The following is a 56,235-nucleotide window of genomic DNA, read 5'->3' as shown; positions in this document are numbered from 1 at the left end:
TGAGCGGATAGACCAGCATGTCTATCTTGCGCGGTTCGCCCCGGAACACGAAGTTCTGCTTTCCCCTGAGCACGGGCACGCCTTTCTCCAGGGACTCCCTGACCGCGTCCATCCGCTCCTCCATGCCGGGGAGGACTTTCCCCACGGGCCTTCCCGCCACGTCCGGGCCTTCGAGCCCGGTGGCCTGCGCCGCCGTCCGGTTCCAGTGGGTGACGTCGGCCCGGTCGTCCACGGCGACGACCACCGAGGGCATGGAGTCCAGGATGGCCTGGAAGGCGTTGCGCGCCTTGAGAAGTTCCGCTTCCGCCCCGGCGCGCACGGCCACTTCCTCTTCCAGCAGGCGCGTCTTGCGCAGGATTTCGAATCGCGAGGCGTGGAGCTCCCGGTTCATATCGTTGGCCGATCCGGCCAGGGAGCGCAGTTCGGAGATGGTCAGCCCGCCCGCGTCAATGGGTGATCCGCGCTGGGAGACGTTGCGGAAAAAGGAGCTGAACACGGTGAATTCATTCCTGACCCGGCGCGAAAGCAGGGTGGACAGAACGAACACCACGGCCGTCACGGCCGCGAGAGCCCCCAGGATCATGAGGATCTGCTTGAGCATGGAGGACCTGAGCGAATCGCGGTGCTGGAAGACCACCTCGTCCATGTGCTCCAGGGGCACCGAGGCCACCAGGATCCAGCCCCATCCGGGCACGGGCTTGGCGTAGAACAGGTTGTTGCCGTACGGGCCGTTCCTCTCGCGGGGAAGGCCGACAGAACCGAACCCTCCCTGGGGCGTGAGGCCCTGGGAGAGGAAGTCCAGGACGATGTACCGGCCCGTGGGGTCCTTTTCGTTCACGATGTTCTCGCCCACGGCGTAAACGCCGCTGGGATCGAAGAGCACCGTGCCGCCGAAGTCGATGATACGAAGCGAGCTCATGGACGACGTGAACAGCTCCAGGCGTTTCTTGATGCCTGCCTGCACGCTGGTTTCGATGTCCTCCAGGTATTCGCCGGTGCCGATGATCCAATGGTACGGCGCGAACAGTTTCAGGTAGGAAATCTTGGTCAACGGGATCGGTTGGCCGGGCTTGTTCCAGTAGTAGGAGTCGTATCCTTCGCCGTTTGACCCGGCGATCCTGACGAAGCTCCGGATGATTTTCTTTCCCGAGAGATCGGTCAGATCGTAATCGCTCTTGCCGATCATATCGGGCCTGAACCTGTTCATGACCAGGTTGTGGTCCGTGTCGTGTATCCAGTAGTAGCCCCGGCCATCGTAGAACGACAGGGGACCGAGCGCCTGGAGGATGATTTTTTTTATCTGCTCGTCCCCGAGCGTGTTCTTGTTGTTTTCGTATATGCTCGTGGCTATGGAGCTTGCTTCGTCGATCCTTTCCTTCAGATCGCTTTTCAAGGTGCTCATGATCGTCGAGCGTTCGAATTGTATGATGTCTGAGACTTGGTCCAGCTCGCTTTTGAGCATGTCTTGTTGCCGCTGGACGTATTCCTGCTCGTACAGCTCCGTATTGTGCCTGAATTCGATGTATTGGGTGACGATGACTATGGAAGCGGTGATGAGGCTGGAACAAGCCGTGAAGACCAGCGCGCTCGCACTGAAAAGTTTCGATATGCTGTGTGCCCTGGCCATGGGTGTCCCCCGAACGAGGCCAATCTCCGGTCATGCGGCTTTCGAGACAGGATTGAGTATCATTTGTCCCGAGCCGCAAAAGAGGTCAACAGAAATCACCCGGACCGGGGAGCCGGGCCGTGAGCGGACCGCTCCGGGCGCTCGTGGAGCGCTCGTGCGGGTGGCGCGCCGGGGGCTCTCCCGCAAACGGCGCGCTCCTCCCGGGAAGCCGCGCCAGTTCTTGCTTAGAGCGCACTTGCCAAGGGCGTTTTTTTCCGTATATTCCGCAGGCCACGCTGGCTCATCAGAGAATCCCCGACCATCGACGCCATACCTGCCAAGGAGACGACCCCCATGTTCGTGAAGGTCACTCGAAACGATATTATCGAAGGGCTCCAGAAATCGGCCAACATCATTCCGGCCAAGACCGGAGCGGCCTTCCTGCGCACCATCTGGCTCTCGGCCGAGAACGGAACCCTCCGCATCATGTCCACGGATTCCTCCCTGGAGTTCGTCGGCAAATACCGCGCCGAAGTGGTGGAGCAGGGCCTGTGCGGCGTCCAGGGCCGCTCCTTCTTCGACCTGGTGCGCAAGCTCCCCCCGGGCGAGATCCAGCTCAAGCTCGACGCCGAGAACCAGACCCTCAAGGTCTCCCAGGCCGGACGCCACTACAAGCTGCCCACCAGCGAGAAGAGCTGGTTCCAGGCATTCTCCGAGTTTCCCCAGGGCGAGCACGTCATGTGGAGCGGCGACTTTCTGCAGGAACTCATCGACCGGGTGTTCTTTTGCGTCTCTGACGAGGACACCATGGAGGCCATGGCCTGCATGTACTTCCGTCCCCTGGAGGACAAGATCGAGGTCTGCGGCCTGAACGGCCATCAGTTCTCCATGTGCGGGTTCTTGAACGACGACATCAAGGGCATGCTCCCGGACGAGGGCATCCTCATCCAGAAGAAGTACGTGCTGGAACTCAAGAAGTGGCTGACCACCGACGAGATCGAGCTGGCCATCAGCCAGAAGCGGCTGTTCTTCCGCACCCAGGACCAGCGCGAGAGCTTCAGCCTGCCGCTGTCCTACTACCAGTACCCCGACTACAAGAATTTCGTGGGCAAGCTCTCGGCCCCCGACGCCTCGGACCTGACCGCCGAAAAGATGGCCCTTTCCGAGGCTCTGGACCGCATTTCCATCTTCAACACCGACAACAACCGCTGCACCTACTTCCAGCTCGACACCCCCGGCCAGCTCACCCTGCAGTCCCAGGGCAACGACACCGGCGCGGCCACCGAGTCCATGGAGGCGCAGTTCACCGGCGATCTCAAGAAGATCGCCTTTCCGACCCGCGATCTGCTGGAAATCCTCGGGCACTTCCATTCCAGCAAGGTCCGCTTCACCCTCACCGGCACCGAAGGCCCCTGCGGCATCACCGGCGAGGACGATTCGGACTATCTGGTCATCATCATGCCCATGAAGATCGTGGAGGAGACGTACTATAGCGAGGAAGCCTCCGCATGACCCAGTCTTCGACTCCCCAGTCCTATACCGCCGATTCCATCACCGTCCTCGAGGGCCTGGCCGCAGTCCGCAAGCGCCCGGCCATGTACATCGGGTCCACGGACATCCGCGGCCTGCACCACCTGGTCTACGAAGTGGTGGACAACTCCATCGACGAGGCCATGGCCGGCTATTGCGACCGCATCCGGGTGATCATCCACCTGGACAACTCGGTGACCATCTCCGACAACGGACGCGGCATCCCCGTGGACATGCACCCCAAGGAGAACCGTCCGGCCGTCGAAGTGGTCATGACCGTGCTCCACGCGGGCGGCAAGTTCGACAACGACGCCTACAAGGTGTCCGGCGGCCTGCACGGCGTGGGCGTCTCCTGCGTGAACGCCTTGTCCGAATACCTGGAAGTGACCATCAAGCGCGACGGCAACCGCTACCGCCAGCGCTACGAGCGCGGCGCGCCCGTCACCCCCGTGGACAAGATCGGCGAGGCCGAGGGCACGGGCACCACGGTGCGCTTCCTTCCCGACGAGGAGATTTTCGAGACCGCCGACTTCGTGCACGCCACCCTGGCCAAGCGCTTCGAGGAACTGGCGTATCTCAACTCCGGCCTGACCATCGAGTTCAAGGACGAGCGCAACCAGGAAGAGCAGGTCTTCCGTTTCGAGGGAGGCATCCGGCGCTTCGTGCAGGACCTGAACGCCGGCGAGATGGGCATCCACGAGATCGTCTTCGCCTCCGGCCAGGTGGACGCCACCATGGTGGACTTCGCCCTGCAGTACAACGCCGGCTACAAGGAGCAGATGCTCACCTTCGTCAACAACATCCGCACCCAGGAAGGCGGCACGCACCTGGCCGGGTTCAAGACCGCCCTGACGAGGGCCATCAACACCTACATCGAGAAATCCGGGCTCATCAAGAAGCTCAAGCAGAAGCTCACCGGCGACGACGTGCGCGAAGGGCTCACGGCCGTCTTGTCGGTGAAGATTCCCCAGCCCCAGTTCGAAGGCCAGACCAAGACCAAGCTCGGCAACTCCGAGGTGGCCGGTCAGGTGGCCAAGATCTGCGGCGACGCCCTGAACACCTTCTTCGAAGAGAACCCCAAGGACGCCAAGCTCATCGTGGACAAGTCCGTGGACGCCGCCCGCGCCCGCGAGGCCGCCCGCAAGGCCAAGGACTTGGTCCGGCGCAAGGGCGCGCTGTCAGACAACGCCCTGCCAGGCAAGCTGGCCGACTGCCAGTCCAAGAGCCCCGAGGAGTCCGAGCTGTTCATCGTCGAGGGCGACTCGGCGGGCGGCTCCGCCAAGCAGGGGCGCGACCCCAAATTCCAGGCTATCCTGCCCCTTCGCGGCAAGATCCTGAACGTGGAGAAGACGCGCTTCGACAAGATGCTCGGCAACAAGGAAATCAGGGCGCTCATCACCGCCATGGGCCCGGGAATCGGTAAGGACGAGGTGGACCTGGAGAAACTCCGCTACCACAAGATCGTCATCATGACCGACGCCGACGTAGACGGCGCGCACATCCGCACGCTTCTGCTCACGTTCTTCTACCGCCAGTATCAGGAACTTATCGATAAGGGGTATCTCTACATCGCCCAGCCGCCGCTTTTCCGGGTGCACAAGGGCGACTGGGAGCGGTTCATCAAGGACGAAAAGGAACTCTCCGAGTTCCTGCTGTCGCGCGTTACCGAGGACCTGAGCGTCACCGGGGCCAACGGGAACACCTTCGACAACGGCCCCCTGCGCGAGATGCTCTCCAAGATCCAGCTGCTCAAGTCCCGCTTCGACGAGGCCCTGGGATACGGCATCACCGATCCGTTGCTGTGGTGCTTCCTCAACGCCTCGGAGCGCATCAAGCCCACCGACTTCGAAGGCGAAGGCTTCGCCGCCCTGGCTGAACTCCTCAGGGGCAGCGAATACTCCCTCACCCTGGATGTCGAGGAGGACGAAGTGGAACGGCGCGCCTACGCGGTGTTCGTCAGCCGTAATGGCGTGAAGACCCGCCTGGGCCTGGAATTCTTCGCTTCGCGCGTCTACCGCCACTGCTGGACCCTGCTCGACGAGCTGCGCCAGTCGTTCGGCGTGGGCCAGGCCCTGCAGACGCAGCTGAGCGCCACCCCCACCGGCAGCTCGGACCGCTTCGTCATGTCCCGCAAGGACACGAGCACCGACATCACCGGCATTTTCGAGCTTTTGCAAACCGTCCTGGACGAGGCCCACAAGGGCATCAACATCCAGCGCTACAAGGGCCTTGGCGAAATGAACCCGGTGCAGCTGTGGGAAACCACCATGAATCCGGACAAGCGCACCTTCCTGAAGGTGTCCATCGACGACGTCACGGACGCGGACGGGATCTTCTCCGACCTCATGGGCGACAAGGTGGAGCCGCGCAAGCTGTTCATCGAAAGAAACGCGCTGAGCGTGCGCGAACTTGATATCTAGCAACGAGGCATCACGTGCTCGAACAGAACTCAGAAGATAACAAAAAGATATCCATCGAGGACGAACTCAAGAAGTCCTACCTCGAATATTCGCTTTCCGTCATCGTGGGCCGGGCCATTCCCGACGTACGCGACGGCCTCAAGCCCGTGCACCGGCGCATCCTTTTCGCCATGCACGAGCTCTCCAACACGTACAACCGCCCGTACAAGAAGTCCGCCCGCGTCGTCGGCGACGTCATCGGCAAATACCACCCGCACGGCGACTCGGCCGTGTACGACGCCTTGGTGCGCCTCGCGCAGGATTTCTCCATGCGCGATCCCCTGGTGGACGGCCAGGGCAACTTCGGCTCCATCGACGGCGACGCCGCGGCGGCCATGCGTTACACCGAAGTGCGCATGTCCCGCCTCACCAGCGAGTTCCTGACCGACATCGAAAAGGAGACCGTCGATTTCAGGCCCAACTACGACAACTCCCTGGAAGAGCCTTCGGTGCTTCCCACCAAGGTGCCCAACCTGCTCGTCAACGGCAGCTCCGGCATCGCGGTGGGCATGGCCACCAACATTCCGCCGCACAACCTGGGCGAACTGTGCGACGCCCTGCTGACCCTGCTCGACGACCCCAACTGCTCGGTGGACGAGGTCATCGCCTGCGTGCCCGGCCCGGACTTCCCCACGGCCGGGGCCATCTTCGGCGGACAGGGGCTCATCGACGCCTACCGGACCGGCCGCGGCTCCATCAAGATGCGCGGCAAAGTGGAGATCGAGCAGTTCAAGAAGGACAAGGAACTCGTGGTCATCCGCGAAATTCCCTACGCCCTGAACAAGTCGAGCCTGGTGGAGAAGATCGCCCAGCTCATCAACGAGAAGAAGATCGACGGCGTCTCGGACCTGCGCGACGAATCCGACCGCAAGGGCATCCGCGTGGTGCTCGAACTCAAGCGCGGCACCATCCCGGACATCGTCATCAACAGCCTCTACAAGTTCACGCCTCTCGAAACCTCCTTCGGTTTCAACATGCTTGTTGTAGCGGGCAACCGCCCGGCGCTTCTGAACCTCAAGCAGATGCTTGAATACTTCCTGGATCACCGCAAGGAGATCATCATCCGGCGCTCGCGCTACGACCTGCGCAAGAGCGAGGAGCGGGCGCACATCCTGGAAGGCCTGCGCATCGCCCTAGACAACATCGACGAGGTGGTGAGCCTTATCCGGTCCTCCAAAACGCCCCTGGAGGCCAAGGAGCGCCTCATGGAGCGCTTCAGCCTCTCGGAGCGGCAAAGCCAGGCCATCCTGGACATGCGCCTGCAGCGCCTGACCAACCTGGAGCGCGAGAAGCTGCTGGACGAGTACGCCGAGCTTCTGAAGTTCATCGAGTACCTGCGTTCCATCCTGGAGAACGACGAAGTGCTGCGCGGGGTCATCCGCGACGAGATCATCGAGCTCAAGGACAAGTACGCCACCCCCCGCCGCACCGAGATCCTCGACAGCCTGGAAGGCATCGACATCGAGGACCTCATCCCCGACGAGAACGTGGTCATCACCCTGTCGCGCCGGGGTTACATCAAGCGCACGCCGCTGGACACCTACCAGCAGCAGAGAAGGGGAGGCAAAGGCATCGCCGGGGTGCACACCTCGGCCGAGGACTTCATCCAGAGCTTCTGCACCACCACCAACCACCAGTACCTGCTGCTCTTCACCAACCTGGGCAAGATGCACCAGCTCAAGGTGCACCAGATTCCCGAAGGTTCGCGCACGGCCAAGGGGCTGCACATCGCCAACCTGCTGCCCATGGAAAAGGAAGAGTTCATCGCCACGGCGCTCACCATCCGGGAGTTCACCCCGGACCGCTACTTCCTTTTCGTGACCCGCAAGGGCATGGTCAAGCGCACGGCCATCGACCTGTACAAGAACGTCCGCGTGGGCGGCATCCGCGCCGTGAACCTGAACGAGGAAGACGAACTGTTGGACGTCAAGGAAGTCCCGGCCCAGGCCGAGATTCTCCTGGCCACGGAATACGGCCAGGGCATCCGCTTCAGCGTCGCCGACGTGCGCCCCATGGGCCGGAGCGCCGCGGGCGTGAAGGGCATCGCCCTCGCCGGCAAGGACCGCGTGGCCTCGGGCGTCGTCTTCGGCGACCCCGAGCGCAACCAGGTGCTCACCGTTTCCGCCAACGGCTTCGGCAAGCGCTCGGACGTCGACCTCTACCGCCTGCAGAGCCGCAGCGGAAAAGGCGTCATCAACATGAAGGTCACGGCCAAGACCGGCCACGTCATCGGCGCCACCTCCGTGTGCGAGTCCGACGACATTCTGCTGCTCACTTCGGCCAACAAGATCATCCGCACGCCGGTGGCCTCGGTGCGCAACGTGGGCCGCGCCGCCCAGGGCGTCACCCTGGTGGACATGGAGCAGGGCGTCACCGTCATGGGCTTCGACATCGTGGACGGAGTGAGTGGCGATGTCGTTTCCGACAAGGAGGAAACGGCCTCCTGAGGAGTGCCGGAATGAGCGCTTTCGGGCGTTTTCCCCTTGCACCCCCGCATTTGCCCGTATTCGCTTCCCAATGCGTTTTGAGGCAAAAGATGGCCCATGGTTCGGAAAAATCTTTTTCTGACCGCTGCGGGCGAGCGTGGAACCCTCTCAAGATGCTGGCCGGCGGGCTTCGTCCTGAAGCTCGCCAGCCTTTGCTTCCCGGGAAGATTGACGTTTTCAGCACGGCCGTCGCGGATCTGGCTGGGCAGGCGAGTACGGCCCTCAAGGCCACCCAGGTCCGCGTTCTCCAGAACGGCGGCGAAACGCCTTTGACAGCAGCCAGCGCCTCGCGCATGATCACACAATGTTGCCGCCACACCTGAAATTCCCCATCCACCACGGCACCCGCATCCAGCTGGGCGTTACGGGCAGCATCGCCGCCTACAAGGCCCTTGAGCTCCTGCGGACCTTCCACGAACTGGAACTCATCGTCGGCGTCACCCTGACCCGCGCGGCCACCCAGTTCGTCACCCCCTTGTCCTTCGAGGCCCTGGGGGCCGACCACGTGTACACGGCCATGTGGGAGGGGGCGGACAGCGCCTTCGGCCACCTGGAGCCCGCCCAGGAGGCCCGCTGCATGGTGATCGCCCCGGCCACGGCCAACATCATGGCCAAACTGGCCCACGGCATCGCCGATGAAATACTCTCTACCCAGTCCCTGGCCTTCGCCGGGCCCCTGCTGGTGGCCCCGGCCATGAATCCCAGGCTCTGGGACGCCAAGGCCACCCAGGAGAACCTTGCGATCCTTCGGGGCAGGGGAGTGGGGGTGCTCGAACCGGGCAGCGGCATGATGGCCTGCGGCGAGAAGGGCAAGGGCAGGCTAACCTGCCTGCCGGATATCGTGGCCCACGTGCTGCGGGCGCTCACCCCCCAGGACATGTCCGGAATCAAGGTGATGCTGAGCCTCGGGCCCACGCGCGAATACTTCGATCCGGCCCGCTTCTGGTCCAACCCCTCCACCGGGCTCATGGGCGGGGCCTTGGCCATGTCCGCCTGGCTGCGCGGGGCCGAGGTCAGCGTGGTGCACGGCCCCGTGGACCTGTGGTTCCCCGACAGCATCTCCCGCCATCCCGTGCAGACGGCCCGGCAGATGTTCGACGCCTGCCTGGACCTCTGGCCCTCGCAGGATTACGGCCTCATGACCGCCGCCGTGTCCGACTTCTCGCCCGTCCCGTACGGGCAGGACAAGTTCAAGAAGACCAGCCTGGACAAGGACGTTTTCAGCCTGGAGTTCGCCACCAACCCGGACATCCTGCGCACCTTGGGCCAGAACAAGGCCCCTCGCCAGAAGCTCCTGGGCTTCTGCGCCGAGACCACCGACCTGGCTGGATACGCCGCCAAGAAGCTCAAGGACAAGAACTGCGACGTCATGGTGGCCAACTCCATAGCCGCGCCTGGCAGCGGTTTCGCGTCCTCCACCAACAAGGTTCACGTGGTGGACGCGGCCGGGCGCTCCGAAGAGTGGCCCATGCTTTCCAAATGCGAGGTGGCCTGGAGGCTCATGGAATGGATGACGCATCTTTTACCCTGAGCGAACGCTATCGCGTCTTCCATCTTGCCGGCATCAGGCATGTGTTACCGTCCGATTCCGTCCCCGCCGGACCCGACCTGCTCGCCCAGGACCCCTGGCCCGCTTTGCTGGCCAAGCTACCTCCATCGCCGCGAGCCATCTGGACCTACTCGGCCCTGGGCCTCGACCTCACCGGCCAGTCCAGCAAGGCCCGGGGCGACCTGTGGCGCAGGCTGATCCCTTCCGTGCAGCTTCCCAAGGGATTCGTGGGTTTTTTACCCTACTGCCTGCCCAAGGACGGCGTCCTCCATGATTGCACGGATCATTTCCTGGCGGCCGTGGCCACGCTTTCCCCCGCTGCCGTCGTTGTTTTCGATGACGATCCTGCCAACGCGCTTCTCATGGCCATACGGAAGCAGTCCGGGGACGCGCGGTCGCAGATTGTATTCCACGCTGCTTCGTCACCCGAAACGTTGCTCGGCCTCTCGGACGAGGCTTTTCGCGTCGCAGCGCAACGTTTGAAGGATGTTCTTTTACCCGATTCCGGCCCCGTGTCTTGACAAAACTCGAATGGGATCAGTACCTCGTTTGCCACAAATTTCTTGATAGTAGCCACGACACCCGTTTTGGACCATCCAGAGGACTTTGCATGAAATTTCTCGTTACCGGCGCGGCCGGTTTCATCGGCTTTCACCTTGCGAACAGGCTTCTGGAAATGGGCTTCACCGTGGTTGGGATCGACAATCTCAACGATTACTATTCCGTCGCCCTGAAAAAAGATCGTCTGAAGATTCTGCAGCGCAACGAGCATTTCACGTTCATGAAGCTCGATCTCTCCGCCCGCGAGGATCTCGACTCCCTGTTCGCCAACAACCAGTTCACCCACGTGATCAACATGGCCGCCCAGGCCGGGGTACGCTACAGCCTGGATAATCCCATGGCCTACGTGCAGTCCAACATCGTGGGCTTCGCCAATCTTCTGGAAGGGTGCAGGCACAACAAGGTTCAGCATCTGGTGTACGCGTCCTCCAGTTCGGTGTACGGCCTGAACACCAACATGCCGTTCTCGGTCCATTCCAACGTCGACCACCCCATCAGCCTGTACGCCGCATCAAAGAAATCCAACGAGCTCATGGCCCACGCCTACAGCCATCTGTACGGGCTTCCCTGCACGGGCCTACGCTTTTTCACCGTCTACGGCCCATGGGGCCGCCCGGACATGGCCCTGTTCCTCTTCACCAAGGCCATCATGGAGGACCGGCCCATCCAGGTGTTCAACAATGGAAAGATGAAGCGCGACTTCACCTACATTGACGACATCGTGGAGGGAGTGGTCCTGGCGTCGCTCAAGGACCCCAAGCCCAATCCCGACTGGAGCGGCGACGCTCCCGATCCGGGCAGCAGCCCGGCCCCGTACCGGCTGTACAACATCGGCAACAACAACAGCATCGAGCTGACCCGTTACATCGAAGCGCTGGAGTTGGCTCTGGGCAGGCAGGCGCGCAAGGTCATGCTGCCCATGCAGCCTGGGGACGTTCCCGAAACGTACGCCGACGTTGATGACCTTATCCGGGACGTTGGTTTCAAGCCCAGCACCCCAATCGAGGAAGGCATCGAGCGTTTTGTTTCTTGGTATAAAGGCTATTACAACGTCTGACGCACTTGACAGTGCAGCCCGCCTTCCTTACACCCCTATAAACTCAATCACTTTAACAGCCCCCGCAGGTACACGGAGATGGATTTTCGCGCCTTAAAAACCGCTCTTGACGACGCCTTCCAGGGTATTCTTGAAGTCACCCAGGACGGGCAGATTCCCGAGGAAAAGATCGTCAACCAATTTGCTCGCCTTTCTACCCAACTTCATGCCCAAGCGGATGAGGTCTGGGTCGGCGAAGCTGAAGATTTCGCCCACTTGGCAAACCAGCTTCTCCAGGCCGTCAAGAAAGGGAAACGTGAAGATGCCATTCGTCTTGTGGACTCCTTGCAGGATGCCCAGGATTACTGCCATCGGACTTACAAATCCTAGATTGTTTCACGTGAAACAATCCGGATGAACCGGAGGTTCGGTGCCTATGGCCCGATGTATTGTAGTCGCCAACCAGAAGGGCGGGGTGGGCAAGACCACCACGGCTGTCAACTTGGCGGCCGCTCTGGCGGTGATGGAAAAAAAAACTCTCCTGATCGACTGTGACCCCCAGGCCAACGCTTCCAGCGGCCTGGGCATCTACCCTGAAAGCGTCGCGGAGAATCTTTACTCCATCCTTTACGAGCCCGAAAAGGTTTGGGACGCCGTCTACGACACGTCGCTGCCCTATCTGAACGTGCTCCCCTCCACCTCGGACCTGGTGGCCGCCGACATCGAATTGGTGGACAAGCAGGGCAGGGAGAACTTCCTGCGCAAAGTGGTGGCCGAGTTGGGCGAGAAATACGATTTCATCCTGCTGGACTGCCCCCCCTCGTTGGGGCTGGTCACGCTGAACGCCCTGTGCGCGGCCACGGAACTCCTGGTGCCGCTGCAGTGCGAATACTACGCCCTGGAGGGAGTGGCCCAGCTGCTCAAAACCTTCGAGCTGGTGCGCAAGCGTTTCAACACAGGCCTGCACCTCTTGGGCGTGGTCATGACCATGTACGACGGGCGCAATAAGCTGAACCGGCATGTGAAGCGCGAGATCCGCAAGTGCTTTCCCAAGCACCATTTCGAGACGCTCATCCCCCGCAACGTCCGGGTGTCCGAAGCGCCCAGCCACGGACAGTCGGTCATCGACTACGACGTCAAGTCCAAGGGGGCGGAGGCGTATCTGGGGCTGGCCAAGGAAGTTCTCTGCCGCGTCCCGGTGTGACGCGGCCTACAGGCGGGAAGAGGGGCAGGAGCCGCGAGGCTCCTGCCCTTTATTTTTCGACGTAGGGGCGGCACTCCACGTCGACTTTGTTCTTGAAGTGCTTCTTGATGATGCGTGAGCGGCATTTCTGGCACTCGAAATTGGCCAGTCCGCCCAGTGTGGCGGTGCGCAGGCGGAATTTTCGGGGCTCGTCCTTCTGCCAGTCCTGGGTGGAGCTGCCGCAATGTTCGCAGGACACGTCCACGGGAAGTTCGTACTGGAAGTCCCAGTATTGGGCCAGAAGCTCCCAGTCCTTCATGGGCTCGGGCGGAATCTTCACCGTGGAAGGGTCCAGTTCCTCCAGGGCTTTGTCGATGGCCGGGGAAATCTCGGCCTGAGCCTTGGCCCACAACTCGGGGCTCAAGAACACGCCGAGCAGGTTTTTGCCTTGATCGTAGACGGGTTGAAAGTGAACTTTGGTGACAGGCACGTTCATCCTCCGGTAACTAGGGATTCCTCCGTGCGGAGGTAGCGGTTGCGTGAGCCGCGCAGTTCAAGGTAAGGAGTTCGCAAGTGAAGTCAAGCCGTGCGCCGAGTACGGAGAAGGGGGTCGTAATGGCGGGAGCGAAAGGATTGGGCCGCGGGCTGGATGTGCTGCTCAAGGGAATGTCCGTGGGGAGCGAGCACCCGGAAGTGGTTCTGGTGCAACTCGACGAGGTCAGGCCGAACCCCAGGCAGCCCAGGCTCGAGTTCGACCCCCAGGCCCTTGAGGATCTGGCCAGCTCCATCAAGGAGCAAGGCGTGCTGCAGCCCATTCTGGTGCGCCCGGATTCCTCGGGCAAGCGCGGCTACGAGCTGGTGGCCGGTGAACGCCGCCTGCGGGCCAGCAAGCTCGCCGGAAAGGACACCATCCCGGCCATCGTCAGGGAAGTCACGGACGAGCAGAGCCTGGCCCTGGCCCTGATCGAGAACCTGCAGCGCGAGAACCTGAACGCCCTGGAAGAGGCCAAGGGCCTGGACCAGCTTCAGGGCGCCTTCGGCATGAGCCAGGAAGCTCTGGCCCAGAAGGTGGGCAAGAGCCGCTCCTCCGTGGCCAACAGCCTGCGCCTGCTCCAGCTTCCGCAAGACATCCAGGAAAGCCTTTTCAAGGACGACATCACCGCCGGGCACGCCCGGGCCCTTCTGTCCGTCACAGATCCCGGGGTGCAGGCCGAGCTGTGGAAGCGCGTCACCGCAGGAGGGCTGTCGGTTCGCGAAGCCGAAGACCTGGCCGCTCACTGGAAGGAGCACGGGGAACTGCCTCCGCAAGGGGCGCTGCCGGCCCCCAGGCCGGCCGAGGGCAAGCGCAAGCGCCCCCAGCCGTCCCAGGAACTCGTCGATCTGGCCTCCAGGTTGCGGGATCGTTTCAGGGCCAACGTGAAGATCGGCGGCGACGGCGGCCGGGGCAAGATCACCTTCTCCTACGGCTCCCAGGAGGAGCTTCGGGCGCTGCTGGCGGAGTGGGGCGTAGGCGATGCCTAGCGATCCCCCGGGCCGGAATTTCGCCGACGCCGTGGAGCGCCTGGCCGGGGTGCCGGTGCTGGTGGTGGGCGACGTCATGCTCGACCACTACCTGGCGGGCGACGCCGAGCGCATCTCGCCGGAAGCCCCCATTCCGGTGGTGCGCGTGGCCAGTGAAAAGCACCTTCTGGGCGGGGCGGGCAACGTGGCCCGGAACATCGCCGCGCTTGGCGGCAAGCCTGAGCTGGTGAGCGTGATCGGCGCGGACGATCCGGGGTCGGTCCTGCAGGAGCTCCTGTCCAAGGAGGGCCTGCCGGGACACCTGGTGGTGGAAAAGCGCCGCATGACCACCATCAAGACCCGCATCATCGCCCGAAACCAGCAAATGCTCAGGGTGGACCGCGAGGAGTCGCGCGAGCTGGAAGGAGGGAGCCTGGACGCCCTTGACGGGCTGCTCAGGTCCGTGGCCCGGCGTCACGGCGTGGTGGTGGTGTCCGATTACGGCAAGGGCGTGGTGTGCGCCAAACTCATGGACACCCTGCGCGGTCTGGAGGCCGAGGGCGGCAAGGCCCCGCTGATCCTGGTGGACCCCAAGACGGTCAACGCCTCCCTCTACGCCCATGCCGACCTGCTCACACCCAATGCCAAGGAGGCCGGGGAACTGGCTGGGGTCAAGGCGTCCGGGCGCGACGGGGTCATCAAGGCCGGTCTCGCGATCTTCAAGCGGTTGCGCTGCCGCCAGCTGTGCATCACCCTGGGAGCCGAGGGCATGGCCGTCTTCGAGCGTCCGGGCAGGGTGCTGCACGTGCCCACCGTGGCACGCAACGTCTACGACGTCACCGGCGCCGGGGATACGGTCATGGCCGTGCTGGCCATGGCGTTGGGGGCAGGGTACGATCTGCCCCGGGCCAGCGTGCTGGCCAACTACGCGGCAGGAATCGTGGTCGGGCAGGTTGGGGCCGCAGTGGCCTCGCCGGAGGCGTTGCGCGAGGCCATCCGCAGCGTGGAGCCGCCCAGGGTGGAAACGTGGCTGGACATCGAATGAGGAGCGCCCATGTCGTCGGATGAGCGGACCACGGTCTGGAAAGCCACTGGGAACCAGGCCAGCGGGACAGCCACCATCGAGGGAGAGGTTGATTTCTCGAACTCTCTGGATGTGCGCACCTGGATCAAGGATTTCGCCCAGACGTTCCAGGGGGACCTCCTGTTGGATCTTTCCTCGCTGAATTACATCGACAGCTCCGGGCTGGCGGTGCTCATTGAGATCCGGAAACACCTCAAGTCCCAGAATCGGGGTATCCGGGTGGTCGGGGTGTCCAGCCAAGTGAACAAGCTCTTCACACTCACGCAGATCGGGGAACTTTTCGGGCTCTAGGGGTGGACGATGGCCAGCGAATCCCAACAATTCATCTGGCTCGTCAACCGGCTCCTGGGCTGCCTGCGCCGGCCATTCACCGGAAAACCCTACATGAGCTGGCAGACCTGGCGGCATTTCGCCTGGGTCGGCGCCGATTCTCTGCCCATCGTCAGCACCATCGCCGCCTGCACCGGCATCATCCTGGCCTTGCAGGCGGCCCAGCAGCTGGAAAAGGTCGGGGCGCTCTCCTACGTGGCCAATCTTGTGGGCATCAGCATCGTGGCGGAACTCGGGCCGCTGCTCACGGCGCTCATTCTGTCCGGACGGGCGGGCGCGGCATTCACGGCAGAGATCGCCACCATGAAGATTTCGGAGGAGATCGACGCCCTAGAGGTCATGGGGCTCGATTCGGTGCGCTACCTCGTCTGGCCCAAATGCGTGGCCATGGCGGTCATGTCGCCGCTTTTGGCCCTGTGGGCCGACTTCACGGGCGTGCTTGCCGGGGGAATCTTTTCGGTCACGGTGCTCGGCCTGTCGGCCAAGGGCTACTACGAGCAGACCGCCAACTTCATCACCCTGCGCATCATGACCTCCGGGCTGGTGAAAAGCCTGGCCTTCGGGCTGGCCATCACCCTGATCGGCTGCTGGCAAGGATACCTGGCGCGCGAGGGAGCCCTGGACGTGGGGCGGCGCACCACCCGGTCGGTGGTGCAGTCCATCTTCCTCATCGTGCTGCTGGACCTCTTCTTCACCGCACTGAGCTTCATCTCCCGCTGACATGAGCCTCGACTGGACACATACCCACGCCGCCCCGGACATCCGGCTGGAGGACATCCAGGTGGGATACGGCGACCTGACCGTGCTCCAGGACGTAACCGCCGTCTTGCCAGGCGGTAAAATATCAGTAATTCTGGGTGGTTCCGGAGGGGGGAAGTCCACCCTGCTCAAGACCATCCTGGGCCTGCTCCAGCCGACGGCGGGCCATGTCTGGCTGGAGGATTCCGACCTTTACGGCCTTTCGGAACCGGAAATGCGCGAGATACGAAAGCGCATGGGTGTGCTCTTCCAGGACGGGGCGCTGCTCGGTTCCTTACCCCTGGCCGAGAACATCGCCCTGCCCATCCGGGAACACACCTCCCTGGACGAGGAGACCATAGAGACCATGGTGGGCATCAAGCTCTCCCTGGTGGGCCTGGGCGATTTTGCAGATTTCTTCCCGAGCCAGCTCTCAGGCGGCATGCGCAAGCGGGCCGGCCTGGCCCGGGCGCTGGCCCTGGACCCGCGCATCCTGCTGTGTGACGAGCCCACTTCCGGGCTCGACCCCATCACCGCGGCGGACCTGGACCAGATGATCCTGGACCTCAAGGATGCCTTCGGCATGACCATCGTGGTGGTTTCCCACGACCTGCAAAGCGTTTTCACAATCGCCGATCATGTGGTAGTGCTCAATAAGGGGATTCCGGTTTTCCAGGGTGTTCCGGATGCGCTGCGAAACAACGAAGACCCCTTTCTGCGGCAGTTCCTGGACCGGCGGCCCACGCGCGGCAACGGGCAGGGCGGCGGCGAGCGCAGTACATAACGCAAACGGCAAGGCGGACGCAGTGTATTCTCAAAAAGAGCACGTCAAGGAGACCATCAAGGCCAGCCTGGCCATCGCCCTGTGCCTGGCCATCCTGGGCACGTTCGTGGTGGTGCTGGGGGGGTACCGGTTCTGGGAGGAGCTCTCCGTCTATTACATCCGCTTCAAGAACGTGAAGGACTTGTCCGCCGGGCGGCCCGTCAAGTACGGCGGCCTGGACGTCGGGCGCATCCTGGCCATCGGCGTGGACGCGGAAGACCCACGCATGATCCGGGTGATCATCGGGCTCACCGAGCATATCGAAATGCGCCAGGGCGTGGTGGCCCGCATCGCCCAGAAGGGGCTGGTCGGCGACTACTACGTCTTCCTGGAGCCGCAAGGAGCCCTGGGCGAGCCCATGAACCCCGGCAGCTTCATACCGGCCGTGGAGACCGTGGACATGTCCCAACTGGCGGGCATGGCCGGGGAGATACTTTCCGAGCTGCGCCCCCACCTGGAGCGCGTGGCCGAGCACCTGGAGCAAATCCTCTCCAGCGAGAATTCCGAGCGCATAGCCGAGCTGCTGGCCAAGGCCCCGGGCATGGTCGACGAGCTGCGCGCCACGGCGGCCCGGTTCAGGCAGGATTTCGGACAGCTGGCCGCAAGCGGCAAGGACGTGGCGGCAAGCGCCTCCAAGTCACTGGCGGCCGTGGACAAGGCCGTGGACGGCGTCAAGCGCGAGCTGGAGAAAACCCTCGCGGACATCCGGGGCGAGGTGAAGCAGGTGGGCGGGCTCACGGACACGGTGCACAAAGCCGTGCGCCAAGACCAGGCCCGGCTGGAGGACATCCTGGACAACGTGGAGCGGGTCAGCGCGGACGTGAAGGCGTTGTCGGCCAAGCTGCGCGAGCGGCCGTGGGAAATCATAAGCCAGCCCAAGGAGCGCAAGCCGTGAGGAAATCCGTTACCGTCGTTTTGGGTTTGGCCCTGCTCGGCGGGTGCATCGGCAAGGGCGGCCCCGTGGAGCAGTACCTGCGCGTGAGCGGGGCGGAGCCCTGCGCGCAGCAGTCCGGCCCGTCCCAGGGGCGGCTCGTGGTGGCGGTGCGCACGTTCAAGGCCGCGGAATCAATCGACAGGCAGGCGGTCATGGTGGCCCGGGGGAGGGTGTCCTCGCCCAGCCTGCGCTGGTACTGGGAAGCCTCCCCTGCGAAACTCTTCGAGCAGGCCGTGGTGCGCGGCGTGGACTGCGCTCCGGGCCTGGCCGCGGCCTGGCCGGTGCGTTCCACCACCGAGGGCGGCGCGACCCTCACGGGCACCATGACGGTGTTCGAGCTCCAGGAGAACCCCCTGGTGCTGAACGCTGCCGGGAGCTGCCAGCTCTGGGACGGGGAGGGGGCCAAGCTGCTCGCTTCGAGCCAGTTCACGGCCAGTGTCCCGGTGAGGGCCTTCGAGGCCCAGGCCATCGCGGACGCGGCGGCCCAGGCGCTTTCGTCCATGGGAACCCAGGCCGGGGCGTGGCTGTCGGAGGTCCGGTCCGGGGCTTTAGCCGGGGGGGCGGCGAAATGATCGCCGCCATCCAGATCGTGGCCGAGCAACGCATCCGGGAAGCCATGGAGCGCGGCGATTTCGACGACCTGCCCGGCAAGGGACGCCCCCTGAACCTGGACGAGGACGCCAATGTGCCGGACGAGCTCAAGATGGCCTACAAGCTTCTGAAGAACGGCGGCTACCTGGACGAAGGGACGAAGGCCCGGGATGTCTGTTCACTGGACGCCATGCTGCGCTCGAGCCCGGAAGAACGCGGCACGCACCGCAGGATGCTCAAGCTGCAGGTCATGGAGGCCCGGGCGCGCGGCCTGGCAATCGACACGGGCAGCGAGTATTACGGCAAGGTCGTGGAGCGCGTGAGCGTAAGAACCAAGGAGGGCACATGACCGGTTGCAGATTGCTCGGGGACGCCATCACCGATGCGGCCCTGCTCAAGGAACATTTTCCCTACGTCCGCAGGGGAACCGAGGGGGAGTTCGTCATTCCGGCCGCCAACCTCGACCAGTTCGTGCGCAAGTACATGGAGCTGGCCGACAACAAGGACCACCTGGACCATCTGAAGATGTACCGCGATTCGGGCGCGCGCCCGGTGGTTGACGACATCGGCGACTGACGCACGCGGTTTTGAAGAGGGAGGTCGTCACAGTTCATGGACGTATTTCGTGAAGGCACGGCGAGAAGCATCGCCTGCGCCGTGGCCACGGCCCTGTGGCTGGCATGCGCAGCCGCCCCTGGCGCGGCCCAGAACTGCGAGCGGCCCAAGGACGTCCAGGAAATGACCGAGTGCGCCACCCTGCGCCTGCGCGCCGCGGAGCGGGAGATGGCCACGCTCTACGGAGAGTTGCTCGATTCCGAGGACAAGGATTTCGCTGATGCGGCCAGGAAAGCCCAGGAAGCCTGGATGCGCTGGCGCGAGGCGGAAGGGCGCCTGGCCGCCAAGACCGTGGGCGACCAGGGCCTGGCCCAGTACACCCGCATCAATCAGGAAGCGTTGATGACCGAGGACCGCGTCAAGGACTTGCGTGGTTACGCCGGAAACTGAATACGGTTCGTCATCGAATCGTATTACGAATTATTTCTTCCACACCCCGCCCCAGAAGAATTCCCGCAGTGCCGGGCCGTTCACCGGCTCGGCCAGCGCCACGCAGGAAAGCCCCAGGGAATCGATCAACTCGGCTTGGCGGTCGTTTTCCTGCCTGGTCATTGTGCAGGTCATGTACACGAGGCGGCCGCCGGGCTTGAGCGCCCGGGCGCAGGCGGTGAGAATCCCAGCCTGGATGCGGGCCAGGTTGTCCACGTCTGCGCGGGTGCGCTTCCACTTGGCGTCGGGTCTGCGCGAGAGCACGCCAAGGCCGGAGCAGGGGGCGTCCACCAGGATGGTCCCCTCGGTCGCGCGAAGCGGCGGGTTGGCGGCGTCCGCCAGGAAGGTCAGGGGCGTTTCGAGGCCCAGGCGCAGGGCTTCAGGGCCCAGGCCGCGCAGGCGCTTTCTGTTGGGGTCTGAGGAAAAGACGTGCGTGCGCCCCTGCTCCAGCAGGGCCAGGGTCTTGCCGCCCCGGCCGCAGCAGGCGTCCCAGACCGGGTCCGGCCAGCTCGGGCTGCTCAGGCGGTGCAGGATGTCGCCCACGGCAGGGGACTGGCGGCTGACGAGTCCCTCCTGCTCCAGGCGTCTTACCTCGGGCAGGGCAGGGCCAGCGGCGGCGGTGTCGAAGCCCACCCAGGGGGAAGCGCTCCAGAGGCGACCTGGGCGCGCGGAAAGCTCCTCGAACAACTCGGCCGCGCCCACCTTCGTGAAATTGATCCTGAGCCCTGTCAGGGGCGCAAAAAGCTGGGCCTGCATGAGCCCGACAGCCTCTTCCACGCCGTAGTCGCGCCGCCAGAGGTCGGCAAGCCAGCCGGGACAGGAATACCACGCGGCGGCTTCTCCCAGATGGGAGCGGCTGTGGGCGGAGTAAAACGGGCGATCGGCCGCGTCCGCCCCCAGATCCTGGATGCGCCGGAGCACGGCGTTGGCCAGGTTGCCCTGGGATTGGCCGAAGCGGGCCTTCACGGCGTCCACGGCCCAGGAAAGGGTGGCGTGGGGAGGAATGGAGCCCAGGTGCACCAGCTCGTAGGCGGCGATGCCCAGGATGCGCACGATGAGCGGCTGCGTGCCTTCCGGGCGCGACAGTTGCGTGCGCACCAGGAAGTCCATGCGGCCCTTGAGGCGCAAGTAGCCGTAGGCCAGCTCGGTGGCCAGCCCCCGGTCGCGCGGGTCCTCGACCTGGCGCAGGGTGTTGTCCAGGGCGGCCTGGAGGTCCTGGCCTGGCTTGCCGCTCGAGGGAAGCGCCTGCTCGATGGCCGTGAGCGCTGCGGCGCGCGACGGCGGAATGGGGAACTGCGTTTTGGTCATTTGGTGGCCGAAGCCGGGGCGTTCAACCTGGGCAGAAAGAGGACGGGCTTGGCCTGGGTCTGCAGGAAATGGCGCAAGGCGTGCTCAAGCTGGTCCAGGGGCACCAGGGTATCCAGGCAGGGGCCCTTGGGGCGGTCGTTCAGGATGCCGAACACCGGCAGGGGGTAGGTGTCCTGGATGCCGCTGGACAGGTCGCGCTCGCAGGCCACGGCCAGGATGAGCTTGGGCCGCTTCTGCACGACGATGCGCCGGGCGATGGTGCCGCCGGTGGCGATGGCCATGTGCACGCCGTAGGCTTCGGACAGGGCCAGCAGTCCGGCCACGGGGCACAGGCCGCAGCGCTTGCAGTTGTTGATGTCGTATGTGAGGCGCACGGCGCAGGTGCTCGACTGCAGGCAGTGGGGCAGAAGCAGCAGTATCTCGTGGGGACGGTAGTTTTTGCCCTGGCCCAGCACCAGCTCGTTGTTGACCTTGATGAAGGAGTTGCGCACCCGCTCCTTGGAGATGCCGAACAGCCTGGCGAAGATGATCATGAGCGGCAGGAACAGCTTGATGGTCAGCCCGCGCGAGCGCCTGGAGAGCGGGAGGGTCCGCCCGGCGGCTACGGAGAGGATGAGCCCCAGGCTGGCCCAGGCCACCAGGAGGATGATTGCGGCAACCACGCCTCCCCAGATGGCCGGGGCCCAGGGGTGGATGTGGTCGAGCCCGATGGTGGGCACGATCCAGAGAAGGGCCAAGACGGCGCAGACCACCAGCGACGTGGCGGTGATGAGCCCGATGAACAACCGCTTGCGGGAGGATTCGACAATTTCCATACGTTGGTGACTAGGTAATCTGTTTGGAGGCAATTGCAACCAGGAAGGTGGGGCGGCGCCCCACAGCCCAGCAGGGATCCGCCCTGTATCCGCCTTACAGCAGATCGGCGGGAGGCGGGCAGACCAGGGGCAAGCCCGGGTCGACCTTGCTCAGATAGCCGCATGAAAATGCGGTGGCGTCCATGAACTGCTTGCCCGAGGGCTTTATAGATGGAAGCATGTAGACTCCATCGGCACAGCTGATACGAAGCATGCCCTCAGAAAGCCCCAGGACGCATCCTGGAGGGGCATCGGCTGCCACGCCCTGGGAATAGCGTCCGGGAAGCGCCTGGAGGCGAATCTGGCGATTTTCGCCCGGGATGGCCAGGGTGAAGAACGCGCCGGGCCGGGGGGACATGGCGCGGATGCGGTTGTGCACTTCCTGCACGGGCCGGTCCCAGAAAATGTGGGTGTCGTCCTTGGTGAGCTTGGCCGCGTAGGTGGCCTTGGCGCCGTCCTGGGGAACGGGGGCGACTGGTCCGGTCGCGAGCATGCCGAGGGCCTCCACGGCCATCTCGCCGCCAAGCGCGGCTAGGCGGTCGTGAAGCGACCCGGCGTCCTCGTCGGGCCCAATGGATACTTCCCGGCGGATGAGCATGGGGCCGGTGTCCAGCCCCGCCTCCATGCGCATGATGGTGATCCCGGTTTCGGTCTCGCCCGCCAGGATGGCCCGCTGTATGGGGGCTGCGCCCCGGTACTTGGGCAGAAGCGAAGCGTGCACGTTCCAGGGGCCGAGTTTGGGGATGTCCAGCACCGACTGGGGCAGGATCAACCCGTAGGCGGCCACAAGCAGCACGTCGGGCGTAAGCGAGGCAAGCTCGGCCACGGCCTCGGGCGTCTTGAAATTAAGCGGCTGAAAGACCGGGACGCCATGCTCCAGGGCCAGGCGCTTGACCGGCGAGGGCACGCACTTGTGGCCGCGTCCGCACGGGCGGTCGGGCTGGGAGTAGACCCCCACGACCTCGCCCGCCCCGGACTGAATGACTTTCTTAAGCGTCGCCGCGGCGAAGTCGGGCGTTCCCATGAAGACGATTCTCAACCGCCCGCCTGCCTGGCCTTGAGCCATTTCTTGATCTTGTTGTCGTAGAGCGTGCGCTTGAGCCGGCTCACCTTGTCGATGAAGAGGATGCCGTCCAGGTGGTCGATCTCGTGCTGCAGGCAGATGGCCAGGATGCCGTCGGCCGGCACCTCCACCTCGTTGCCGTCAAGGTCCTTGGCGCGGACCACGACCTTTTCCGCGCGCTTCACCTTGGAGCGGAACTGGGCCACGGACAGGCAGCCTTCCTCTTCGAAGACCTCGCCTTCCTTGTGCACCACGACGGGGTTCACCAGAAAGCGCAAGTCGTTGCGATCGTCGGGGCCGGAGACGTCCACGGCGATCAGGCGGCAGCATTCGCCCACCTGGGGCGCGGCCAGGCCGATGCCGCGCTTCTCGTACATGGTTTCGGCCATGTCCTTGGCCAGCTCTCTGACCTCGGGGGTTATCTCCGTGATCTCCTGGGCCTTCTGGGACAGGATAGGATCAGGGTATTTGAGTATCTTGCGGACCATGGGTCTATTCGCCGTCCTTGGCCACGTTCTCCCGAAGCTTTATCCCGAGCTCGCGCAGCTGCTTGGCCGCGACCACGCCCGGAGCCTCGGTCATGAGGCAGGTGGCCTTCTGGGTCTTGGGGAAGGCGATCACGTCCCGGATGGACTTGGCTCCGGCCATGAGCATGGTCAGCCGGTCCAGACCGAAGGCGATGCCGCCGTGGGGGGGCGCGCCGAACTGCAGCGCGTTCAAGAGGAAGCCGAACTTCTCCTCGGCTTCGGCCGCGTCGATGCCCAGGGCCTCGAACATGGCGGACTGCTTCTCAAGCGTGTGGCTGCGGATGGAGCCGCCACCGATTTCGCTGCCGTTGAGCACCATGTCGTAGGCCCTTGCAAGAGCCTTGCCGGGGTCGGTGCCGAGAATCTCCAGGTGTCCGTCCTTGGGCGAGGTGAAGGGATGGTGCTTGGCCACCCAGCGCTTGTCCTCGGGGGAGTATTCCAGCAGGGGGAAATCGGTGACCCACAGGGGCTTGAACGCGCTCTCGTCGATGAGGCCCAGGCGCTCGCCCAGCTGCACGCGAAGGTATCCCAGGGCGGTGTTGACCATGTCGGACGCGCCGGCCTGGAAGAACACGATGTCGCCCACCTTGAGGCCCAGGCGGGAGGCCAGCTCGGCGCGCTCGGCGTCGGAGAAGAACTTGGCGATGGGCGACTGCCACTCGTTCTCGCGGATCTTGATCCAGGCCAGTCCCTGCGCCCCGTAGATCTTCACGAACTCGGTGAGCTCGTCGATCTCCTTGCGGGTCATGTTTTCGCCGCCCTCGACGCGCAGGCCCTTGACCAGCTCGGCCTTGGCGAACACGCGCAGCTCACAGCCGCGCACGATGTCGGTGACGTCGCACAGCTTCAGGTCGAAGCGCACGTCGGGCTTGTCCAGGCCGTAGTCGCGCATGGCGTCGTCGTAGGTCATGCGCGGGAACGGGTTGGGCAGCTCAACGTCCAGGCACTCCTTGAACAGGGTGCGGACCATGCCCTCGGCCATGTCCATGACCTGTTCCTCGTCCACGAAGCTCATCTCGATATCGATCTGGGTGAACTCGGGCTGGCGGTCGGCGCGCAGGTCCTCGTCGCGGAAGCATTTGACGATCTGGTAGTAGCGCTCGAGCCCGGCCACCATGAGCAGCTGCTTAAAGAGCTGCGGCGACTGGGGCAGGGCGAAGAACTGTCCCAGGTTCACCCGGCTGGGCACCAGGAAGTCGCGCGCGCCCTCGGGCGTGGACTTGGTGAGCATGGGGGTTTCGACTTCCAGGAAGTCGAGTCCGTCAAGATACCGGCGCACGCTCTGGGCGGCCTTGGAGCGCAGGACGAAGTTCTGGGCCAGCTTGGGGCGCCTGAGGTCCAGGTAGCGGTACTTGAGGCGCAGGGCCTCGCCCACGTCCACGCGGTCCTCGATGGCGAAGGGGGGAGTCTTGGAGGTGTTCAGGAGCTTCCAGTCGTTGACCACCACTTCGATCTCGCCCGTGACCATGTTGGGGTTGGCCATGCCCTCGGGGCGGGGGCGCACGGTGCCTTTGATGGCCAGCACGTACTCGGAGCGCACCACGTGGGCGCGCCCGTGGGCCTCGGGGGCGTGGTCGGGGCTGAAGACCACCTGGGTGAGCCCCACGCGGTCGCGCAGGTCCACGAAGATGAGCCCGCCGTGGTCGCGGCGGAACTGCACCCAGCCCATGAGGCATACATCGGAGCCGACGTCCTTGGCGGTCAACTGGCAGCAGGAATGGGAACGCCGCCAGTCTCCGAGGGGATCGGTGGCGCGGGGGGTCTCGTCGGCGGTCAGAATCTGGTCCATGAGGCGTGTGCTCCAAAAATTATGTGCGAAGATGTTCCAAAAGGGCGTCCTGAGGGACGGTGTCCTGGGTGCCGGCGGCCATGTCCTTGACCTGCACGGTCCCGCCCTCGATCTCGGCGTCGCCCAGGATCAGGCAGAAGCGTGCTCCGGACTTGCCGGCGGCGCGCATCTGGCTCTTGGCGGATTTGGCCGACAGGGCGCATTCGCCGCAGAGACCGGCGTCGCGCAGCTTCTGCGCGAGAAGAAGCCCCGCGCCAAGGCCGGCCTCGCCGAGCACCGCCAGGTGAAAATCCGGCGCGGGCGGCTGGGGATCGCCCATGAGCATGGCCAGGCGCTCCATGCCGCAGGCGAAACCGACGCCCGGCAGGTCGGGCCCGCCCAGCGTCTTCACCAGGCCGTCGTAGCGCCCGCCCCCGGCAACGGCGGACTGCGCGCCGATCTTGCCGGAAGTCACCTCGAAGGTGGTGCGCACGTAGTAGTCCAGGCCGCGCACCAGCCTCGGGTTCAGGGTGTAGGCCAGGCCGCCCTTGTCCAGAAGGCCGGTGACGGTCTCGAAGTGCTCCTTGCAGGAGGGGCACTGGTAATCGGAAATCTGCGGGGCCGAACGGGTCAGCTCCTTGCACGCGGGCACCTTGCAGTCCAGCACGCGAAGCGGATTGGTCAGCTTGCGGCGCATGCAGTCTTCGCAGAGCTGCCCGGCGTCGAAGCCCCGGAAGTACTCGTTCAGGGCGTCGTGGTAGGCCGGGCGGCACTCGGGGCACCCCAGTGAATTAAGCTCGATGTTCAGATCGGCAATGCCCAGCTCCGTGAGGAAGTGCGAGAGCATGAAGATGATCTCGGCGTCCAGGTAGGGCGAGGCGGACCCGAAGGCCTCCACGTCGATCTGGTGGAACTGGCGCATGCGGCCCTTCTGCGGGCGCTCGTAGCGGAACATGGGGCCTGCGCAGTAGAGCTTGGTCAGCTCCTCCTGGGCGTGCAGGCCGTTTTCCACATAGGCGCGCACCACGCCCGCCGTGGCCTCGGGGCGCATGGTCAGGGAGCGGTTCTTGCGGTCCGGGAAGGTGTACATCTCCTTCTGAACCACGTCCGTCTCCTCGCCGATGGAGCGCGAGAACAGTTCGGTGCGCTCCAGGATGGGCAGGCGCGCCTCCTTGTAGCCGTAGCGAGCGAAAACCGCCTTGGCGGTCTGCTCCAGGAGGTCGTACACGTGGGATTGCGGAGGCAGTATGTCCGCGAAACCTTTGATTTTTTGGATTTTTTCCATAAATGTCCCTCGGACGGCATGCGTCCGGCAAAAGAGGGCTGTTAGCCCCAACACCTTGACTTGTCAAAAGCTCTTTGTGGGCTGGGCAAAGGCCCGGGCGGCCAGGGGCGTCAGCGGAGGCTCCGTGGTCAGGTCCACGGCGAAGGCGCAATAGGCGCCGACAGGCACAGGCAGCACCAGCGACCCGAGCCCCCAGAACGGGAAACCCTCGTTCCAGGTCCAGGGCGGCCCGGGCAGCACGCTGCCCTCGTGCACGGGCGCGAGCCCCACGGACGAACGGGTGAGCGAGCGCATGGACCAGGGCGTGAACCACTTGGCCTGACCGAGGAGCGCGTGATTCTTGCTCGCCAGCCGGTACAGCGAGAAACGGTTCAAATAGCCCACCAGCACAGCGCGCCGGGCCACCCGCGCCGCCTCCATGAGCACCCTGCGCGGGTCCTCCACGAACTCCAAGAGGGTCAGCAGGGCCACATAGTCGAACTGGTCCGTCTCGTAGGGCAGGTGGTGGGCGTCGCCCAGGTTGCACTCGGCCCGCTCGCCCAGGCGTTGCCGCGCGGCCTCGATCATCACCGGGGACTTGTCCAGGCCCGTGACGTCGAATCCCGCCCGGTGGAAGAAATCCAGGAAGAATCCGGGGCCGCAGCCCACTTCCAGAAGCGATCGCCCGCGCCTGGGCCACGCGGCCGTGAGCCATTCGAGCAGGCGGCACTCGCGCGCCAGGGCATACGCGCCCTGCGACGAGGCCAGCCAGCGCTCGTAGCGCTCGAGGTCGTGGCGGTCCCAAAGCATGAAGAGCCTCCAAGGGAGAGTAGACGCCTCCGGCGGGCAGAGAGGGCGGCGCCCTCTCTGCACTCTCCCGCTAAAGGAACGAAGTTCCTTTGGAATCCTGCACGGCTACGCGTCGATCGATGTAAGGCTTGCCGGGTCCAGGGCAGAGCCCTTGCGGGGTCCGGGGCGGAGCCCCGTCTTACGCGCCCTTCTTCTCCTGCTTGGCCCAGGAGTCGCGCAGGCCGACCGAGCGGTTGAACACCAGCCGGTCCGGCCCGTGTTCGCGCCTGTCGGCCACGAAGTAGCCCAGGCGTTCGAACTGGAAGAACTGCTCGGGGTGCATCTGGGCGAGGCTCGGCTCAACCGGGCAGTTGTGCACGGTCTCGAGCGCGTTCGGGTTGATGTAGTCCTTGAAGTCCTTGCCTTCCTCCACGTCCATGGGGTCGGGCTTGGTGAAGAGCCGATCGTAGAGGCGCACTTCGGCCCAGGCGGCGTGCCTGGCGCTCACCCAGTGGATGGTGCCCTTGACCTTGCGGCCGTCGTCGGACCAGCCGCCCTTGGTGGCCGGGTCGTAGGTGCAATGGATCTCGGTCACCTCGCCGGTGGCCTCGTCCTTCACCACGCCGGTGCAGGTGACGTAGTAGGCGTGGCGCAGGCGCACCTCCTTGCCGGGGGAGAGCCTGTGGTAGCCCTTGGGCGGCACCTCGCGGAAGTCGTCGCGCTCGATGTACAGCTCGCGGCTGAAGGGGATCTTGCGCGTGCCCATCTCCGGCTTCTCGGGATGGTTGGCGCATTCGAAGGCCTCTTCCTGCTCCTCGGGATAGTTGGTGATGACCACCTTCACCGGGCGCAGCACGCCCATGGCACGCGGGGCGCGGTCGTTCAGGTCCTCGCGCAGGCAGGCCTCGAGCATCTCGATCTCGACGGTGTTGGCGGCGCGTGCCACGCCGATGCGCTCGGCGAACAGGCGGATGGCCTCGGGGGTGTAGCCGCGTCGGCGAAGCCCCTGGATGGTGGGCATGCGCGGGTCGTCCCAGCCGGTGACGTGGCCTTCGGTGACCAGCTGGATCAGGCGGCGCTTGCTGACCACCACGTAGGTCAGGTTCAGGCGCGCGAACTCGTACTGGCGCGGGCGCGCGGGCACGGGGAGGTTGTCCAGCACCCAGTCGTAGAGCTCGCGGTTGTTCTCGAACTCCAGGGTGCAGATGGAGTGGGTGATGTGCTCCAGCGCGTCCGAGATGCAGTGGGTGAAATCGTACATGGGGTAGATGCACCAGGCGTCGCCGGTGCGGTGGTGGCTGGCGTGCCGGATGCGGTAGAGCGTGGGGTCGCGCATGACGATGTTGGGCGAGGTCATGTCGATCTTGGCCCGAAGCACCCGCGCCCCGTCGGGGAAGTCGCCCGCGCGCATGCGGCGGAACAGCTGCAGGTTCTCGTCCACGGAGCGGTCGCGGTAGGGGCTGTCGATGCCGGGTTCGGTCAGGGTGCCGCGCGCCTCGCGGATCTCTTCGGCGGTCTGGTCGTCGACGTAGGCCAGGCCTTTCTGGATGAGGATTTCCGCGAACTCGTAGAGCTTCTCGAAGTAGTCGGAAGCGAAGTACATGCGGTCGTCCCAGGAAAAGCCCAGCCAGCGCACGTCGGCCTGGATGGAGTCGACGTACTCCTGCTCTTCCTTGGTGGGGTTGGTGTCGTCGAAGCGCAGGTTGCAGGTGCCGCCGAACTGCTTGGCGATGCCGAAGTTGAGGCAGATGGACTTGGCGTGCCCGACGTGCAGGTAGCCGTTGGGCTCGGGGGGGAAACGGGTGGCCACGCTTGCGTGCTTGCCGCTTTCCAGGTCCTCGGCCACGATGGTGCGTAAAAAGTCCAGATGCTCTTTTCCGGTCTCGCTCATGGGTGCGTCCTTTTTCCCGTATTGGTCAAGAGACGAGAAATAGGGAAAAAGGCGCTGGCGGTCAAACGGGCAGGCCGTATCGGGGGGAACTCGCCGTGTACGGCGGGGCAGGGAGCCGCAGGGGAGCGGCCGCCATGACGTTACTCGGCGTAGGGCAGCTGGTCCGTGCCGTGGACCTCGTAGACCTGCTTCTGGGCCAGCTTGAACTCGTCCACGCTGAAGTCGAAGCCGTTTTCCCGCAGGTAGGCCCAGTTGGCGGCCGGATCGTCGCACTCGTTGACCTTGCGTCGGAACTCGGCGTCGTCTCGCATGCGCGTCATGTAGGCAATGGCCGAATCGATGCTCATTGGCGTTCCTCCTCGCGTGCGTCTTGGGGTGATGGTAATTTGTTTGGCAAAAATGGCAAGTGCGAGCCAAGGATGACAATCGATCGAGATACTTGATTTGATCAGTCTTTAAGAATAGGAATTCTCTATGGAAATCACCAACGAGCAACGCGTGCAGATCGAGGCCAGCCTGCGTGACAAATACGAGAAGGTCGCGGCCGGAGCGCCCGGACAGTTCAAGTATCCCACCGGAGAGTCGGGGCTTTCCGGGCTGGGCTACCGCCGCGAGTGGTACGAACATCTCCCCAAGCCCGTACGGGAGTGCTTCTGCGGCGTGGGCAACCCCTTCGCCATGGGGTTGCCGGGCAAGGGCGCCCACGTGCTGGACGTGGGCTGCGGCTGCGGCGTGGATACGCTCATCGCGGCCGGGGCAGCCGGGCCGGGCGGACGGGCCGTGGGCCTGGAAAGCTCCCAGGCCATGCTCGCCAAGGCCCGTGAGAACGCCCAGGCGTCAGGCGCGTCAAACGCCGAGTTCGTGGAAGGCAACGCCGAGACGCTGCCCTTCGAGGACGCCACGTTCGACCTGGTGACGTCCAGCGGCGTCTACAACCTTGTGATCGACAAGAAGAAGGCTCTGGCAGAGGCTTTCCGGGTTCTCAAGCCCGGCGGGCGGCTCCAGATAGCGGACCAGATCCTCACCGGCCCGCCGCCCTTGTCCAGGGAGGACATGGTGGCCTCCTGGTTCACCTGAAAGGGGGGAGCCATACCGGGAACGGTGTTCCTGGACATGATCGCCAAGGCCGGGTTCACGCAGGTGGAGTGCCACGGCGAGACGGGGTTCAAGAGCTCTCCGGTGACGGTGGGAATGCTTTTTTCCGCGGTGAAGCCGGGATAGCGGCGGGCCGGGTCTCCCGCGCGGCCGAGCCCCCTGCCGGATTGGGCGGCGAATCGCGAAAGAACTTTACATTCAAGCCGCGAAAGTATTTCTTATTAATTGAAATCGACAGGTGTCCGTCATGGTTACGGAGCGCGCGTGGCGGCGTGAGCTTTGCTGAATCAATCATTTGGTCTCATGATGGACGAAATCAATATGGCAACGCAGACCAATGACGTTCCCGGTCAGCTCATCGAAGTGCAGCAGACCGGGGAGGATGCCGAATGGCGGGCCAGGGAGCTGGAATCCGCTCTCTCCGCAGTGGCCGAAGGGCTGATCGTCCTGGACTTCCAGGGCAGGATCGTCCGCATGAACCAGGCCGGCCAGGCCGTCTACGGCTACACCCAGGCGGAGATGTCCCTGCCCCTTGAGGAGCGGGTGAAGGCCGTGCGCTTCGAGAGCCCGGAAGGCGAGGCCGTGCCCGCGCAAGACCTGCCCGGCTCACGGGCCTTGAAGGGCGAGACGGTGATCAACGCGGTCTACAGGTTCAGTCGCGGCGAGGCGGCGGCGGTCCGCTGGCTGTCAATGAACGCCGCTCCGATCCGGCGCGCGGATGGTTCGAGCATGGGCGCGGTGGTCACGTTCCAGGACATCACCGAGCGGGTGGAAACCGATACGGCCCTGCGCCAGACAAAGGAATTCCTGGAACTGCTCATCAACACCAGCCACTGCGCCGTGTTCGTGCTGGGCAAGGACGGTCGGTTTCTGACCGAGAACAAGGCCTGCGAGCGGATAACCGGATACCCCGCCGAGGAAGTTCTCGGACGTTACTTTACGGATTTCCTGCCCAAGGACTTTGCCGCCGATGCGGACGAGATTTTCAGCCAGGTCGTGTCGGGAGGCTTTTCGATCATCGATCGGGAGGTCCCCTTCGTGCACAAGGACGGCTCCATCAAGACATTTCTCCTGAGCGCCGCCCCGCTGCGCGAGGCCGGGAGAATCACGTCCGTGATCGGTTCCGGAGTGGACATCTCCGAGCGCAAGGTCCTGGAGACCAATCTGGTGAAGGCCGTGGAGCAGGCCGAGGCGGCCACCCGGGCCAAAAGCGAGTTCCTGGCCAACATGAGCCACGAGATCAGGACCCCCATGACGGGCATCCTGGGCATGACCGGCCTGGCGCTCAAGACCTGCACCGAGCCGAAGGCGCGCGAGTTTCTCCTCTTGGCCAAGCAGTCCGGGGAAGCCCTGCTGGCCATCATCAACGACATCCTGGACCTGTCAAAGATCGAGGCCGGCAAGATCGAACTGGAGAAGAAAGAGTTTCATCTCCGGGAGCTTCTGGAACTCGTGCTGGAGTCGTTCGAGCTGACGGCTCAGGAGAAGAAGCTCAGGCTCACCCACTCGGTTGACCAGGACGTGCCGAACAGTCTGATCGGGGACGCCATGCGCCTGCGGCAGATACTCATCAATCTTCTGGGAAACGCCATCAAGTTCACCAAGCAGGGCCGGGTTGCGGTCGCCGTGAAGCGGGGGGCCGGGCATCCTCCCGGCCAGGAGGGCGTTACGCTCGTGTTTGCGGTCCAGGACACGGGGGTCGGCATTTCTCCCGACAAGCTGGGGAAAATATTCGAGAGCTTCTCCCAGGCCCACATCCCCGACCCCAAGTACGGCGGGACCGGGCTCGGTCTCACCATTTCCAGGGAGCTCGCGGGCATGATGGGCGGCCGCATCTGGGTGGAGAGCGAGATGGACAGGGGGAGCACCTTCTTTTTCACCGCCCGGTTCGGGCTGGGCGCGGAGGAACAGGAGCAGGACCACGTTGTCGACCATCTGGCCCCGGCCGCGCCGTTGCCCGCGCTCAAAATCCTTCTGTCCGAGGACAACCCGGTCAACCAGATACTGGCCGTGTCGCTCTTGCAACGAGCCGGCCACACAGTGACCTTGGCCAACAACGGTCTGGAAGCCCTCGACGCCTTGCGGCGGGAGCCGTTCGACGTGGTGCTCATGGATGTGCGGATGCCGATGATGGACGGCGAGGAGGCCACCCAGCGGATCAGGACCGGGGAGGCCGGGGAGGACCGCAGGGACATCCCCATCGTGGCCCTGACCGCCCACGCCTTGGTCGGCGACCGGGAACGGTTTCTTGCCGCGGGCATGGATGACTACATCTCCAAGCCGATCAATGCCGAGGATCTGACGGCGGCGCTTGCGAGATGCCTGGCGAAGCGCAGGAACGGGGAGCCCCGCGCAGCTTCACCGGAATCACCCGCTCAAGACTGATCCGGTTTCACATCTCCGGTTTCACATCGATCGGCGCGAAGCCAAAGGGGATTCCAAAGGGACTGGTCCCTTTGGCCGCCGGAGGCGTCTTCCCTCTTCGTCTCCTACTCTTTCTCCTCTCCCATCTCGTGCGCGGCCAGGAGCTGCCCGCAGGCCGCGAAAATATCCCGCCCCTTGCTCTTTCTGAGCGTCACGGTGATCCCCTTGTCCCAGAGGGCCTTCTGGAACGCCTCCACGGCGGCCGGGTCTGGCGTCTTGTAGGGCAGGCCAGGGGATTCGTTGTAGGCGATGAGGTTCACCTTGCCTTTGACGTGCGAGAGGATGCGCACCAACTCCTTGGCCTGCTGCAGGGAGTCGTTGACGCCGCCCAGCAGCACGTATTCGAAGGTGATGGTTTCCCGGGGCTTGAGCGGTATCTGCTTCAGCGTCTCGATGAGCTTGTTAAGCGGCAACGCCTTTGCCGCCTTGGGCATGATTTTCTCGCGCAGCTCCTGGGTGGGGGCGTGCAGCGACACGGCCAGCGCCCCCATGCCGGAGCGCCCGAACTCCAGTATTCCCGGCACGATGCCCACTGTGGAGACGGTGATGCGCCGGGTGGAGAAGTCGAGCCCCTGGGGGTGGTGGAGCGCTTCGATGGCTTGCAGGAGATTGTTGTAGTTGAGCAGGGGCTCGCCCATGCCCATGAACACCAGGTTGCGCAGGTTGAGCCGCGTGTCCACGGCCGCGAGATGTGCCTTGGCCACCAGGATCTGCCCCAGAATCTCGCCCGGGGTCAGGTTGCGGGTGAGCCCCATCTGGCCGGTGCGGCAGAAGGTGCAGGCCATGGCGCACCCGGCCTGGGTGGAAAGGCACTGGGTGTAATGGGTCTTCTCGGGGATGAGCACGGTCTCGATGGAGGCGGCGTTTTCGCCCTCGTCCAGGTCGAGCACGAACTTCACCGTTCCGTCGGAGCTTTCGAGCTTCTGGGCCACGCGCGGCATGCGGATTTCCGCGGCCTCGGCCAGGCGTTCGCGCAGGGCCTTGGAGAGGTTGGTCATCGAAAGGGGCGAGGCCACGGCCTTCTGCCAGAGCCACTGCCAGACCTGGCGAGCCCGGAAAGGGGGCTCGCCAAGGCTGACGAGGAGCGCCTCGAGCTGGTGGAAGCTCAGATCGAGAAGGTTGGGTTTCTTTCCGGCCAGGGTCATCCGGAGAGCTGCTCCCTGGCGGAGTACTTCTTCACGAAGTCGACGGCCTGCTCCACGGACTGCACGTCTCCCATGACCTGGGCCTGCAGGAGCGCGTCGCGGATGACGCCCACGGCGGGTCCGGGGGCGATGCCCAGGATGGTCATGATCTCCTTGCCGTTCAGGAGCGGTTCGAGCTCTTCCTCGCGCACCTCGGTGCGGTCGAGCATTTTGAAGTTGTGGTTGAATTCCTTGTAGTTGCCGCCACGAGCCTTGATGTCGGCGCGGGCGTGCTCGATCAGGCGCGGGTATTCGTCCAGGGCCTTGAAGCGGCGGATGCCCTTGTCGGTGAGCATGAAGTGGAAGCGCATGTGGTGGCGCACCAGGTGGCAGATCAGGTCGATCTCGTCGTGGTCCATGCGAAGCTGGGTGAGGAGCTTGCGGGTGACCTTGGCGCCCACTCGGTGGTGCTGGTGGAAGTTCCAGTGGCCGTCCACGATCTCGGCGGTGTGCAGCTTGCCCACGTCGTGGAACAGGCAGGAGAGGGTGCCGAACCAGTCGTAGGGCAGCTCCTCGGGGTAGTGGCGCATGACGGCCAGGGTGTGCTCAAAGACCGACTCTTCCTCGGTCTCGTTCTTCTTCTGCTTGATGCGCGCCAGGGCGGCGATCTCGGGCAGAAGCCCGTGCAGGATCATGGATTCGTAGAGCAGGCGCACGAACACGTGCATGTTCTCGGCTTCCACCTTGCGCCATTCGTCCATGATGTCCGAGACGGGCACGTAGTCCAGCACGCGCTGTCCGGCCCGCAGGATGGCCATCCAGGAGTTGGGGCCGATGGGCAGGCCGAAGTTGGCCGAGTAGCGCATGGCCCGGATGGCGCGCAGGTAGTCCTGCCTGAGGGTCTGGTCCTGGATGCCCTTGAAGCGGATGACGCCGCCGGAGAAGTCCGCGAAGCCGTCCAGGGGGTCGGCGGTGCGGGGCAGGTAGGGACAGGCCAGGTTGGGCGGCAGCTCGTCATCCTCGGTGAGCTTCTTGGCGATGCGCGTGGTCAGGCGCACGAGGCATTCCTCGGGGTGGGAGGCCTCGGCGGTGTCGGTCTGGTAGAAGTTGAGCAGCGTGTCGCCTTCCTTGAGCTGGGCGAAGGCCTCCCCCTGGATCTTCCCGATGTTGGGGAAGAACTTGGAGAGGTCGTCGAAGGTGGCGTCGGTGCAGATGTCCAGCTCGGGCTGGTCGGATGCGGCGAGCAGCTGCTTCTGGAGCCTCGCGTTGATGACGTAGGCGTCGTAGCCGTTACGGATGATGGCCTTGCAGATGCCTACGGCGTCCTTGAAAGACTGGCTCATGAACTCTCCCGATTATGCTTGAAGCGCGTTTTTTCCGGCAACGTAGGCGGCCCTGACCTGTCCGGTCAGTTCGCGCCCGAGAAGCGGGGTGTTCTTGCCCTTGGACAGAAGCGACTGGGGGGTCACGGTCCAGCGGGCAGCGGGATCGAAAAGGATGAAGTCGGCCGGGTCGCCCTCCTGGAAGCGGTTCTGCGGCAGGCCGAAGATTTCCGCCGGGCGGGTGCACCAGGCGGATATGAGCGATTTGGCGGACAATTCGCCGCGCGCCACCAGCTCCCAGGTGACGGACAGGGCGGTTTCCAGCCCCGAGATGCCGTTGGGGGCCTCGTCGAAGGGGGTCTCCTTCTCGTGGGCGGCGTGGGGGGCGTGGTCCGTGGCCAGCACGTCGATGGTGCCGTCCTCCAGGGCCGCCAGCAGGGCTTGCTGGTCCGTGCGGGTGCGAAGGGGCGGGTTGACCTTGGCGGCGGTGTCGTAGCCCTCGCAGGCCTCCTCGGTGAGGATGAGGTAGTGGGGCGCGGTCTCGGCGGTGACGGGCGCTCCCTGGGCCTTGGCCGCGCGGATGATGTCCACGCTTTGCGCGCAGGAGACGTGGGCCAGGTGGATGGGCACGCCGAGGTACTTGGACAGCAGGCAGTCGCGGGCCACCTGGATGGCCTCCCCGGCCGTGGGCGCGCCGCGCAGCCCCAGGCGGGCGCTGACCACGCCTTCGTTCACGCCCGCGTGGGGGGCCAGGTACGGGTCCTCGCAGTGGTCGATGACCGGGATGCCCAGATCGGACGCGTATTCCAGGGCGCGACGGAAGAGCTCGCTGTCGGCCACGGGACGGCCGTCGTTGGAAAAGGCCTTGCAGCCGGCGGCCTTGAGCTCCTCCATGGGGGCCAGGGCCTTGCCGTCCAGTCCCACGGTGAGCGCGCCCACGGGGAACAGGCGCGGCCCCTTGGGATGGGACTTGGCAGCCTTGTCCAGCATGGTCTCGGTGACGCAGGCCTGATCGTTCACCGGGTCGGTGTTGGCCATGCACATGACGTTGACGAATCCGCCCTTGGCCGCGGCGGAAAGACCGGTGGCGATGGTCTCCTTCCATTCCTGGCCGGGCTCGCGCAGGTGCACGTGCACGTCGGAAAGTCCGGGCAGGAGGATGAGGCCGGAGGCTTCCACCACTTTCGCGCCCTCGGGCACGGGGCGGGTTCCGGACGCAACCAGGGCGACCACGCGCCCCTTGGCCACGAAAAGGTCCACGGGCGTCTGGGGATCGGTGGCCAGGGCGGCGGAGCGCACCACGAGATCGGCTTGGGACATGGGGCTACTCCTTGCGTTCCTTGCGGGTGAGATAGAGGTGCAGGAGCGCCATGCGCACGTCCACGCCCGAGGCCACCTGATCCAGGATAAGGCTTTCGCTGGCGTCGGCCAGGTCCGAGGCGATCTCCCAGCCCCGGTTGATGGGGCCGGGGTGCAGCACCACGGCCCCCTTGGCGGCCTTGGCCAGGCGGGGCAGGGTCATGCAGAAGCGGCGGGAGTATTCGCGCACGTCAGGCAGAAGCCCGGCCTGCTGGCGCTCCAGCTGCAGGCGCAGGCACATGACCGCGTCCACGCCGCGCACGGCCTCGTCCAGGTCGGAAGAGACCGGCACGCCCCAGCTGGACACGGCATGGGGCAGCAGGGTCTTGGGGGCGCACAGGCGCACGGACGCGCCGAGCAGGCGCAAGAGGTGCACGTTGGAGCGGGCCACCCGGCTGTGGGCGATGTCGCCAAGGATGAGCACGGTCTTGCCTTCCACGCCGCCCCAGCGTTCGGTGAGGGTGAAGGCGTCCAGCAATGCCTGGGTGGGGTGGGCGTGCCAGCCGTCGCCCGCGTTGATCACGGCGCACTCCAGGCGCTCGGCGATGAACTTGGCCGCGCCGCTCATGTTGTGGCGCATGACGATGGCGTCGGGCTTCATGGCCTGGAGGGTGAGCACCGTATCCTTGAGGGATTCGCCCTTGGTCAGGGAGCTTCCGCTCTTGGCCAGGGAGAAGGTGTCCGCCGAGAGGCGCTTGCCCGCCACGTCGAAGCTGGTCTTGGTGCGCGTGGACGGCTCGGCGAAAAAGAGGATGACGGACTTGCCCTTCAAGATGGGCACCTTCTTCACGGGACGGGAATTGATCTCCTGGAAGGACTTGGCCGCCCGGAGAATCTCCGTGGCATCGGCCCGGGAGAGCTGGGTCACGTCAAGAAGGTCCTTGTGTGGCCAGGTCATATGGCTCCTTGGGATGGGTGGTGGCCGGTTGGTTCGCGCCGGATATTTTCCATACCTTCCAACGCGGCGTCAATCGAACAGTGCGGCTTCCAGGTCCGTCGGGAGCACGGCGAAGCGCGCCGGGGAGCCGGGAGCCAGCCTGCCCAGGCGGTGAAAGCCCAGCGCCCGCGCCGGAACCGGCCCCAGCAGGGACAAGGCTTCGTGCGGGGAAAGCGGGCAGAACGCAAGCAGGGCGGAAAGCTCCTCGAAGAGGTTCAGGTCGGGCGCGGAGGCCAGGGAATCCGTGCCCAGGCAGCAGGGCACGCCCGCGTCCAGAAGCGCCCGGGCCGGGGCCCGGCCCACGCCGATGATTTCGTTGGAGCGGGGGCACAGGCACACGGTCGCCCCGCGTCCTTTCAGTATTTCGATATCAGATTTCGACACATGCACGGCATGCACGGCCAGGGTGCGGCTGTCCAGGAGGCCCAGGGCGTCGGCCCAGGCCACGGGGGAGAGCCCCGGCGCAATGAAATCCTTCGGCAGGATTCGCTCCCGCATGAAATCGGCGAACGCCCCGGTGCCCGCGGCCAGAAGCTCGGTTTCCCCTTCGTGCTCGGCCAGATGGATGGAGAAGGGCTTGCCCCGCGCGGTGTCCCAGGCCTTGGCCGCCCGCAGGGATTCGGGGCTGGTGGAGTAGAGGGCGTGCCCGGCCAGCGCCAGGCGCTCGGAATCGATGTCCGGCAGGGGGGCGTCGCCCTGGTAGCCGAAACGCTCGAAGAAGATGGCGTAGTCGATCCCGGCCTCGTCCAGGCCCTGGGCCACCAGCCGGGGGAGCCGCGTTGCGATGTCGGCCACGGCGGCCGTGCCGCACTCGAGAAGCTGCATGGCCGCCCGGGCGACGGCCTCGGGGTTGGTGCCCCCCAGGGGCTGGGCCACCAGCCAGCGCACCCAGTCCAGGTAGCCGCCCATGCGAGCAGGGGGCAGCCCCAGATGGGAGAGTTCCAGGTGGCCGTGGGCGTTCACGAGCCCGGGCAGCAGGGTGGTTTCACCCAGGTCTCGCACGTCGGCCGGGCAGGACGCCTTAAGGTCGCTCCAGGCCCCGGCCTGGACGACGAGGCCATCGTGCACCACGACGGCCGCGTCCTCGACGATTTCCCGGCCCGGAAACATGATCGCCGCCCGGCGTACGCGTAGCGTATACGTTTCGTCATTCGTCATGGAGCACTTCCAGTAAGAAGTCGTCGCGGTCCTCGAAGCGGACAGCATCCGAATCCAGGCCCAGGGCAGCGTAATCCCCCGCGAGAGAACGCGCGTGCCCCCAGAATTCTCCGCTCAGGCGCTGCGGCGCGGCCAGCGAAACAGCCCTGCGCCCCGCGAGGCCCTGCCGAATGTCCGCAAGGAGCGCCCCGGCCCGCACCATGGTGCCCAGGGCCGGATGGCGCGGGCCGGCCAGCACGGCCTCGTCCAGGGACGGCTCCGGGGCCAAGCCGATGCGGGTCACGGCGATGCCCGAGCGCCACAGCGCAAGCACCGCCGGGGACAGGGCGTCCACAGTGGCGTCCAGGGACCAGGGCGTGAACTCGCCGCGCCGCCAGAGCGCCTCCAGCCCCGTTCCGGCCAGCACCAGGCAGGGGTGCAGGCGCGCCATGTCCGGGGCGGCCTGGACGCAGAGCGCGATGTCGCGTTCGAACATCTCCGGCGTGTGTCCAGGCAGGCCCGGCAGCAGTTGGATCGCGAGGCCGAGCCCCGCGCCGCGCGCAGCCTCGCATGCCTTGAGGGCGTCTTCACCCGTATGGCCGCGCCTGGCCAGGTGCAGCACCGCGCCGTCGAAGGATTGCACGCCGAGTTCCACGGTGTCCAGGCCCATGCCCTTGAGGCGCGCCAGCAGGACGGGGTCGCAGGCGTCCGGGCGGGTGGAGCAGCGCACGGCGCTGACCAGCCCCCGGGAGCGGAAGTCCGCGGCGGCCTGGAGAAAGCGTGCGCGCCACGCCTCGGGCAGGGCGGTGAAGGTGCCGCCGTAGAAAGCCAGCTCCACGGGCTGGCCTGGCCGTATCGCTCCAAGATCGCGCAGCATTTCCGCATAGGACGCCTCGAGGCCGGACCGGGCCGCCCCGGTCCGGCCGGTCTGGTGCTCCTGCGCGCAGAAAATGCACGTCCCCGCGCACCCGGCGCGCGGAGTGAAAACCGGCAGAATACGCGGCTTGGCGCGCCTCGGGGCCGGATGGGGAAACCGCCGGAACGCCAAACGTGCGGAAACTTTTTCACTTCCCTCTTGCAAAAAAAATTCTCCCGCGCTACCAAATGGTTATAGCCGCGTCGTCGCGCGTGGCACGCATGAGGTCATCATGAGTCAACACGACTGCATCTTCTGTAAAATCGTCCGGGGGGAGATACCCTGCGCCAAGGTCTTCGAGACCGAAACGGTGCTGGCCTTCCTGGACATCGCCCCCATCAACAAGGGCCATACCCTGGTCATCCCCAAGGTGCACCTGGAAAACGTCTGGGAACTTCCGGCCGGGCTCGCGGCCGAGTTCCAGGACGCCATCCAGAAAGTGGGGCTGGCCCTCAAGGTGGGCCTGGGAGCCCAGGGAATGAACCTGGGCATGAACAACGGATCCGCCGCAGGGCAGCTGGTGTTCCATGCCCACTGGCACCTCATCCCCCGCTTCGAGGGGGACGGGCTCACCCTGTGGCCCCAGAAGAGCTATTCCGGCCCCGAGGAAATGAACCAGACGGCCCAGGCCATATCAGGCTCCATCCGCTAATATCACGACGCCCCCGGAGGTCGCCATGAGCGGGAAGACTCTCACGAAAGCTGACATCGTCGACTACATCTACGAGAAAACCGAGAAAAACCGGGCCGAGGTCAAGGTCCTGGTGGACAACCTGCTGGATATCATGAAGCAGGCCATCAAGAAGGACAACTCGCTGCTCGTCTCGGGCTTCGGGAAGTTCGACGCATACGATAAGCGCGCCCGCAAGGGACGCAACCCCCAGACCAGCGATTCCATCGTCCTGCCCCCGCGCAAGGTGGTGGTGTTCCGCCTGTCGCGCAAGTTCCGGGCTGAGCTCAACCCGGACGAAGTCCTCTAGCTCTCGGCGGACGGATTTCCCCAGGCCGGACCCTTCGGGGCTCCGGCCTGGATTTTCGCGTTCTACTGGGCCAGTACGAAGGCGTCGGGAAATTCCACGGAAAGCCGCTCCTGTTCCGCATGGGCCTCGTCCATGGAGGCGAATGTCCCGGCCTGCACGCGCCAGAGAACCTGGCCCGTCTGGGAGCCCTCCTGCACCCTGGTCCGGGCGTAGCCCTTCCTCAACATGCGCTGCGAGAGCCTGTCCGCGTTCTCGCGCACCGCGAACGCCCCCACCTGCACATAGAACGGCCCCGGCAGCTGCCCGCCGCGCATGCCCGGGACGTCGCCCTCGGTGGCTAGGCACACCCGCGCCGATCCCTTGCCGTAGAAGCCGAGTTCCCTGGCCCCGGCCGGGGTGAGGTCCACGCAGCGCCCGGCCACGAAGGGGCCCCGGTCGTTGACCCGCACGGTCACCTCCCGGCCGTTTTCCAGGTTGGTGACGCGCAGCATGGTGTTCATGGGCAGCACCTTGTGGGCGCAGGTCAACTCGCCCGAGCGCAGGCGCTCGCCGTTGGCAGTGGTCTTGCCGGAGAACCAGCCGGGCTCGTACCAGGAGGCAAGGCCCTCCTCGCGGTAGCCCTCGCCGCTCGGAAGGGGGCGGTAGGTCTTGCCCTTGATGGTGTAGGGGCGTTGGGTGCCCCCGGGGCCCCGAGGGGCGTGCGAGGCGCAGGATGCGGCGAGGAGCGCGGCCAGGAGGGCCGCCAGGATGCGGATCCACATGGGGCCTGCCTAGGCCAAAGAAAAAAATCCGGCAAGTCTGTTGACAAGCGGCCCGGGATTGCCTAATAGCTCCCTTCCGCGTGCTGGGGGATCGTCTAGCGGCAGGACTATGGACTCTGACTCCATCAACCTAGGTTCGAATCCTAGTCCCCCAGCCAACTTTTTACGCATTGTGTCCCCATCGTCTAGCCTGGTCCAGGACACCGGCCTTTCACGCCGATAACAGGGGTTCAAATCCCCTTGGGGACGCCAAGCTAATTCCATAGGTTACTCTCCAAAGTGGCCTAGTTAATGGTTGAGTGTACACCCTCCGTGTACACCGGAACCCCGGAGCTGATCCCTCCGGGGTTTTCCGTTTTGGCGGTGCCAAACATCGCCGCGCCTCTGCCGTCGAATACTTCCAGACCCTCCCGCAGCTCGTCAAGGCTGAGCCCGAACGCCCGGAGGTATCTTTCCGTCACCAGTGGGTGCTGGTGACGGAGGACCTTTTGAACGAAGCTCACAGGATAGTGAGCCTTGTAGAGGACGATGGCCGAAAGGTGCCGGATGGCGTGAAAACCGAATGGCTGCACGCCGGCTCTTTTGCATAACCTCTTCATGAAGTGCTGCCTGTACTGGAAGGGCTCCCCGGGCCGGTGATTCGGCGACGGGGTGTCGTCGAGCTGGGTGAAGACGTTCTCCGCGTTGGGATAGGGGGTTTCGGTCTTCCATGTTTTTAAAGCCTGGGCCAACTCCCTCGTCATCGGAAGCCAGTCGTAGCGCCATGATCCGTCTTTGGTCTTGCGGGTGGCCAGGCGCACGCGGCAGTGGATGAAATCCACATCCGTCCACTTGAGGCGGAACAGCTCCCCCCGACGTGCCGCCAGATGCAGAAAAGCCAGCAGCATTGCGCGATCCTGCCCCCTGGATTCCTTTAACGCCTTCCAGAAGTCGGCTTCCGGTGGGATGTAGCGATCCCTGCGATCCTCGGGAAAGCGCTTAACAGCTTCAAAAGGGTTGCGCCTGTCAGGAAAGCCGCGATCCCGGAGGAAGTCGCGGCCCCACTCCCAGGCTGCCATGAGGTTCTTGCGATCCTTGTTGGCCGCATTGCCGCTTCTGGCGTCGTGTTGTGCTCCGAGATAGGCTTGAGCCATGGCAGGGGTTATCTTGGCCATGGTGGCGTCCTTGATGAACTCCAGGAAGCGTGCCATGGCGTCCCGCTTCTCGACGAAGGTTTTATCTACACACCGCCGCTTCACGTCCTCAAGGTAAGAGACAGCCCAATCCAAGGGCTTCAGCTCGAGCACGGAGGTCTGAGCCGATGGGTTGAGCAGTTCTTGCTTCCGGTCCATCTCCCACTGGCGGGCTGTCATCCACTCCTTGCCCTTGGCAGGGCCTTTTCCGAACAGTTTCGTTTCCACTACCTTCCCGGCAATTTTCACGCGAGCACGCCAGCGGTTCCCCCGACTCTTGTCGAGTGTCGGCATAAATCAAACTCCTGATGATCTTGGAAAAGAACCTGAGCGTCCGCTTGCTACCGGGGCCGGGGAGAACGATTTCAACCCCACCCCATCGACGCCAGTATTTTTTGATCGTCCTGGCGTCAACTCCAACGAGCGTGGCAACCTGCTCGGCGGACAAAGGATCGCCAAGCTCGCGTTTGAGCTTTTCGAATGTAATGTCAGATAGAAATGAATCGTCGGCCATGCTCAACCTTTTCGGTTCAGCTTGACCAGATAAACGGGGAGGGCTATTGCATTTAGCAACAGAGCGCGGCCCCGCAATGGCCAAGCTCGAATCTCGGCCTGGTGTTCGCAGCACCGGGCCGAATTTTTTTGAGCCTATCGTCTGCATGCCGAAACCTGTCAACATCACGGGAAAAAGTGGAAAAATTCAGCAATACTCCCCGGTGAACTCTTCACCGCAGACGAAAAGGAGCACCGTGTCAGCAGGAAATCTGAAGGCCCAAAAAGGCAGACAGCGCACTTACACATCGCAAGCGATGTGTGCTTCAGAATTCCGACAATTCGAGGGAGGGCGACAGGGAAAGTCACTCGGAAAAAGTGCGAAAAATTGAAAAATGCCCCGGAGTTTCGGTCAGACAGCAAATCCATAACAGACTGAATTTATGTAATAAATATTTTTGATACATTTTGTGAGTGTGTCTCATGGAGGCGTTTCTGTTACAGGCATGTCGTTGTGAGGGAGGTGCTATGACGTCAAAAGGTAGGGTTGGCGAAAAGAAAGTTAGTGGCCCTAAGGGTGCTATGACGTCAAATGCGGAAAAATTATTCAAAAATTTAAGCCTGTTGATGCCAAATGAGTTCACCTTGACGTGGGGGAATTAAGCGGCATACTAAACTAATAAGTCATTATCAAAGTTCTGTCTGACGAGTAGCGAGTGTTGTTAGTTTATCGTTAACAGTGCATGTGATACCGTGCTCACATATGATGAGGTCATTTTGTTGTTCTGATGGGCTCGAGGCGGCTGTGTGAGGGTATTATGAGAATAACGCTTGCTCTCGATCTGGAAGGTACGTTGATTTCAAACGCGCTTCCCATGGATTGCACTGCCAGGCCTGGGCTTTGGTCGTTTCTATCCATGGCGAGGCGGCAATTTCGCATTGTTTTGTATACCAACGTCTTCCCGCGCCGGGCGCGGGCATCCCTGCGCCGGATCGTGCGCCAGGGCCACGCCCCGGCGTGGCTGGCGCGAGTCCCGATCTTCAACCCGCCATGCCCCTCCGGTGAGCAGGAAGCCAAGGATTTGCGCCTAGTTGGGCCGCTTGGCCGGGTGTTCATCGTGGACGATTCCCCCGGCTCGATCCGCCAGGATCAACGGCCCTTCTGGCTCCCGATCAAGAGCTTTTGGGGCGAAGGTGCGGACAATGAACTTGAACGCATTTCAAACGCATTGATGCAAATGTTTATGGATATTGTGGAAGGAATGCGTTTTGAGCCTTGGACGCTTGATGCTCAAAAAATCTTGGATGCTGGCCGCCAGATTTATTACGGAAATGATGACCTTGGAGAGCATGAGGTTATCAAAGAATATCCTGACGGCAAGAAAGAGCTTGTCACATTTGATTTCCAAACAGGTAAAGAGATTTTCTTGAAACATTATGAAAGTCTGTGAATTGATAGAACAGTTGAAGAAGCTAGACCAAGGAACAATGATTCTTGTCGAAGGCTACGAACAAGGCTTTGATAACCTGCGAGAGATTTTCAAGACAAAAGTTTTCCCTAGTCTTACTTCTAGGTATTACAATGGCTATTATAACGACATATCTGATGCAGAAGAAAAAGATAACCTTTTTATATTCTAGACTGAGGTGTATGTCATCCCTGGCAAGAAAAGGAAAGAGTAATGCACCTTGTCGACCATGAGCAGCATTGCATCAAGGAGCTTGGAAAGCCTTTCACGGAGGTTCACGAGTTCCTTGACCAATTCGCCAGCAAGTACGGCATGAGTCTGGCGCATCGGATCATACTGCATCACAGGCTTGGAGTGGAGCTTGTGGGGCTGCTCATGGGGCCGGAGGCCAAAGCGGCGGCAAAGCTGCATGTCGTGGACGATGTTCGGCGGCTCCCGGCTGGCCCGGAATGGTTCATGCGGCTCCCTGCCTACGTGCCCACGTCCGGCCAAGTAGACGCCTTAGCGGCGGATATGCTGGCCCACCTGGGATACGCCCCGAATTTGGCCGGAACCTGGGCCAGGATGAGCAGCAAGCTCAAATGCGAGTGTGGCTACCCCGGCCCCCTCCAATCAAGCCGAAGCCTGGGATATGACGAAAAAATGTGGTGCCCCTGGTGCGCTGCAGTCCAGACGGAACGATTCGTCACTTTACGGCAGCTTACCGTTGGGAAGAGCAAGAACCGCCAGGTGGTGGCGGGCTGAAGGCTTGGCCGTTGCAGGCCCGCGCCAGGGGAAGCCCTGTCACTGGTCCTGCAACTCGTACACGGTCAACAGTCCGAACACTTGAAATTTCGCGGCCCTTCCGGCCGTGGGGATGCGGTGGCCTTTAGGGACGTGTAAGGCCCAACGCCTCCCTCCTATGCCGGAAGGGTAGTGGGGAAAGGCCAAAAGCTAAGTAAAGTCTTCCTCAGCGCCACGCTCAGCACGATGGCCTTCCACAGCTGTCCCCCCCTCCAATCTCGGCGAGAGTTATTGTCTAAAGCATGGCCAAGAGCGTCTGCATTTCCGCTGATTGCCTGGCGTGCGCCTTTTGCTGGTGGCCAGCAACCTGGCTCTTCAGGCTGTTCAGGCCAAGCTCGCCAATAACAACGGACATTCCGGTTAAGCTGATGATGGTCACAACGGCGAAAATCAGGCTCTTCATGTATTTCCCTCCATGCTTCGTGTCCGCTTCTTTCTGCCTCGTAGCCTTCCCCAAGCATCCTTCCGGCGGAAGGGGGGAGAAGCGCGGGCCTTTCACTCTTCGTAAGGCCCGCTTCTCCCCTCTCGCCGGAAGGACCGCGAAAGTCTGAATGATGCGTGCTGTTGGCCGTGGCCAGGTAGCAGGGCGAGTGCCAGGGGCTCGTGCTTTGACGAGGCACGGGCGCGAAGGCGTGCATTGGTCACGGACAAGTCTTCAGCATGTTACCGTCTCGCGGGTCTTGTCTCTTGGCCGTGCGTATCGGGGGTGGGCAACGGAAACGCCAGTCTCTGCCGTGGGCTATTCAAGTGATCAGCAGCATTTGTATGTCGAAGTGAGCGAATGCGCGAGAGGGGGTGGCACTGACGAAAGAGGAGCATTGAAGAAGGCCCTACTGAAACTTGCACACATGATCATCAGCTAGGATGTTCTGTATTCCCAGATAAAGTGTTCGAGTTTCTGGACAACGGCTACGCAATGCATGCGCTCTGACCAGGAAAACAGAGACAGTCGACCGTCCTGCGAAACAACAAACACTTCCGTGGAACGGTTCCCATAGACGAAGCGCGCAGCTGACTGGTGTCGCGTGCCGCCTAGCTCCTCTAGGGAAACTTGCTCGCGCGCTTCGCCAGTGACCGCATTCAGCGTGGTCACCAAGAAGTCCTCTGGTCCAAAAAGCAGTTTGGCCCCAAACCCGAGCAAGCACAGATCAAGGTCCATAACCACGGCCCCGTCAATGAGGCTCAAGTCCCCGACGCGACGCAAGAGCGACTGGTTAAAGGTGCGCAGAAAGTTCAACGCCTCATACTGCTCGCGCAGGGCGATGATCGAGGCGCTCTCCCGTCCCGCGACCAAGTCGTCATAGTTTCGTAAGGCTTCAGAAGTGCCGACCTCGAAGTCATGGACGCTGGCCTGCAAGAGCTTGGCGCTGTCTTCATCGAAACTGAACCGGAAACGCACCGATCGCTTCCACGACTGATCATCCGGCGGCACAAGCACAAGGGTGCCCCCGTGGCCATGGCGAATCATGGTGGTGCCGACGCGGATGAGTTTGGCAGGAACATTGGGGCGTGATTCCTGAAAGTTATCTTTGCCTAGGGCTTGGGCTATCAGGTGTGACAGGGAAGCCTCGTCTGCCGCAACAGGAATGGATACCTTGCCTTTGTGCAATAGCGCCAGCACCCTGCGCGAACGCGAAACCAAAAGTGTTCCGTTGCCTGCAATGCGCAGCCGCAGCAAGCCGTCGGGCTCGGAATCCAGCACACCCCATATGGCTGAGCCCTCCAAGCCGACATGCACGGCTAATGGGGTTCGCGGGGAGGCTGTAAGCAGCGCCACGAGATTTGGCACGGTAACCGGCACGGGACTGGTGAAGGCTTTCGCTAACAACGTCGAGTCAGGCGAGCAAAGACATAGCGTCCCCCGTACCTCCCGCCGCTCTTCCATCTCTAGGCTGGCCCAGAAGCTAGCCGTGCACAACCTGAAAAGCTGGTCAGCATCGTGCAAGAGATTTGTAGTCCGATGGTTTGAGTCCAGGGTGTTGGTCGCCATGTTGGTTGACGCTTGTATGGCGGCTACGAACTGAGAGATTACGTTTTCCATACGGTTAAGCCCCCTTTAGCTGGAGAGGTCGCCTCCGACTTCCGTCAAACGGCGCGTCGCCGGGTGTCCGTCTGGTCAACAAGCCACCCAAAATGCGAAACACCAGATTTAGCAAGGAGGTGCGTATCCTTCGTGCAGAAAGGTTGCCAGTCCTCCCTGAACGCAGCGTCCCTAGAACAGAAAGCCACTGTTGTGCCTCATCTGGAACGTCGGGTTGCAATTGGCTTGTCTGGGTATATTGAAGCTTCTGTGGATACACCATGAGATGTTTTTGTTTGTAGTTTATGGTGTTGCTCTTCGTGGGTATTAAGATATAGCGCGCAAATTTCAATCTGCCTAAGTTCCCTGATGCGCTCGCACAACTCATTTATTGAAGCAGTTTGCATTTCTAGTGCCTCACGAATATCTGAGATAAAGTTCTCAGTCATCGATAAATCCTCTTCGGCGGCGCACCAGGATGGATCGGTTGGCCGCCGATTCAAGTGCTCATCCATCCTGCATGTTATGCAATATTGTCAGTGGACTAGGTTCCTCGGTTCGCGGTTAGACTTCTAAATTAACATTTGAAAGCAGCAGAACCAGCGAACGGAGTTCTTGGTCATCAAGGCCAGACATAGCAGCCGACTGGTTCTTGAAAAAGATAGGCGCTATTTTGTTTATTGTTTCGCGGCCCTCGGGCGTCAGATTGACACGAACTATGCGCTTGTCTGTAGGTTCAGAATCTCGTCTTATAAGGCCGTCCCGTTCCATAGCCGTTATGACTGAAGACATCGTAGGCGATGTCACGCAGGACATAGCGGCCAGTTTACAGACAGGAAGTCCATTGTTCTCGCTGGCAAGGAGGACCAGTATGATGAAGCGACCGTAGGATAGCCCTTCCTTGTTCAGTTCGCGCTCAATGCGACGTTGTAGAATTGCACCTGCGTGCACAGTGTGTATCCAAGCCACACATGCCTTGATATCCATCTCTGGATAGCGTTCGGAGCTTTCCAAAAGCGTCTCAAAGCTGGGCAGTTCCTTGAATATCATAACTATAACGCCTCTTTCTTTTCAGGTTTTTCAATCTTGAAAATCATTGTGTATAGAGCGGGTGTAAACAGTAATGTCAGAATTGTAGCCACAAGGAGCCCCCCCATGATGGCTACGGCCATTGGCCCCCAGAAAACGTTGCGCGACAACGGGATCATGGCCAGGATCGCCGCTAGGGCGGTGAGCACGACGGGACGTGTCCGCCGGATGGTGGCCCCGATCACAGCTTCCCAATCCGGTATTCCTTCCTGCCGATCCAGGGCAATCTGGTCCACCAGGATGACGCTGTTGCGCATGATCATCCCTGCGAGGGAAAGGACGCCGAGCATGGCGACGAACCCAAAAGGCTGTTGAAAGAGCAACAGCGTGCCGACCGCTCCGATCAGGCCCAAAGGGGCTGTCGCCAACACCAGGAACAGGCTCGGGAAGCTTTGCAACTGGAACATCAGCAGAAGCAGCATGACCCCGAATGCGATCGGCAGGAGGATGACGATGGAATGGTTGGCCTTGTTGCTTTCTTCCTGCGCTCCGCCGATTTCGATCCGGTAGTCCGGCGGGAGCGCATTCTCGATGGATTTGAGCTTGGGCAGGATTTCAATGGTTACATCAGGCGCCTGAACCCCTTTAATGACTTCCGCCCGAACGGTGATGGTCAAGTCCCGGCTTTGCCGCCACAGAATGGGCTCCTCATAAGTGTACTGGATCTTGGCCACCTGGGAGAGGGGGATGGGTTGGCCGTTTCGGGAGCTGATCGTCAAGTCTGCCAGGAGCTCCGGACTCAACCGTTCTTCCGGAACGGCCCGCGCCACGACGTTGACCAGCTCGATGCCATCGCGGACCTGCGTGACCGTCACGCCTGAAAGCAACCCCTGAAGGGCTTCAGCGATATCCTGGGGGGTGAGCCCGATAACTCTGGCCCGGTCCTGGTCCACCACCAGACTGATTGCCCTGGCCTGCTCATTCCAATCTAGATTGACATCGTAGGTCTTGCTGTTCGCACGAACGACAGAACGGACATTTTGAGCTATTTCCCGCACTTTCAAAGGGTCGGGGCCGATGACGCGAAACTGTACGGGATAACCGACGGGTGGCCCCAGAAACAGCGTTGTCACGCGTACTCGGGCCTGGGGAACTCCACCTTGGTCGGCAAAGGACTCAATGCGTGCCTTCACGCGATCGCGGGCAGCGGCGTCGGCCGTGTTCAAAACAACGACGCCATAGCTCGTGTTGGGCAGTTCCGGGGCCATTGGCAAGAACCATCGGGGCGCTCCCGAACCAATATAGCTTGTGTATGTCTTGACTTCCTTGTCAGATTTGCAAAAAGCCTCAATCGTTTTCACGGCCTGGGCCGTGGTTTTGAAGGCGGAACCAGCAGGCAAGCGAACTTCGACCAGAAGCTCCGGCCGTGCGGATGAAGGAAAAAACTGACGTGATACGTGCTGGAACCCGAAGATCGCTAGGACAAAAAGCAGAACGGTTGTGGTGACAACGGATTTGCGGTTTTCAAGGCACCAGGTGACCATGCCGCGAAGTCGGCGATAGATCGGCGTCTCGTAGATGGCCTCCGGATTGTGGTGCCCTGCGCCATGAAAATCCGGAAGCAGCTTGAGGCCAAGGTAGGGGGTGAAAACCACAGCCACGAACCAGGATGTTATCAGGGCGATGGCCACCACCCAAAAGATACCGCCCGCGTATTCGCCTGCGGCGGATTTGGCGAATCCGACGGGCAGAAAGCCTGCGGCCGTGACCAGTGTGCCGGTGAGCATGGGGAAGGCCGTTGCGGTCCAGGCAAAAGTGGCGGCCTTGACCCGGTCGTACCCTTGCTCCATTTTCACCACCATCATTTCCACTGAAATGATGGCATCGTCGACCAAAAGTCCCAGGGCGATGATGAGCGCGCCGAGGGATATCCGCTCAAGGCTCATGCCGAGCGCGCTCATGATCACTATGACCATGGCCAGCACCAGAGGAACGGCCAGGGCCACGACGATTCCCGTGCGCCAGCCGAGGGAAAGAAAACTCACTGCCAGCACGATGATGAGCGCTTCGACAAACGACCGGATGAATTCAAAAACGGATTCGTCCACCACTTCCGGCTGGTCGGCCACCCGGCTGATCTCGAACCCCAGGGGCAGATTCTTCTTGATCCGCTCCATGGCCGCATCCAGAGTATGCCCTAGTTCCAGGATATTGCCGCCCTTGGCCATGACCACGCCCAAGGCGATGCCGGGCTTGTCTTCATGGCGAACAACAAACGCGGGAGGATCCTGGGGGCCACGCCGGATCGTGGCGATGTCCCCGAGGCGGAACACCTTGCCGTTGCCCTCGACAGGCACTTCGGCCAGCGCATCGGTCCCTTTGAGAGCGCCGCTCACACGCAGATAGACTCTGTCGGAAGCCGTCTCCAGGTCTCCGGCCGGGGTCACCTCGTTCTGCTTGGCGATGGAGGTGAGGACCGCCTGGGCCGAGAGCCCGAGTGTGGCCAGTTTCGTATGGTTGAGCTCCACGAAAATGCATTCGGTCTGGTCGCCGTAAAAACGCACCTTGGTCACGGTGGGGACCTTGAGCAACGCCTGCCGTATGATTTCGGCCTCGTCTTTCAGCTCGCGCATGGTGAAGTCCTGGCCGGTCAGGACATAGAGCACCGAGTCCACATCGCCGAACTCGTCGTTGAAAAAGGGACCGAGTACGCCGGAAGGCAGAGTGGCCCTGATATCTCCCACGCGTTTGCGGGCCTGATACCAGCACTCCTTCACCTCTGACGGAGGAGTGGAATCAACGAGGTACAGCTGCAAGACCACGTCGCCAGGCCTGGAGTAGGTTTTCACCTTGTCGAAGTAGGGGACTTCCTGGAGTTTCTTTTCGATTGGGTCCGCCACTAGGCGCTGCATCTCATCCGCTGTGGCTCCCGGCCACTGCGCCCTGATGATCATGCTCTTCACAGTGAACTCGGGGTCCTCGGCCCTTCCCAAATGCATATAGGACCAAGCGCCCGCCAGGGAGACCAGGAGGATCAGAAACACGGTGAGAGGACGGTGCGTGACAGCCCATTCGGACAGGTTGAGGCCCTTCATTGGTCGTTCTCCTGTGAGGCGTCAGCAAGCCGGACGAGTGTATTCCCGTCGAGCTTCTGGACTCCGGAGGCGACGATGATGTCACCGTCAGCCAGTTGGCCACGCACGAAGGCGTCCCGCTCGGAGAAATGGTCCACTGTGACCGGAGACAACGTCAGTCGCCCATTCTGGGGATTCACGATCCATACGCCCGGGCCCTGCCCCTGGTTGAAGAGGGCGCTTGCCGGAATGCGCGCTGCCGGGGTGCCCGAGGTTTCGATAAGATGGAGTGTCGCCGACATGCCCAGGCGTACGGAGGCGTCCGCGTCCGGCAGCGAATACCGAACGGCAAACGTCCTTGTGGCAGGGTCGGCGGCAGGGGCTGTTTCCCGCAACACGGCCTGGTAACGAACGTCAGGGTTCGACCAGAGCGAGACTTCTGCCTTCGTCTCCTTGATGTCCTGAAGACGTCTTTCTGGTATGTCGGCCAGGACTTCCAAAGCGCCTTTCCGAGCCAGAGTGACGATTGATTGGCCCTCTGCCACGACTTGGCCAGCCTCCGCGCTCACCTTGGTGACCACACCGTCGGTACTGGAAAGCAGTTTTGCATAGCCGAGCTTGCTTACGGCCAGTTTGAGGGATCGGTCCGCCCTTTCCTGGCGCCCTCTTGCTTCGTCAGCCGACAAATGCTTGAGATCGTATTCGGACTGGCTCACCACCTGACCGGAAAGCAACTTGGAATAGCGGCGTTCGTCAGTAGCAGCCTGCTCCCTATTGGAGTTGGCGGCCCTGAGTTCGGCCTGGGCGCTTTCCATCGCGTAACGAAGGTCTTTCTCGTCCAGGATCGCCAGGACTTGGCCTTCACGGACATGGTCGCCCACATCCACCAGGCGCTTCTCGATACGCCCCCCTACTCGGAAGGATTCCTGAACCTCGTGGCGAGCCACGACTACTGCCGTGTACGTGCGTTGTCCCGCACTCACGTCCATGCTGACCCGCATTGTTTTTACCAAAGGACGGACTTGCTCGGCAGGCTGCGCGCTCTGGCAACCACACGCGAGCAGTGACGACAGGCAGGCAAGAAAAAATGCGATGGACACCATGTGCCCGATGAGCCCATGCATATGACCGATGATATACTTCATGTCCGTATCTCCACTTATTGAGAAATTTTGAGTCGACTTTGGTCGCGCAAAGCTTCAAGCCCGGCTATTGAGAACTGGTAGATGTGATCGGCCAGCCGCTCCACGTCGTGCCGCAACTTGTTATTATCAGGGAAGAGTTGTGTGATGAGCGTTTTGTTCTGGGCGTTGAAGTAGCACTGTCCAGCAATGGAGCTGACGCACAGACGTAAGGTTTCCGGATCGGCCAGACCGACGATTTCAAGAATGAGTTCATCCAGCAGTTCCTTGAACGGGCGCATGAACCGTTCCACAATTGGCTGAAAGGCCGGACTCGGGTTGTCAAATTCTTGCCAGACAAGCTTGCTTCGGCGGGCGTGTTCAGGATCTTCCGGTATGACGAGTCGGATCAGGTTCCGGATGAAACGGCGCAACCGTTCTTCAGGAGATGAGGCCTCAGCGATGCCTTCGGCCATGGGGTAGCTCTCACGGCATGACGCCATGATGCGTTCGAGCGCGGCCGTGCGTAAAGCTCCCTTGGAGCCGAAGTGGTAGTTCACGGCTGACACATTTGCCGCGGCCCTGGCGCAGATGTCCCGGATCGTGGCTGAATGGGAGCCTTTTTCCAGGAAGACTTCGATGGCGGCCTCGACGATGCGGCTTTTTGTGTCATTCGAGCTCATGGAAAACCTCGTTTTGAACATTAATTTAAACATTGTTTAAATCCTGGTTTTAAGCCTGTCAAGTGTATTTCTGAAAAATGGGTCACCGCGTGAAACGGAGGGCAATTGCCCTGTCCGAATAAATCATGCTTGTTATAAACATGCGAATTAATTGGAGAAAATTAATGCGGGCAAGGCTGTAAAATGACCTTGCCCAAGCCACGCGGAAAACCAGTTTATAACCGGAGGAGAAAAACGCGAGAGACGCTTTGCAGCGTTCACATCAAGAGAGATTCAAAAGCGGGAAGGAACTGCTCGTGCGGTTAGAACTATGCAAGAACAACTAATGCGCTGGTACCATACTGTAAAAATAGTCAAAACAAGAATCAATCCACGTTGTTTTGGCGCTCAGACAGTGCTTTGAGGCCAGCCAGGGAGAAATGGTAAATATGCTCGGCCAAGTGATCAACGTCTCGGGGGAGGTAGGTTTTATCTGGATATATCTGGCTGATAAAAGCTTTGTTCTGAGCATGAAAGAGCTGCTGTCCAACGATGGACACGACGCACAGCTGGAGGGTTTCCGAATCCACCGGGCCGATGAACTCCCTTACGATAGACTCCATGGTGTCTTTGATCGGGCGAATGAAACGTTCCATCAGAAGCGCTAGAGCGGGACTCGGGTTTCCAAATTCCAGCCAAATGAGCTCGCTACGGCGAGCGTATTCAGGGTCTTGCGGGAAGATTAGCCGAAGCAAGTTGCGGATAAATCGACGTAAACGCTCCTCAGGGGAAGGGGCTTCGGCGAGACCCTCGGCCATGGGGTAGCTCTTTTGGCAGGATGCCATGATGAGCTCGAGCGCAGCAGCATATAACGAATCCTTGGAGCCAAAGTGGTAGTTCACGGCGGCGACGTTCGCTTCGGCTTTAGCGCAGATGTCTCGGATTGTGGCTGCGGCGAAACTTTTGTCCAAAAAGACTTCGATGGCGGCCTCAATGATGCGGGTCTTTGTGTCGTTGTGGTCCACGGGGTTCTCGTTTAAATTTTTAATTTAAACACCGTTTAAAATATAGGTTAAAACTTGTCAATGAAATCCAGTTAAGGGTGATGAAATAGCTCATTCGAGTGTCTGCCGTAGTTTTGATCGCCCGCACTTGGGAGGGGGCAACAATGAAGCGCGTGGATTACGCTTATCCTCTCGCTGGGACTCATGTCCCCATGAAATTACTAGCTAATCAGATGCGAATTGGACAGGGCCACATTTCTTCCTCGCCGAGAGCCAATGGCTGTTCACCATGGCTAAACTCGGAGTTGTGCCAACATATTCACGCGATTTAACCTCAGCTGGCACGCTGCGAACGATCAACTTCCTCAGCAATCAGCTCTCGAAGAGCAGCCCTAATTCTGCTGGGGTTAGTCGGTATATGCCATTTGAAACGAATCTCGTGCCAGTGTGGAGCATGGACAACGGGAGCCCATTCCTCGGCTTCCCGAGCCAAGTCTTCCCAGCTCCACTCTTGGTTTTTTGTTGCTCGCCAAGCCAGAAACTTCTGTTTGATGCCCTCGACCGCCATGGTTTCTGCTTGTTTGGCAGCTTTGAGAGCCAGCGCCTGGCCTTCTGGGCTTTTTCGATAAGCTTCAAAGTCGGCCTGCTTTTGTTTGGCGTAAATTTTTTCCTCTTGTTCTCGCGCCCAACCCTTAAGGTACTCGTAATCACCTGTTCGTAATGACCCCATGTGATACTTGCCGCGAAGATTGTCAGCATAAGCGCCCGGCACCAACAGCTTCGGAAGCGTTCCGTTCTCTCCTTGCGAAACCCGGTGACGCGTCCGGAGAGCAATATACGCTTCAACATCCAAGCTTGAAAATTCAGTCACTTCACCACTTGGATTATGAGTTAACCTCCTGTGGTGGGTGTGATATTTCTGGTTCTCTTCCTGATTCTCTTGTGCGGACAATTTGTCCGGATTTCGATCAAACATGTCCGGATTGTTTTTAGCGATGTCCTCAACCCTCTGGACGAACTGAGTGGTCCGGGTTGGGCCCTTCGGAAGCGGCTGAGCTTGGTCAAAGCATGGATGCCACAAGAAATAATACCGAGTGCCCGCCCGGCCTCGGGTTACCATTTCCAGAAATTGTTCTTGAACAAGCTCTCCAAGGGCGCGGCGGATTTGGCGTTCGTTCGTGGCCAACTCAATGGCCAAGGTAGCCTGTGTCGGGTAACAGGCTCCATTCTGGCCAGCGTATTGCGCCAAGCGTCCCCAGACGAGCTTAGCCAAGTCGCTAAGCCCTGGATAGCGCATCAACGCGTTGGGGATCATGGCTCCAATGAATTGCTGCCAAGGATTGAAACGCTTCGGTTGACTGGCCTGCGAGGCATGGGTATTTTCGCCTCGTTCTTGTTTTCTTTTTCCATCGGGCCGGACCGACTTGCCCTCGGTTCGGCTCTCTTTTTTGTGTTCCCCCGCGTGTACACCTCCTGGTGATTCGCCATGCAATTCTTGCATGGTGGTGCAAGGGTAACATCCCGAAATACTTGAATGGGGTGGGGTAGAGGCTACCCTTTCACGCCGATAACAGGGGTTCAAATCCCCTTGGGGACGCCAGCAAAATCAGGAGGTTACGAAAGTAGACTCCTTTTTTGTTATCCCTGGGTATAAGTTGGGTATAGGTTGGCTACTCATGGGCAACCCTGGGCTTAAACTCAATCACCCTGCCAGGGCCACGACTACTCATAACCTCATCAAGCCCAGTTCTCACGTTCTCCATCCCTAGACTGTGTAAATACCTGTTGGTGGTGGTAGGGCTTGAGTGCCTGAGGATTGCCTGAATTTCAGCCTGTGGCCTTCCAGCCCTGTAGAGGGTGCTTGCCGTCAGATGTCTTATGGCATGGAAGCCAAAAGGTTTGACACCAGCTTTTTCACAGAGCTTCTTCATGAAGTGCTGTCTGTTGGTGTACGGTTGACCTTCATACTGATTCTCAAACCTGTGGTCGCCTACCACTGTCAATACAAAGAAACTTGATTTGTGTGGTCTCGTCTCCCACCAACTCAGGAGTTCCATTTTAAGCTTTTGATAGCCGGATGGTATTGGCCTTGAAGTCGATGTCTTCCCATTTGAGCCTAACAACATCAGACTTTCTGGCAGCTGTGTGCAAGAAAGTCAGTAGCATCAATTGGTCCTGACCATGGGCCTGGTTGTAGGCTTGCCAGAAATCCTCCTCTGTGGGGATATACCTCGGAAGAACACTGGGCTTGTATCTGCTGCACGCGAGAAAGGGGTGACCTGCTCGGTATTTTTCGGACCAGCTGAAACTTGAGAGGGTGGCTCCCGACGACGAAGAGGGAGCCATGCGGAAGACACGTTTTTCAGAAGAGCAGATGGTGAACATCCTGCGGGAAGCCGATCGTGATCCGGTAGCGCAGGTGGCCAAGCGACACGG

Annotated in this window: 52 protein-coding genes and 2 tRNA genes (1 of these 54 only partly in view); 26 read left to right on the top strand and 28 right to left on the bottom strand. The window is 62.2% G+C overall.

Translation table 11 applies throughout. From position 1 onward, the window contains the following. Positions 1 to 1,627, bottom strand: partial view of a cache domain-containing protein gene (locus ML540_RS00270; protein ID WP_243357671.1) — the 5' portion only. It extends 860 nt beyond the left edge of the window; the window shows 1,627 of its 2,487 coding nt (coding positions 1-1,627); its start codon is at positions 1,625 to 1,627; its stop codon lies beyond the left edge, outside the window. Positions 1,628 to 1,960: 333 nt separating this feature from the next. On the opposite strand from ML540_RS00270, the gene dnaN reads away from it, so the two are divergent. From dnaN to ML540_RS00230, 8 genes are all read left to right on the top strand, one after another. Further along, a complete protein-coding gene (gene dnaN, locus ML540_RS00265) occupies positions 1,961 to 3,118 on the top strand; it encodes a DNA polymerase III subunit beta (RefSeq protein ID WP_243357669.1) in 1,158 nt (385 codons plus the stop codon). Continuing rightward, positions 3,115 to 5,556 carry a DNA topoisomerase (ATP-hydrolyzing) subunit B gene (gyrB, locus tag ML540_RS00260; protein WP_243357667.1) on the top strand — a complete coding sequence of 814 codons (2,442 nt, stop codon included), beginning with the start codon at positions 3,115 to 3,117 and terminating at the stop codon, positions 5,554 to 5,556. The genes dnaN and gyrB overlap by 4 nt, the downstream gene beginning before the upstream one ends. Positions 5,557 to 5,570: 14 nt before the next feature. Further along, complete coding sequence (gyrA, locus tag ML540_RS00255; protein WP_243357666.1) at positions 5,571 to 8,042, top strand: DNA gyrase subunit A; 2,472 nt, start codon at positions 5,571 to 5,573, stop codon at positions 8,040 to 8,042. A 343-nt stretch (positions 8,043 to 8,385) separates the two neighbouring features. Further along, entirely contained in the window at positions 8,386 to 9,612 is a 1,227-nt protein-coding gene (gene coaBC / locus ML540_RS00250; protein WP_243357664.1) for a bifunctional phosphopantothenoylcysteine decarboxylase/phosphopantothenate--cysteine ligase CoaBC, read from the top strand. Next, complete coding sequence (locus tag ML540_RS00245; protein WP_243357662.1) at positions 9,588 to 10,151, top strand: hypothetical protein; 564 nt, start codon at positions 9,588 to 9,590, stop codon at positions 10,149 to 10,151. The genes coaBC and ML540_RS00245 overlap by 25 nt, the downstream gene beginning before the upstream one ends. An 89-nt stretch (positions 10,152 to 10,240) precedes the next feature. Then, the gene (locus tag ML540_RS00240; protein ID WP_243357661.1) at positions 10,241 to 11,248 is read left to right on the top strand and encodes an NAD-dependent epimerase; all 1,008 of its coding nucleotides are present in this window, start codon (positions 10,241 to 10,243) and stop codon (positions 11,246 to 11,248) included. A 78-nt stretch (positions 11,249 to 11,326) separates the two neighbouring features. Beyond that, on the top strand, positions 11,327 to 11,617 hold the full coding sequence (locus tag ML540_RS00235; protein ID WP_243357659.1) for a GAK system XXXCH domain-containing protein: 291 nt from the start codon (positions 11,327 to 11,329) through the stop codon (positions 11,615 to 11,617). A 46-nt stretch (positions 11,618 to 11,663) separates the two neighbouring features. Next, the gene (locus tag ML540_RS00230) at positions 11,664 to 12,431 is read left to right on the top strand and encodes a ParA family protein (RefSeq protein WP_243357657.1); all 768 of its coding nucleotides are present in this window, start codon (positions 11,664 to 11,666) and stop codon (positions 12,429 to 12,431) included. A gap of 49 nt (positions 12,432 to 12,480) precedes the next feature. On the opposite strand, the gene ML540_RS00225 is transcribed toward ML540_RS00230, so the two are convergent. Further along, a complete protein-coding gene (locus tag ML540_RS00225; RefSeq protein ID WP_243357655.1) occupies positions 12,481 to 12,900 on the bottom strand; it encodes a hypothetical protein in 420 nt (139 codons plus the stop codon). 125 nt (positions 12,901 to 13,025) lie between these two features. On the opposite strand from ML540_RS00225, the gene ML540_RS00220 reads away from it, so the two are divergent. The 10 genes from ML540_RS00220 to ML540_RS00175 are packed head-to-tail and all read left to right on the top strand — an operon-like array spanning position 13,026 to position 19,415. Beyond that, entirely contained in the window at positions 13,026 to 13,931 is a 906-nt protein-coding gene (locus ML540_RS00220) for a ParB/RepB/Spo0J family partition protein (RefSeq protein WP_243357653.1), read from the top strand. Next, complete coding sequence (locus ML540_RS00215) at positions 13,924 to 14,955, top strand: bifunctional heptose 7-phosphate kinase/heptose 1-phosphate adenyltransferase (RefSeq protein WP_243357651.1); 1,032 nt, start codon at positions 13,924 to 13,926, stop codon at positions 14,953 to 14,955. Before ML540_RS00220 ends, ML540_RS00215 begins: the two co-directional genes overlap by 8 nt. Positions 14,956 to 14,964: 9 nt before the next feature. After that, positions 14,965 to 15,285 carry an STAS domain-containing protein gene (locus tag ML540_RS00210; protein WP_243357648.1) on the top strand — a complete coding sequence of 107 codons (321 nt, stop codon included), beginning with the start codon at positions 14,965 to 14,967 and terminating at the stop codon, positions 15,283 to 15,285. A gap of 9 nt (positions 15,286 to 15,294) precedes the next feature. Beyond that, entirely contained in the window at positions 15,295 to 16,044 is a 750-nt protein-coding gene (locus ML540_RS00205; RefSeq protein WP_243357646.1) for an MlaE family ABC transporter permease, read from the top strand. 1 nt (position 16,045) lies between these two features. Beyond that, positions 16,046 to 16,846: an ABC transporter ATP-binding protein gene (locus ML540_RS00200; RefSeq protein ID WP_243357644.1), complete on the top strand. Its 801-nt coding sequence runs from the start codon at positions 16,046 to 16,048 to the stop codon at positions 16,844 to 16,846. A 22-nt stretch (positions 16,847 to 16,868) separates the two neighbouring features. After that, complete coding sequence (locus tag ML540_RS00195; RefSeq protein WP_243357642.1) at positions 16,869 to 17,780, top strand: MlaD family protein; 912 nt, start codon at positions 16,869 to 16,871, stop codon at positions 17,778 to 17,780. Then, on the top strand, positions 17,777 to 18,391 hold the full coding sequence (locus ML540_RS00190; RefSeq protein ID WP_243357640.1) for an ABC-type transport auxiliary lipoprotein family protein: 615 nt from the start codon (positions 17,777 to 17,779) through the stop codon (positions 18,389 to 18,391). The genes ML540_RS00195 and ML540_RS00190 overlap by 4 nt, the downstream gene beginning before the upstream one ends. Then, positions 18,388 to 18,759: a DnaJ family domain-containing protein gene (locus ML540_RS00185; protein WP_243357638.1), complete on the top strand. Its 372-nt coding sequence runs from the start codon at positions 18,388 to 18,390 to the stop codon at positions 18,757 to 18,759. Before ML540_RS00190 ends, ML540_RS00185 begins: the two co-directional genes overlap by 4 nt. Then, complete coding sequence (locus ML540_RS00180) at positions 18,756 to 18,986, top strand: hypothetical protein (RefSeq protein WP_243357637.1); 231 nt, start codon at positions 18,756 to 18,758, stop codon at positions 18,984 to 18,986. Before ML540_RS00185 ends, ML540_RS00180 begins: the two co-directional genes overlap by 4 nt. A 36-nt stretch (positions 18,987 to 19,022) precedes the next feature. Continuing rightward, entirely contained in the window at positions 19,023 to 19,415 is a 393-nt protein-coding gene (locus ML540_RS00175) for a lysozyme inhibitor LprI family protein (protein ID WP_243357635.1), read from the top strand. A 30-nt stretch (positions 19,416 to 19,445) separates the two neighbouring features. Here the strand turns inward: ML540_RS00175 and ML540_RS00170 are convergent, their stop codons facing one another. The 9 genes from ML540_RS00170 to ML540_RS00130 all read right to left on the bottom strand — a co-directional run bounded on the left by ML540_RS00170 (position 19,446) and on the right by ML540_RS00130 (position 29,265). After that, entirely contained in the window at positions 19,446 to 20,762 is a 1,317-nt protein-coding gene (locus tag ML540_RS00170; RefSeq protein WP_243357633.1) for an RsmB/NOP family class I SAM-dependent RNA methyltransferase, read from the bottom strand. Then, complete coding sequence (locus ML540_RS00165; RefSeq protein WP_243357631.1) at positions 20,759 to 21,577, bottom strand: DUF116 domain-containing protein; 819 nt, start codon at positions 21,575 to 21,577, stop codon at positions 20,759 to 20,761. The genes ML540_RS00170 and ML540_RS00165 overlap by 4 nt, the downstream gene beginning before the upstream one ends. A 94-nt stretch (positions 21,578 to 21,671) precedes the next feature. Next, positions 21,672 to 22,640: a methionyl-tRNA formyltransferase gene (gene fmt / locus ML540_RS00160; RefSeq protein WP_243357629.1), complete on the bottom strand. Its 969-nt coding sequence runs from the start codon at positions 22,638 to 22,640 to the stop codon at positions 21,672 to 21,674. An 11-nt stretch (positions 22,641 to 22,651) separates the two neighbouring features. Further along, a complete protein-coding gene (def, locus tag ML540_RS00155) occupies positions 22,652 to 23,167 on the bottom strand; it encodes a peptide deformylase (protein WP_243357627.1) in 516 nt (171 codons plus the stop codon). A gap of 4 nt (positions 23,168 to 23,171) precedes the next feature. After that, the gene (gene aspS / locus ML540_RS00150; RefSeq protein ID WP_243357625.1) at positions 23,172 to 24,995 is read right to left on the bottom strand and encodes an aspartate--tRNA ligase; all 1,824 of its coding nucleotides are present in this window, start codon (positions 24,993 to 24,995) and stop codon (positions 23,172 to 23,174) included. A 19-nt stretch (positions 24,996 to 25,014) separates the two neighbouring features. Beyond that, on the bottom strand, positions 25,015 to 26,259 hold the full coding sequence (hisS, locus tag ML540_RS00145) for a histidine--tRNA ligase (RefSeq protein WP_243357623.1): 1,245 nt from the start codon (positions 26,257 to 26,259) through the stop codon (positions 25,015 to 25,017). Between the two features lie 63 nt (positions 26,260 to 26,322). Beyond that, positions 26,323 to 27,048 carry a class I SAM-dependent methyltransferase gene (locus ML540_RS00140; protein ID WP_243357621.1) on the bottom strand — a complete coding sequence of 242 codons (726 nt, stop codon included), beginning with the start codon at positions 27,046 to 27,048 and terminating at the stop codon, positions 26,323 to 26,325. 178 nt (positions 27,049 to 27,226) lie between these two features. After that, complete coding sequence (locus ML540_RS00135; RefSeq protein ID WP_243357619.1) at positions 27,227 to 28,918, bottom strand: glutamine--tRNA ligase/YqeY domain fusion protein; 1,692 nt, start codon at positions 28,916 to 28,918, stop codon at positions 27,227 to 27,229. Positions 28,919 to 29,058: 140 nt separating this feature from the next. Next, positions 29,059 to 29,265 (bottom strand): Nif11-like leader peptide family natural product precursor, encoded by a 207-nt coding sequence (locus ML540_RS00130; protein ID WP_243357616.1) that lies wholly within the window; start codon positions 29,263 to 29,265, stop codon positions 29,059 to 29,061. A 127-nt stretch (positions 29,266 to 29,392) separates the two neighbouring features. Here ML540_RS00130 and ML540_RS00125 point away from each other — a divergent pair, with 127 nt between their 5' ends. Then, on the top strand, positions 29,393 to 30,139 hold the full coding sequence (locus ML540_RS00125) for a methyltransferase domain-containing protein (protein WP_272483572.1): 747 nt from the start codon (positions 29,393 to 29,395) through the stop codon (positions 30,137 to 30,139). A 195-nt stretch (positions 30,140 to 30,334) separates the two neighbouring features. Beyond that, positions 30,335 to 32,398, top strand: a complete 2,064-nt coding sequence (locus ML540_RS00120; RefSeq protein ID WP_243357612.1) for a PAS domain-containing hybrid sensor histidine kinase/response regulator — start codon at positions 30,335 to 30,337, stop codon at positions 32,396 to 32,398. 104 nt (positions 32,399 to 32,502) lie between these two features. Here the strand turns inward: ML540_RS00120 and rlmN are convergent, their stop codons facing one another. From rlmN to ML540_RS00090, 6 genes are all read right to left on the bottom strand, one after another. Next, positions 32,503 to 33,582, bottom strand: a complete 1,080-nt coding sequence (gene rlmN / locus ML540_RS00115) for a dual-specificity RNA methyltransferase RlmN (RefSeq protein ID WP_243357611.1) — start codon at positions 33,580 to 33,582, stop codon at positions 32,503 to 32,505. Beyond that, positions 33,579 to 34,904: an HD domain-containing protein gene (locus ML540_RS00110; protein WP_243357609.1), complete on the bottom strand. Its 1,326-nt coding sequence runs from the start codon at positions 34,902 to 34,904 to the stop codon at positions 33,579 to 33,581. The genes rlmN and ML540_RS00110 overlap by 4 nt, the downstream gene beginning before the upstream one ends. A gap of 12 nt (positions 34,905 to 34,916) precedes the next feature. After that, positions 34,917 to 36,203, bottom strand: a complete 1,287-nt coding sequence (locus ML540_RS00105; RefSeq protein ID WP_243357607.1) for a dihydroorotase — start codon at positions 36,201 to 36,203, stop codon at positions 34,917 to 34,919. Positions 36,204 to 36,207: 4 nt separating this feature from the next. Continuing rightward, on the bottom strand, positions 36,208 to 37,140 hold the full coding sequence (locus tag ML540_RS00100; RefSeq protein ID WP_243357605.1) for an aspartate carbamoyltransferase catalytic subunit: 933 nt from the start codon (positions 37,138 to 37,140) through the stop codon (positions 36,208 to 36,210). Between the two features lie 69 nt (positions 37,141 to 37,209). Beyond that, positions 37,210 to 38,337, bottom strand: coding sequence for an amidohydrolase family protein (locus ML540_RS00095; RefSeq protein WP_243357602.1), 1,128 nt, complete (start codon positions 38,335 to 38,337; stop codon positions 37,210 to 37,212). Then, positions 38,327 to 39,364 carry an elongator complex protein 3 gene (locus ML540_RS00090; protein ID WP_243357600.1) on the bottom strand — a complete coding sequence of 346 codons (1,038 nt, stop codon included), beginning with the start codon at positions 39,362 to 39,364 and terminating at the stop codon, positions 38,327 to 38,329. The genes ML540_RS00095 and ML540_RS00090 overlap by 11 nt, the downstream gene beginning before the upstream one ends. Before the next feature lie 100 nt (positions 39,365 to 39,464). Between ML540_RS00090 and ML540_RS00085 the strand changes: the two genes are divergently transcribed. Together ML540_RS00085 and ML540_RS00080 are read left to right on the top strand one after the other, a co-directional pair. Further along, positions 39,465 to 39,884 carry an HIT family protein gene (locus ML540_RS00085; protein WP_243357598.1) on the top strand — a complete coding sequence of 140 codons (420 nt, stop codon included), beginning with the start codon at positions 39,465 to 39,467 and terminating at the stop codon, positions 39,882 to 39,884. Positions 39,885 to 39,909: 25 nt separating this feature from the next. Beyond that, complete coding sequence (locus ML540_RS00080) at positions 39,910 to 40,212, top strand: integration host factor subunit alpha (protein ID WP_243357596.1); 303 nt, start codon at positions 39,910 to 39,912, stop codon at positions 40,210 to 40,212. Between the two features lie 62 nt (positions 40,213 to 40,274). On the opposite strand, the gene ML540_RS00075 is transcribed toward ML540_RS00080, so the two are convergent. Continuing rightward, positions 40,275 to 40,973, bottom strand: coding sequence for an SPOR domain-containing protein (locus ML540_RS00075; RefSeq protein ID WP_243357594.1), 699 nt, complete (start codon positions 40,971 to 40,973; stop codon positions 40,275 to 40,277). 84 nt (positions 40,974 to 41,057) lie between these two features. Here ML540_RS00075 and ML540_RS00070 point away from each other — a divergent pair. Further along, positions 41,058 to 41,131, top strand: a tRNA-Gln gene (locus ML540_RS00070). Positions 41,132 to 41,147: 16 nt separating this feature from the next. Further along, a tRNA-Glu gene (locus tag ML540_RS00065) sits at positions 41,148 to 41,225 on the top strand. A gap of 32 nt (positions 41,226 to 41,257) precedes the next feature. Here ML540_RS00065 and ML540_RS00060 read toward each other — a convergent pair. Next, on the bottom strand, positions 41,258 to 42,439 hold the full coding sequence (locus tag ML540_RS00060) for a tyrosine-type recombinase/integrase (protein WP_243357592.1): 1,182 nt from the start codon (positions 42,437 to 42,439) through the stop codon (positions 41,258 to 41,260). A 1,016-nt stretch (positions 42,440 to 43,455) separates the two neighbouring features. Here ML540_RS00060 and ML540_RS00055 point away from each other — a divergent pair. Further along, positions 43,456 to 44,088 (top strand): NIF family HAD-type phosphatase, encoded by a 633-nt coding sequence (locus tag ML540_RS00055; RefSeq protein WP_243357590.1) that lies wholly within the window; start codon positions 43,456 to 43,458, stop codon positions 44,086 to 44,088. Between the two features lie 231 nt (positions 44,089 to 44,319). Beyond that, the gene (locus ML540_RS00050) at positions 44,320 to 44,850 is read left to right on the top strand and encodes a hypothetical protein (RefSeq protein ID WP_243357588.1); all 531 of its coding nucleotides are present in this window, start codon (positions 44,320 to 44,322) and stop codon (positions 44,848 to 44,850) included. A gap of 274 nt (positions 44,851 to 45,124) precedes the next feature. On the opposite strand, the gene ML540_RS00045 is transcribed toward ML540_RS00050, so the two are convergent. The 9 genes from ML540_RS00045 to ML540_RS00005 all read right to left on the bottom strand — a co-directional run bounded on the left by ML540_RS00045 (position 45,125) and on the right by ML540_RS00005 (position 55,925). Next, positions 45,125 to 45,292 carry a hypothetical protein gene (locus ML540_RS00045; protein WP_243357586.1) on the bottom strand — a complete coding sequence of 56 codons (168 nt, stop codon included), beginning with the start codon at positions 45,290 to 45,292 and terminating at the stop codon, positions 45,125 to 45,127. Between the two features lie 456 nt (positions 45,293 to 45,748). After that, entirely contained in the window at positions 45,749 to 46,930 is a 1,182-nt protein-coding gene (locus tag ML540_RS00040) for a putative sensor domain DACNV-containing protein (protein WP_243357584.1), read from the bottom strand. A 543-nt stretch (positions 46,931 to 47,473) separates the two neighbouring features. Next, the gene (locus ML540_RS00035; protein WP_243357582.1) at positions 47,474 to 47,959 is read right to left on the bottom strand and encodes a MarR family winged helix-turn-helix transcriptional regulator; all 486 of its coding nucleotides are present in this window, start codon (positions 47,957 to 47,959) and stop codon (positions 47,474 to 47,476) included. Positions 47,960 to 47,961: 2 nt separating this feature from the next. Next, positions 47,962 to 51,033, bottom strand: a complete 3,072-nt coding sequence (locus tag ML540_RS00030) for an efflux RND transporter permease subunit (RefSeq protein WP_243357580.1) — start codon at positions 51,031 to 51,033, stop codon at positions 47,962 to 47,964. Then, positions 51,030 to 52,157, bottom strand: a complete 1,128-nt coding sequence (locus ML540_RS00025) for an efflux RND transporter periplasmic adaptor subunit (protein WP_243357578.1) — start codon at positions 52,155 to 52,157, stop codon at positions 51,030 to 51,032. Before ML540_RS00025 ends, ML540_RS00030 begins: the two co-directional genes overlap by 4 nt. A 14-nt stretch (positions 52,158 to 52,171) precedes the next feature. Continuing rightward, a complete protein-coding gene (locus tag ML540_RS00020) occupies positions 52,172 to 52,816 on the bottom strand; it encodes a TetR/AcrR family transcriptional regulator (protein WP_243357576.1) in 645 nt (214 codons plus the stop codon). Positions 52,817 to 53,181: 365 nt separating this feature from the next. Next, positions 53,182 to 53,820: a TetR/AcrR family transcriptional regulator gene (locus ML540_RS00015; RefSeq protein ID WP_243357574.1), complete on the bottom strand. Its 639-nt coding sequence runs from the start codon at positions 53,818 to 53,820 to the stop codon at positions 53,182 to 53,184. 313 nt (positions 53,821 to 54,133) lie between these two features. Then, the gene (locus ML540_RS00010) at positions 54,134 to 55,300 is read right to left on the bottom strand and encodes a helix-turn-helix domain-containing protein (RefSeq protein WP_243357573.1); all 1,167 of its coding nucleotides are present in this window, start codon (positions 55,298 to 55,300) and stop codon (positions 54,134 to 54,136) included. 169 nt (positions 55,301 to 55,469) lie between these two features. Then, complete coding sequence (locus ML540_RS00005; RefSeq protein ID WP_279343184.1) at positions 55,470 to 55,925, bottom strand: tyrosine-type recombinase/integrase; 456 nt, start codon at positions 55,923 to 55,925, stop codon at positions 55,470 to 55,472. Positions 55,926 to 56,235: the final 310 nt, after the last annotated feature.

The organism is Fundidesulfovibrio terrae, assembly GCF_022808915.1.
GTDB lineage: Bacteria > Desulfobacterota > Desulfovibrionia > Desulfovibrionales > Desulfovibrionaceae > Fundidesulfovibrio > Fundidesulfovibrio terrae.
The sequence above is the reverse complement of the archived record's forward strand: the minus strand, read 5'-3'. Positions and strand labels throughout refer to the sequence as shown.

What these genes read in the sequence shown, in the direction of transcription:
- dnaN (WP_243357669.1), top strand. Translation starts at nt 1,961, where the DNA reads ATGTTCGTGAAGGTCACTCGAAACGATATTATCGAAGGGCTCCAGAAA.
- gyrB (WP_243357667.1), top strand. Translation starts at nt 3,115, where the DNA reads ATGACCCAGTCTTCGACTCCCCAGTCCTATACCGCCGATTCCATCACC.
- coaBC (WP_243357664.1), top strand. Translation starts at nt 8,386, where the DNA reads ATGTTGCCGCCACACCTGAAATTCCCCATCCACCACGGCACCCGCATC.
- ML540_RS00245 (WP_243357662.1), top strand. Translation starts at nt 9,588, where the DNA reads ATGGATGACGCATCTTTTACCCTGAGCGAACGCTATCGCGTCTTCCAT.
- ML540_RS00240 (WP_243357661.1), top strand. Translation starts at nt 10,241, where the DNA reads ATGAAATTTCTCGTTACCGGCGCGGCCGGTTTCATCGGCTTTCACCTT.
- ML540_RS00235 (WP_243357659.1), top strand. Translation starts at nt 11,327, where the DNA reads ATGGATTTTCGCGCCTTAAAAACCGCTCTTGACGACGCCTTCCAGGGT.
- ML540_RS00230 (WP_243357657.1), top strand. Translation starts at nt 11,664, where the DNA reads ATGGCCCGATGTATTGTAGTCGCCAACCAGAAGGGCGGGGTGGGCAAG.
- ML540_RS00220 (WP_243357653.1), top strand. Translation starts at nt 13,026, where the DNA reads ATGGCGGGAGCGAAAGGATTGGGCCGCGGGCTGGATGTGCTGCTCAAG.
- ML540_RS00215 (WP_243357651.1), top strand. Translation starts at nt 13,924, where the DNA reads ATGCCTAGCGATCCCCCGGGCCGGAATTTCGCCGACGCCGTGGAGCGC.
- ML540_RS00210 (WP_243357648.1), top strand. Translation starts at nt 14,965, where the DNA reads ATGTCGTCGGATGAGCGGACCACGGTCTGGAAAGCCACTGGGAACCAG.
- ML540_RS00205 (WP_243357646.1), top strand. Translation starts at nt 15,295, where the DNA reads ATGGCCAGCGAATCCCAACAATTCATCTGGCTCGTCAACCGGCTCCTG.
- ML540_RS00200 (WP_243357644.1), top strand. Translation starts at nt 16,046, where the DNA reads ATGAGCCTCGACTGGACACATACCCACGCCGCCCCGGACATCCGGCTG.
- ML540_RS00185 (WP_243357638.1), top strand. Translation starts at nt 18,388, where the DNA reads ATGATCGCCGCCATCCAGATCGTGGCCGAGCAACGCATCCGGGAAGCC.
- ML540_RS00180 (WP_243357637.1), top strand. Translation starts at nt 18,756, where the DNA reads ATGACCGGTTGCAGATTGCTCGGGGACGCCATCACCGATGCGGCCCTG.
- ML540_RS00175 (WP_243357635.1), top strand. Translation starts at nt 19,023, where the DNA reads ATGGACGTATTTCGTGAAGGCACGGCGAGAAGCATCGCCTGCGCCGTG.
- ML540_RS00170 (WP_243357633.1), bottom strand. Translation starts at nt 20,762, where the DNA reads ATGACCAAAACGCAGTTCCCCATTCCGCCGTCGCGCGCCGCAGCGCTC.
- ML540_RS00165 (WP_243357631.1), bottom strand. Translation starts at nt 21,577, where the DNA reads ATGGAAATTGTCGAATCCTCCCGCAAGCGGTTGTTCATCGGGCTCATC.
- fmt (WP_243357629.1), bottom strand. Translation starts at nt 22,640, where the DNA reads ATGGGAACGCCCGACTTCGCCGCGGCGACGCTTAAGAAAGTCATTCAG.
- def (WP_243357627.1), bottom strand. Translation starts at nt 23,167, where the DNA reads ATGGTCCGCAAGATACTCAAATACCCTGATCCTATCCTGTCCCAGAAG.
- aspS (WP_243357625.1), bottom strand. Translation starts at nt 24,995, where the DNA reads ATGGACCAGATTCTGACCGCCGACGAGACCCCCCGCGCCACCGATCCC.
- hisS (WP_243357623.1), bottom strand. Translation starts at nt 26,259, where the DNA reads ATGGAAAAAATCCAAAAAATCAAAGGTTTCGCGGACATACTGCCTCCG.
- ML540_RS00140 (WP_243357621.1), bottom strand. Translation starts at nt 27,048, where the DNA reads ATGCTTTGGGACCGCCACGACCTCGAGCGCTACGAGCGCTGGCTGGCC.
- ML540_RS00135 (WP_243357619.1), bottom strand. Translation starts at nt 28,918, where the DNA reads ATGAGCGAGACCGGAAAAGAGCATCTGGACTTTTTACGCACCATCGTG.
- ML540_RS00130 (WP_243357616.1), bottom strand. Translation starts at nt 29,265, where the DNA reads ATGAGCATCGATTCGGCCATTGCCTACATGACGCGCATGCGAGACGAC.
- ML540_RS00120 (WP_243357612.1), top strand. Translation starts at nt 30,335, where the DNA reads ATGGCAACGCAGACCAATGACGTTCCCGGTCAGCTCATCGAAGTGCAG.
- rlmN (WP_243357611.1), bottom strand. Translation starts at nt 33,582, where the DNA reads ATGACCCTGGCCGGAAAGAAACCCAACCTTCTCGATCTGAGCTTCCAC.
- ML540_RS00110 (WP_243357609.1), bottom strand. Translation starts at nt 34,904, where the DNA reads ATGAGCCAGTCTTTCAAGGACGCCGTAGGCATCTGCAAGGCCATCATC.
- ML540_RS00105 (WP_243357607.1), bottom strand. Translation starts at nt 36,203, where the DNA reads ATGTCCCAAGCCGATCTCGTGGTGCGCTCCGCCGCCCTGGCCACCGAT.
- ML540_RS00100 (WP_243357605.1), bottom strand. Translation starts at nt 37,140, where the DNA reads ATGACCTGGCCACACAAGGACCTTCTTGACGTGACCCAGCTCTCCCGG.
- ML540_RS00095 (WP_243357602.1), bottom strand. Translation starts at nt 38,337, where the DNA reads ATGACGAATGACGAAACGTATACGCTACGCGTACGCCGGGCGGCGATC.
- ML540_RS00085 (WP_243357598.1), top strand. Translation starts at nt 39,465, where the DNA reads ATGAGTCAACACGACTGCATCTTCTGTAAAATCGTCCGGGGGGAGATA.
- ML540_RS00080 (WP_243357596.1), top strand. Translation starts at nt 39,910, where the DNA reads ATGAGCGGGAAGACTCTCACGAAAGCTGACATCGTCGACTACATCTAC.
- ML540_RS00075 (WP_243357594.1), bottom strand. Translation starts at nt 40,973, where the DNA reads ATGTGGATCCGCATCCTGGCGGCCCTCCTGGCCGCGCTCCTCGCCGCA.
- ML540_RS00060 (WP_243357592.1), bottom strand. Translation starts at nt 42,439, where the DNA reads ATGCCGACACTCGACAAGAGTCGGGGGAACCGCTGGCGTGCTCGCGTG.
- ML540_RS00055 (WP_243357590.1), top strand. Translation starts at nt 43,456, where the DNA reads ATGAGAATAACGCTTGCTCTCGATCTGGAAGGTACGTTGATTTCAAAC.
- ML540_RS00050 (WP_243357588.1), top strand. Translation starts at nt 44,320, where the DNA reads ATGCACCTTGTCGACCATGAGCAGCATTGCATCAAGGAGCTTGGAAAG.
- ML540_RS00045 (WP_243357586.1), bottom strand. Translation starts at nt 45,292, where the DNA reads ATGAAGAGCCTGATTTTCGCCGTTGTGACCATCATCAGCTTAACCGGA.
- ML540_RS00040 (WP_243357584.1), bottom strand. Translation starts at nt 46,930, where the DNA reads ATGGAAAACGTAATCTCTCAGTTCGTAGCCGCCATACAAGCGTCAACC.
- ML540_RS00035 (WP_243357582.1), bottom strand. Translation starts at nt 47,959, where the DNA reads ATGATATTCAAGGAACTGCCCAGCTTTGAGACGCTTTTGGAAAGCTCC.
- ML540_RS00030 (WP_243357580.1), bottom strand. Translation starts at nt 51,033, where the DNA reads ATGAAGGGCCTCAACCTGTCCGAATGGGCTGTCACGCACCGTCCTCTC.
- ML540_RS00025 (WP_243357578.1), bottom strand. Translation starts at nt 52,157, where the DNA reads ATGAAGTATATCATCGGTCATATGCATGGGCTCATCGGGCACATGGTG.
- ML540_RS00020 (WP_243357576.1), bottom strand. Translation starts at nt 52,816, where the DNA reads ATGAGCTCGAATGACACAAAAAGCCGCATCGTCGAGGCCGCCATCGAA.
- ML540_RS00010 (WP_243357573.1), bottom strand. Translation starts at nt 55,300, where the DNA reads ATGCAAGAATTGCATGGCGAATCACCAGGAGGTGTACACGCGGGGGAA.
- ML540_RS00005 (WP_279343184.1), bottom strand. Translation starts at nt 55,925, where the DNA reads ATGTTGTTAGGCTCAAATGGGAAGACATCGACTTCAAGGCCAATACCA.